This window comes from Synechococcus sp. MIT S9504, assembly GCF_047497135.1.
Lineage (GTDB): Bacteria > Cyanobacteriota > Cyanobacteriia > PCC-6307 > Cyanobiaceae > Synechococcus_C.
Window position 1 is genome coordinate 334471 of the sequence record NZ_CP138942.1, and the last position, 53633, is coordinate 388103.

General features: G+C 54.4%; 69 protein-coding genes and 2 tRNA genes (1 of these 71 running past the window's edge). 20 read left to right on the forward strand and 51 right to left on the reverse strand.

Annotation, left to right across the window (positions count from 1 at the left end):
• Positions 1-78: 78 nt before the first annotated feature.
• Positions 79-252, reverse strand: a complete 174-nt coding sequence (locus tag SIB58_RS01820; protein WP_082823465.1) for a Nif11-like leader peptide family RiPP precursor — start codon at positions 250-252, stop codon at positions 79-81.
• A gap of 945 nt (positions 253-1197) precedes the next feature.
• On the opposite strand from SIB58_RS01820, the gene SIB58_RS01825 reads away from it, so the two are divergent.
• Positions 1198-1737 carry a reprolysin-like metallopeptidase gene (locus tag SIB58_RS01825; protein WP_231884241.1) on the forward strand — a complete coding sequence of 180 codons (540 nt, stop codon included), beginning with the start codon at positions 1198-1200 and terminating at the stop codon, positions 1735-1737.
• 435 nt (positions 1738-2172) lie between these two features.
• Here SIB58_RS01825 and SIB58_RS01830 read toward each other — a convergent pair whose 3' ends face one another.
• The 3 genes from SIB58_RS01830 to SIB58_RS01840 all read right to left on the reverse strand — a co-directional run bounded on the left by SIB58_RS01830 (position 2173) and on the right by SIB58_RS01840 (position 4280).
• Positions 2173-2490 (reverse strand): hypothetical protein, encoded by a 318-nt coding sequence (locus SIB58_RS01830; RefSeq protein WP_066912382.1) that lies wholly within the window; start codon positions 2488-2490, stop codon positions 2173-2175.
• A gap of 610 nt (positions 2491-3100) precedes the next feature.
• A complete protein-coding gene (locus SIB58_RS01835; RefSeq protein ID WP_066912379.1) occupies positions 3101-3346 on the reverse strand; it encodes a Nif11-like leader peptide family natural product precursor in 246 nt (81 codons plus the stop codon).
• Between the two features lie 559 nt (positions 3347-3905).
• Positions 3906-4280 carry a hypothetical protein gene (locus SIB58_RS01840; RefSeq protein WP_156486824.1) on the reverse strand — a complete coding sequence of 125 codons (375 nt, stop codon included), beginning with the start codon at positions 4278-4280 and terminating at the stop codon, positions 3906-3908.
• Between SIB58_RS01840 and SIB58_RS01845 the strand changes: the two genes are divergently transcribed.
• On the forward strand, positions 4266-4508 hold the full coding sequence (locus SIB58_RS01845) for a DUF3104 domain-containing protein (protein WP_156486825.1): 243 nt from the start codon (positions 4266-4268) through the stop codon (positions 4506-4508). The genes SIB58_RS01840 and SIB58_RS01845 overlap by 15 nt on opposite strands.
• A 755-nt stretch (positions 4509-5263) precedes the next feature.
• Here the strand turns inward: SIB58_RS01845 and SIB58_RS01850 are convergent.
• Together SIB58_RS01850 and SIB58_RS01855 are read right to left on the reverse strand one after the other, a co-directional pair.
• Complete coding sequence (locus SIB58_RS01850; protein ID WP_369813465.1) at positions 5264-6097, reverse strand: NAD-dependent epimerase/dehydratase family protein; 834 nt, start codon at positions 6095-6097, stop codon at positions 5264-5266.
• 31 nt (positions 6098-6128) lie between these two features.
• Positions 6129-6389, reverse strand: a complete 261-nt coding sequence (locus tag SIB58_RS01855; RefSeq protein WP_197461577.1) for a hypothetical protein — start codon at positions 6387-6389, stop codon at positions 6129-6131.
• Between the two features lie 3 nt (positions 6390-6392).
• Here SIB58_RS01855 and SIB58_RS01860 point away from each other — a divergent pair, with 3 nt between their 5' ends.
• From SIB58_RS01860 to SIB58_RS01870, 3 genes are all read left to right on the forward strand, one after another.
• The gene (locus tag SIB58_RS01860; RefSeq protein WP_066912366.1) at positions 6393-6872 is read left to right on the forward strand and encodes a hypothetical protein; all 480 of its coding nucleotides are present in this window, start codon (positions 6393-6395) and stop codon (positions 6870-6872) included.
• A 530-nt stretch (positions 6873-7402) separates the two neighbouring features.
• Positions 7403-8329 carry a hypothetical protein gene (locus SIB58_RS01865; RefSeq protein WP_067327644.1) on the forward strand — a complete coding sequence of 309 codons (927 nt, stop codon included), beginning with the start codon at positions 7403-7405 and terminating at the stop codon, positions 8327-8329.
• A gap of 233 nt (positions 8330-8562) precedes the next feature.
• Entirely contained in the window at positions 8563-9381 is an 819-nt protein-coding gene (locus tag SIB58_RS01870; protein WP_156486827.1) for a hypothetical protein, read from the forward strand.
• A 260-nt stretch (positions 9382-9641) separates the two neighbouring features.
• Here SIB58_RS01870 and SIB58_RS01875 read toward each other — a convergent pair whose 3' ends face one another.
• From SIB58_RS01875 to SIB58_RS01885, 3 genes are all read right to left on the reverse strand, one after another.
• On the reverse strand, positions 9642-9980 hold the full coding sequence (locus tag SIB58_RS01875; RefSeq protein ID WP_066912357.1) for a hypothetical protein: 339 nt from the start codon (positions 9978-9980) through the stop codon (positions 9642-9644).
• A gap of 233 nt (positions 9981-10213) precedes the next feature.
• Complete coding sequence (locus SIB58_RS01880) at positions 10214-10669, reverse strand: hypothetical protein (protein WP_197461226.1); 456 nt, start codon at positions 10667-10669, stop codon at positions 10214-10216.
• A 594-nt stretch (positions 10670-11263) separates the two neighbouring features.
• The gene (locus tag SIB58_RS01885) at positions 11264-11461 is read right to left on the reverse strand and encodes a Nif11-like leader peptide family natural product precursor (RefSeq protein ID WP_066912351.1); all 198 of its coding nucleotides are present in this window, start codon (positions 11459-11461) and stop codon (positions 11264-11266) included.
• A gap of 527 nt (positions 11462-11988) precedes the next feature.
• On the opposite strand from SIB58_RS01885, the gene SIB58_RS01890 reads away from it, so the two are divergent.
• From SIB58_RS01890 to SIB58_RS01910, 5 genes are all read left to right on the forward strand, one after another.
• Positions 11989-12252, forward strand: coding sequence for a Nif11-like leader peptide family natural product precursor (locus tag SIB58_RS01890; RefSeq protein ID WP_066912397.1), 264 nt, complete (start codon positions 11989-11991; stop codon positions 12250-12252).
• A gap of 252 nt (positions 12253-12504) precedes the next feature.
• Positions 12505-12789, forward strand: a complete 285-nt coding sequence (locus SIB58_RS01895) for a Nif11-like leader peptide family natural product precursor (RefSeq protein WP_074162621.1) — start codon at positions 12505-12507, stop codon at positions 12787-12789.
• A 484-nt stretch (positions 12790-13273) separates the two neighbouring features.
• On the forward strand, positions 13274-13528 hold the full coding sequence (locus SIB58_RS01900) for a Nif11-like leader peptide family natural product precursor (RefSeq protein WP_074162620.1): 255 nt from the start codon (positions 13274-13276) through the stop codon (positions 13526-13528).
• 121 nt (positions 13529-13649) lie between these two features.
• A complete protein-coding gene (locus SIB58_RS01905) occupies positions 13650-13832 on the forward strand; it encodes a hypothetical protein (protein ID WP_067327650.1) in 183 nt (60 codons plus the stop codon).
• Between the two features lie 170 nt (positions 13833-14002).
• On the forward strand, positions 14003-14248 hold the full coding sequence (locus SIB58_RS01910) for a hypothetical protein (RefSeq protein WP_156486828.1): 246 nt from the start codon (positions 14003-14005) through the stop codon (positions 14246-14248).
• A 141-nt stretch (positions 14249-14389) separates the two neighbouring features.
• On the opposite strand, the gene SIB58_RS01915 is transcribed toward SIB58_RS01910, so the two are convergent.
• From SIB58_RS01915 to SIB58_RS01950, 8 genes are all read right to left on the reverse strand, one after another.
• The gene (locus tag SIB58_RS01915) at positions 14390-14647 is read right to left on the reverse strand and encodes a Nif11-like leader peptide family natural product precursor (protein WP_074159399.1); all 258 of its coding nucleotides are present in this window, start codon (positions 14645-14647) and stop codon (positions 14390-14392) included.
• Between the two features lie 337 nt (positions 14648-14984).
• Entirely contained in the window at positions 14985-15188 is a 204-nt protein-coding gene (locus SIB58_RS01920; protein WP_231857212.1) for a Nif11-like leader peptide family RiPP precursor, read from the reverse strand.
• Positions 15189-15707: 519 nt separating this feature from the next.
• Entirely contained in the window at positions 15708-16733 is a 1026-nt protein-coding gene (locus SIB58_RS01925) for a phosphotransferase family protein (protein WP_067327658.1), read from the reverse strand.
• A gap of 222 nt (positions 16734-16955) precedes the next feature.
• Positions 16956-17192: a hypothetical protein gene (locus tag SIB58_RS01930; RefSeq protein WP_156486830.1), complete on the reverse strand. Its 237-nt coding sequence runs from the start codon at positions 17190-17192 to the stop codon at positions 16956-16958.
• 188 nt (positions 17193-17380) lie between these two features.
• Positions 17381-17656: a hypothetical protein gene (locus SIB58_RS01935; RefSeq protein WP_067327660.1), complete on the reverse strand. Its 276-nt coding sequence runs from the start codon at positions 17654-17656 to the stop codon at positions 17381-17383.
• Complete coding sequence (locus tag SIB58_RS01940) at positions 17656-19086, reverse strand: phage terminase large subunit (protein WP_156486831.1); 1431 nt, start codon at positions 19084-19086, stop codon at positions 17656-17658. The genes SIB58_RS01935 and SIB58_RS01940 overlap by 1 nt, the downstream gene beginning before the upstream one ends.
• Before the next feature lie 258 nt (positions 19087-19344).
• Positions 19345-19409: transfer RNA gene (locus SIB58_RS01945), tRNA-Ser, on the reverse strand.
• Entirely contained in the window at positions 19380-19634 is a 255-nt protein-coding gene (locus SIB58_RS01950; RefSeq protein WP_156486836.1) for a hypothetical protein, read from the reverse strand. The genes SIB58_RS01945 and SIB58_RS01950 overlap by 30 nt, the downstream gene beginning before the upstream one ends.
• Positions 19635-19741: 107 nt before the next feature.
• Between SIB58_RS01950 and SIB58_RS01955 the strand changes: the two genes are divergently transcribed.
• Positions 19742-20464, forward strand: a complete 723-nt coding sequence (locus SIB58_RS01955) for a Coq4 family protein (RefSeq protein WP_074159403.1) — start codon at positions 19742-19744, stop codon at positions 20462-20464.
• A gap of 91 nt (positions 20465-20555) precedes the next feature.
• Here the strand turns inward: SIB58_RS01955 and SIB58_RS01960 are convergent, their stop codons facing one another.
• The 14 genes from SIB58_RS01960 to SIB58_RS02025 form a co-directional block, all read right to left on the reverse strand.
• Positions 20556-20846 (reverse strand): hypothetical protein, encoded by a 291-nt coding sequence (locus tag SIB58_RS01960; protein WP_066912544.1) that lies wholly within the window; start codon positions 20844-20846, stop codon positions 20556-20558.
• Complete coding sequence (locus SIB58_RS01965) at positions 20843-21181, reverse strand: thermonuclease family protein (RefSeq protein WP_066912509.1); 339 nt, start codon at positions 21179-21181, stop codon at positions 20843-20845. Before SIB58_RS01965 ends, SIB58_RS01960 begins: the two co-directional genes overlap by 4 nt.
• 193 nt (positions 21182-21374) lie before the next feature.
• Positions 21375-21785 (reverse strand): hypothetical protein, encoded by a 411-nt coding sequence (locus tag SIB58_RS01970; protein WP_067327698.1) that lies wholly within the window; start codon positions 21783-21785, stop codon positions 21375-21377.
• A 2-nt stretch (positions 21786-21787) separates the two neighbouring features.
• The gene (locus tag SIB58_RS01975) at positions 21788-22759 is read right to left on the reverse strand and encodes a hypothetical protein (protein WP_067327701.1); all 972 of its coding nucleotides are present in this window, start codon (positions 22757-22759) and stop codon (positions 21788-21790) included.
• On the reverse strand, positions 22759-23301 hold the full coding sequence (locus SIB58_RS01980) for a hypothetical protein (RefSeq protein ID WP_066912521.1): 543 nt from the start codon (positions 23299-23301) through the stop codon (positions 22759-22761). The genes SIB58_RS01975 and SIB58_RS01980 overlap by 1 nt, the downstream gene beginning before the upstream one ends.
• Positions 23302-23518: 217 nt before the next feature.
• A complete protein-coding gene (locus SIB58_RS01985; RefSeq protein ID WP_066912546.1) occupies positions 23519-23764 on the reverse strand; it encodes a Nif11-like leader peptide family RiPP precursor in 246 nt (81 codons plus the stop codon).
• Between the two features lie 304 nt (positions 23765-24068).
• Entirely contained in the window at positions 24069-24314 is a 246-nt protein-coding gene (locus tag SIB58_RS01990; RefSeq protein WP_066912524.1) for a Nif11-like leader peptide family natural product precursor, read from the reverse strand.
• Positions 24315-24488: 174 nt separating this feature from the next.
• Positions 24489-24752 carry a Nif11-like leader peptide family natural product precursor gene (locus SIB58_RS01995; RefSeq protein ID WP_066912528.1) on the reverse strand — a complete coding sequence of 88 codons (264 nt, stop codon included), beginning with the start codon at positions 24750-24752 and terminating at the stop codon, positions 24489-24491.
• Between the two features lie 181 nt (positions 24753-24933).
• The gene (locus SIB58_RS02000) at positions 24934-25200 is read right to left on the reverse strand and encodes a Nif11-like leader peptide family natural product precursor (RefSeq protein WP_066912531.1); all 267 of its coding nucleotides are present in this window, start codon (positions 25198-25200) and stop codon (positions 24934-24936) included.
• Between the two features lie 141 nt (positions 25201-25341).
• Positions 25342-26112, reverse strand: a complete 771-nt coding sequence (locus SIB58_RS02005) for an SDR family NAD(P)-dependent oxidoreductase (protein ID WP_066912539.1) — start codon at positions 26110-26112, stop codon at positions 25342-25344.
• A gap of 173 nt (positions 26113-26285) precedes the next feature.
• A complete protein-coding gene (locus SIB58_RS02010) occupies positions 26286-26720 on the reverse strand; it encodes a hypothetical protein (RefSeq protein WP_156486837.1) in 435 nt (144 codons plus the stop codon).
• 123 nt (positions 26721-26843) lie between these two features.
• Positions 26844-27188 carry a hypothetical protein gene (locus SIB58_RS02015; RefSeq protein ID WP_067327704.1) on the reverse strand — a complete coding sequence of 115 codons (345 nt, stop codon included), beginning with the start codon at positions 27186-27188 and terminating at the stop codon, positions 26844-26846.
• A 163-nt stretch (positions 27189-27351) separates the two neighbouring features.
• Complete coding sequence (locus tag SIB58_RS02020) at positions 27352-28782, reverse strand: phage terminase large subunit (protein ID WP_414494694.1); 1431 nt, start codon at positions 28780-28782, stop codon at positions 27352-27354.
• Between the two features lie 258 nt (positions 28783-29040).
• Positions 29041-29114, reverse strand: a tRNA-Arg gene (locus tag SIB58_RS02025).
• 67 nt (positions 29115-29181) lie between these two features.
• Here SIB58_RS02025 and SIB58_RS02030 point away from each other — a divergent pair.
• Complete coding sequence (locus SIB58_RS02030) at positions 29182-29955, forward strand: helix-turn-helix domain-containing protein (RefSeq protein WP_066906029.1); 774 nt, start codon at positions 29182-29184, stop codon at positions 29953-29955.
• A gap of 2 nt (positions 29956-29957) precedes the next feature.
• On the opposite strand, the gene SIB58_RS02035 is transcribed toward SIB58_RS02030, so the two are convergent.
• Together SIB58_RS02035 and rsmI are read right to left on the reverse strand one after the other, a co-directional pair.
• Complete coding sequence (locus SIB58_RS02035; RefSeq protein WP_066906027.1) at positions 29958-30185, reverse strand: hypothetical protein; 228 nt, start codon at positions 30183-30185, stop codon at positions 29958-29960.
• Positions 30186-30209: 24 nt separating this feature from the next.
• Positions 30210-31076 (reverse strand): 16S rRNA (cytidine(1402)-2'-O)-methyltransferase, encoded by an 867-nt coding sequence (gene rsmI / locus SIB58_RS02040; RefSeq protein WP_066906025.1) that lies wholly within the window; start codon positions 31074-31076, stop codon positions 30210-30212.
• A gap of 23 nt (positions 31077-31099) precedes the next feature.
• Here rsmI and SIB58_RS02045 point away from each other — a divergent pair, with 23 nt between their 5' ends.
• On the forward strand, positions 31100-32017 hold the full coding sequence (locus SIB58_RS02045; protein WP_066906023.1) for a 3'(2'),5'-bisphosphate nucleotidase CysQ: 918 nt from the start codon (positions 31100-31102) through the stop codon (positions 32015-32017).
• Positions 32018-32026: 9 nt separating this feature from the next.
• Here SIB58_RS02045 and SIB58_RS02050 read toward each other — a convergent pair whose 3' ends face one another.
• From SIB58_RS02050 to sppA, 14 genes are all read right to left on the reverse strand, one after another.
• Entirely contained in the window at positions 32027-34192 is a 2166-nt protein-coding gene (locus tag SIB58_RS02050) for a polyribonucleotide nucleotidyltransferase (RefSeq protein WP_066906021.1), read from the reverse strand.
• A gap of 160 nt (positions 34193-34352) precedes the next feature.
• Complete coding sequence (gene rpsN / locus SIB58_RS02055) at positions 34353-34655, reverse strand: 30S ribosomal protein S14 (RefSeq protein WP_066906178.1); 303 nt, start codon at positions 34653-34655, stop codon at positions 34353-34355.
• A 43-nt stretch (positions 34656-34698) separates the two neighbouring features.
• Positions 34699-35781 carry an RIP metalloprotease RseP gene (gene rseP, locus SIB58_RS02060; RefSeq protein ID WP_066906019.1) on the reverse strand — a complete coding sequence of 361 codons (1083 nt, stop codon included), beginning with the start codon at positions 35779-35781 and terminating at the stop codon, positions 34699-34701.
• A 19-nt stretch (positions 35782-35800) separates the two neighbouring features.
• A complete protein-coding gene (serS, locus tag SIB58_RS02065; protein WP_066906017.1) occupies positions 35801-37078 on the reverse strand; it encodes a serine--tRNA ligase in 1278 nt (425 codons plus the stop codon).
• A gap of 59 nt (positions 37079-37137) precedes the next feature.
• Positions 37138-37299, reverse strand: coding sequence for a hypothetical protein (locus SIB58_RS02070; protein WP_186538269.1), 162 nt, complete (start codon positions 37297-37299; stop codon positions 37138-37140).
• Between the two features lie 72 nt (positions 37300-37371).
• Positions 37372-38871 (reverse strand): AAA family ATPase, encoded by a 1500-nt coding sequence (locus tag SIB58_RS02075; protein ID WP_066906015.1) that lies wholly within the window; start codon positions 38869-38871, stop codon positions 37372-37374.
• Positions 38864-39418 (reverse strand): YceD family protein, encoded by a 555-nt coding sequence (locus SIB58_RS02080; RefSeq protein WP_066906013.1) that lies wholly within the window; start codon positions 39416-39418, stop codon positions 38864-38866. The genes SIB58_RS02075 and SIB58_RS02080 overlap by 8 nt, the downstream gene beginning before the upstream one ends.
• Entirely contained in the window at positions 39415-40554 is a 1140-nt protein-coding gene (yidC, locus tag SIB58_RS02085) for a membrane protein insertase YidC (protein WP_066906011.1), read from the reverse strand. The genes SIB58_RS02080 and yidC overlap by 4 nt, the downstream gene beginning before the upstream one ends.
• A 75-nt stretch (positions 40555-40629) precedes the next feature.
• The gene (locus tag SIB58_RS02090) at positions 40630-41052 is read right to left on the reverse strand and encodes a PH domain-containing protein (protein WP_066906009.1); all 423 of its coding nucleotides are present in this window, start codon (positions 41050-41052) and stop codon (positions 40630-40632) included.
• Positions 41049-41450 carry a ribonuclease P protein component gene (locus SIB58_RS02095; protein ID WP_066906007.1) on the reverse strand — a complete coding sequence of 134 codons (402 nt, stop codon included), beginning with the start codon at positions 41448-41450 and terminating at the stop codon, positions 41049-41051. The genes SIB58_RS02090 and SIB58_RS02095 overlap by 4 nt, the downstream gene beginning before the upstream one ends.
• Before the next feature lie 18 nt (positions 41451-41468).
• Entirely contained in the window at positions 41469-41606 is a 138-nt protein-coding gene (rpmH, locus tag SIB58_RS02100; RefSeq protein ID WP_074159280.1) for a 50S ribosomal protein L34, read from the reverse strand.
• A 53-nt stretch (positions 41607-41659) separates the two neighbouring features.
• On the reverse strand, positions 41660-42247 hold the full coding sequence (locus SIB58_RS02105; protein WP_067325881.1) for a DUF2808 domain-containing protein: 588 nt from the start codon (positions 42245-42247) through the stop codon (positions 41660-41662).
• Between the two features lie 99 nt (positions 42248-42346).
• Entirely contained in the window at positions 42347-42727 is a 381-nt protein-coding gene (aroH, locus tag SIB58_RS02110) for a chorismate mutase (protein WP_066906003.1), read from the reverse strand.
• Positions 42724-43536: a signal peptide peptidase SppA gene (gene sppA / locus SIB58_RS02115; RefSeq protein WP_066906001.1), complete on the reverse strand. Its 813-nt coding sequence runs from the start codon at positions 43534-43536 to the stop codon at positions 42724-42726. The genes aroH and sppA overlap by 4 nt, the downstream gene beginning before the upstream one ends.
• Positions 43537-43589: 53 nt before the next feature.
• On the opposite strand from sppA, the gene SIB58_RS02120 reads away from it, so the two are divergent.
• The 3 genes from SIB58_RS02120 to SIB58_RS02130 are packed head-to-tail and all read left to right on the forward strand — an operon-like array spanning position 43590 to position 47508.
• Positions 43590-44552 (forward strand): DMT family transporter, encoded by a 963-nt coding sequence (locus SIB58_RS02120; protein ID WP_067325878.1) that lies wholly within the window; start codon positions 43590-43592, stop codon positions 44550-44552.
• The gene (locus SIB58_RS02125) at positions 44549-45652 is read left to right on the forward strand and encodes a glycosyltransferase family 4 protein (protein WP_067325875.1); all 1104 of its coding nucleotides are present in this window, start codon (positions 44549-44551) and stop codon (positions 45650-45652) included. Before SIB58_RS02120 ends, SIB58_RS02125 begins: the two co-directional genes overlap by 4 nt.
• Positions 45652-47508, forward strand: coding sequence for an ArnT family glycosyltransferase (locus SIB58_RS02130; RefSeq protein WP_066906176.1), 1857 nt, complete (start codon positions 45652-45654; stop codon positions 47506-47508). The genes SIB58_RS02125 and SIB58_RS02130 overlap by 1 nt, the downstream gene beginning before the upstream one ends.
• On the opposite strand, the gene SIB58_RS02135 is transcribed toward SIB58_RS02130, so the two are convergent.
• Entirely contained in the window at positions 47502-48047 is a 546-nt protein-coding gene (locus SIB58_RS02135; RefSeq protein ID WP_066905995.1) for a DUF721 domain-containing protein, read from the reverse strand. The two genes, SIB58_RS02130 and SIB58_RS02135, sit on opposite strands and share 7 nt — an antisense overlap.
• Before the next feature lie 81 nt (positions 48048-48128).
• Between SIB58_RS02135 and SIB58_RS02140 the strand changes: the two genes are divergently transcribed.
• The 4 genes from SIB58_RS02140 to SIB58_RS02155 are packed head-to-tail and all read left to right on the forward strand — an operon-like array spanning position 48129 to position 51914.
• Complete coding sequence (locus SIB58_RS02140; RefSeq protein WP_066905993.1) at positions 48129-48908, forward strand: PspA/IM30 family protein; 780 nt, start codon at positions 48129-48131, stop codon at positions 48906-48908.
• A gap of 43 nt (positions 48909-48951) precedes the next feature.
• Positions 48952-50145 (forward strand): aminotransferase class I/II-fold pyridoxal phosphate-dependent enzyme, encoded by a 1194-nt coding sequence (locus tag SIB58_RS02145; RefSeq protein WP_066905990.1) that lies wholly within the window; start codon positions 48952-48954, stop codon positions 50143-50145.
• Positions 50127-50912 carry a biotin--[acetyl-CoA-carboxylase] ligase gene (locus SIB58_RS02150; protein ID WP_231884140.1) on the forward strand — a complete coding sequence of 262 codons (786 nt, stop codon included), beginning with the start codon at positions 50127-50129 and terminating at the stop codon, positions 50910-50912. The genes SIB58_RS02145 and SIB58_RS02150 overlap by 19 nt, the downstream gene beginning before the upstream one ends.
• A 30-nt stretch (positions 50913-50942) precedes the next feature.
• Complete coding sequence (locus tag SIB58_RS02155; RefSeq protein ID WP_066905988.1) at positions 50943-51914, forward strand: M23 family metallopeptidase; 972 nt, start codon at positions 50943-50945, stop codon at positions 51912-51914.
• Here SIB58_RS02155 and SIB58_RS02160 read toward each other — a convergent pair.
• The 3 genes in view from SIB58_RS02160 to SIB58_RS02170 are tightly spaced (at most 39 nt apart) and all read right to left on the reverse strand, a layout consistent with a single transcriptional unit that may run on beyond the window.
• Complete coding sequence (locus SIB58_RS02160; RefSeq protein ID WP_067325906.1) at positions 51909-52649, reverse strand: response regulator transcription factor; 741 nt, start codon at positions 52647-52649, stop codon at positions 51909-51911. The two genes, SIB58_RS02155 and SIB58_RS02160, sit on opposite strands and share 6 nt — an antisense overlap.
• 39 nt (positions 52650-52688) lie before the next feature.
• Positions 52689-53435, reverse strand: a complete 747-nt coding sequence (locus tag SIB58_RS02165; RefSeq protein ID WP_066905986.1) for an ABC transporter ATP-binding protein — start codon at positions 53433-53435, stop codon at positions 52689-52691.
• Positions 53410-53633 carry the final stretch of an NAD(P)H-quinone oxidoreductase subunit N gene (locus SIB58_RS02170; protein ID WP_066905984.1) on the reverse strand. The gene runs 1348 nt beyond the window's last position, so only the last 224 of its 1572 coding nucleotides appear in the window; its start codon lies beyond the right edge, outside the window — the gene reads right to left on this strand; its stop codon occupies positions 53410-53412. The genes SIB58_RS02165 and SIB58_RS02170 overlap by 26 nt, the downstream gene beginning before the upstream one ends.

The following is a 53633-nucleotide window of genomic DNA, read 5'->3' on the forward strand; positions in this document are numbered from 1 at the left end:
ACTATTAATGGCCGGTGACTGACCCAAAGTGCAGAAGGCTGGACCCAATCTTTTGCTTCTAACTTCTCCCTCCAATTCTTAATCTGATATCTCCGATTGAGCTTTGTTCAAGTCGTCTGCAGAGATGCTGAATCCCGCTTCTCTGGTAATGAAAGCAACAGCGTAAGCATCAGCAGCTGCTTTGAGCTGCTCTTGAAGGTTGCTATTGCCTTTGGCGTCAGCCAGGAAACCTTTAAGTTGTTTTTCGGTCATGATTCCAAGGTGTGGATGTTTGGGGTCTGACCCCTCGACTCCTTCAAGATCACAGCCCTTTTGGTGAACCCCACTTCCCAGCTCTGGTGAAGAACTCAAGGGGTGCTGGTGAGCTTCTGGTGAATGGCTCAGACTCGTTTTTCAGGCTGAAATCAGCTCAGGCAGAAGCTGGCGACGCCAAGGCTCCAGGGCACAAAACCCTCACCGTTTTCAGGACTGTTGGTCGTGGCTGAATAGCCCTGCTTTAACTGACGACCCCTGATGGATTCGAACCATTGACCGACTGCTTAGAAGGTAATTTTCAGACCAGTTGTAGAAAGGGTTTTCATTGCTATCACTTTGTTTTGAATACCTGAGGTTGATAAGAGGCGACCCTGCACAGGTGATTACTGGAGCTATTTCAGGCAGTGGCTCCAGTTTTTTGGTGGAAAGACCAACTGCCTTGAGAGCAGTTGGTCTTTCGCTGGGAGGGCAGGTTTCAGACGGGTGCTTCTGATGTGGATCTCCGCCCCTTAAAGCAGAGTCTTGGCGCGCAGGGTGTCAGATCCCTACAGGCTTCATCGATGCCCAATAAGGAAAAGGCCACTAGTCGACAGGCATGCGCCCAAGAATGGTGTCGGTTGATTGATGAACGCCCGGGAAGCAATGGTCTGCAGCTTTTATAACTCAGGTAAAACTGAGTATAATCAGTATGTTTTTGCCATATACTTCTTGAGACTGGTTTGCTTTTGAGTTGTCGCTTTATTTTTACTGGAAATCTGAGCAAGATTCACTATGAAGAGATGGACGTTATTCACTGCAGCTTGCTTTTGGTTAATGGGACCTCTGCCAGCTCTCGCTGAATATTGTGACAACCAACCCACAGCTCGGGCTCTAATAGCACCATGGAATGCTGCAGACCAGGAGTTCCTTGTAGGACGCACATCGATAAACTATTTCTTTGAAATGCGGAGACGTCGCTATCAAGTGGTGTACGGCAATGCAAAAGGAGTAATTAAACCTGGCTCCCCATGGCAAATTATCGAGTCAGATCCTTTCTATGATGAAGAAAAAGCCCTTGGCATCGAGCTGATTAGGGCCACCGATCGCTTGATCAGTCTTGATTTCAGGGAGGTTCGGAATGCCAAAGATGCTGACCTAGTAATTCTGGGATACTGCGACAAGAACGACGGAAAAGAGGGGGCTGTTGCCCAGAATAACGAAGGTACCCAATACATCATGATTTTAAATGGGTGTCGAGGAATAGCTTCAGGTCAAGAAGATCCCGTATGGTTATTTCTGCACGAATTTGGCCATGCTCTTGGCCTTGAACACCCCTTCTCCGATGTGGATGGAGATTGTCTCTATGACAACCAGCCTTTTTCAAGTGCCTCGGCGCATGCTGGGGTGACAGTAATGGCCTACAAACCACAGCCCGGAAGTCCTCCTCAGTTTTTTACTGATTATGACATTGCTGTATTGCGGAGAATCTGGGGTTCGGAATGAGGGAGGTGCTTGAGCGATCAATGCGGTAATAGGTTTATCAGATAATGATTAAGTTTCAGAAATGACATGCCAACTTCACACGCATAGTGGGTGCTCGTTAAGCCCAGGCCATACCGCGAAGCTGGTCAGCCCATGGTCAGACGAATGCCCAGGCACAACGTCATCGAGGCATGGGAAACCATGCCGAAGACAGGTGGCTGGAAACGGTGTCATACCAGCAGGTCATGACGTTTTATCGAGGAAATCTCGAGGGAAGGGGAATTCCACCCAAAGTGAATCACTGACTAACCCTGGGATTCTTTTTAACGGCAATCTTGAACTCATGGCTCACCAACCGCAATACCCAATAAGCCAGTCATATGCATCGACGCGTGATAGCCCTCGGTACTCCATCGGCCAGCTTTCAGTTGCGTTGCAGGGGCCTACGACTTCAGCTCAGTCATTCCAGTAAATACCTAAAAATACTTCTCCTCTCCCGTAAACACCTCTACAGACATTGGCAACCCTGTCGGCTCCATCGATAACCGATTCGCATTGGTCATCCCGCCAGTCATCTCCAGGTTCCCAGGCAATGGCGGGCATTGCATTGGTGAGAATGCAAATCAAGCCCAAAGCAACGTTTTTCATGGGTTCGAGTCTTTGGTTTATGTGATTCAACTCTGGTTTTAACACCTTTCGCATCAGCATTTCATCTGCCCGTACAGCTTCGTCTAATCCACCGTATTGACTCCACCGGTGAGGAGCAGTCGGCATCGTTGAAGCGCAGTAGATCACTCCTCAATTGAATAGAATTCCTCTCCTCCTCAAGGCTCGATTCTGCGACCCCGTTTCAGGATTTTCACTACTGATTGTGTACCTGTTTGATTAGTTGTACTCATTAAGTTGGTATCCTGCTGGACTTTTGTTTCCGGTTATGGCTTGGTAATTGGTCGCTTAGGTAATTATTTTTTAGGGTGATTTGCTTTGATGTTCACGCTGTGTGGTGTTGTCTGATTGGTTTTAGCTTTCGTAAAAGTTGTGGCGCATTTGTCAGGCGGATCCTGGATATTCAGAGCCGCATTTTTCATAACATGTATTTGTTGCCCTGAATGATTGCGTTTGTTGGGCTATAACTCTTGCCCTGGCGACTCCTTCTGGCTCTTCATTGCTCAACTGATTAAAGCCGTCAGTAGAAAACTCATTGTTGTGTTCTATACCAATGCTTCCCACTTCTTCGGCTGATTTATCTGCGTCCAGTTTTTCGTGCAGATCTTCGTCGTTTTTGACTCCTTCAAAGAACTCTTGAGTTGTTCTTTTGATATGGGTAGCAGGTCTGTTCAGCGGTTACAGCAAAGATGTGCTGCAGCGTCAGATCTTTTCTTTGTCAAAGATCATCAATGGGATAACCTATTAAGGGTGCATCTGCTTCGTGCCACTCGAATTTCCCGCCACCCACGCCATCTAGTTCCTCTTTGCAGAGTTGACTAAGATGCAAGGAACCAAATTCGTGACCGTGTTCTTTAGCGATAGTTTCTACATCTTCTGGTGACTTTGTTGTTTTTAGTTTCTGCTGAAGAGTTGAATCACATTTTACTTTGGCGAGGAAGACCTTCAGTTGCTCTTCGGACATGGGTGATTAACCAGTACAGAAGACTTAGCCATGGCCAGCAGCAGCGTCATCCGTACCCAGAACCCCATCCGATCTGTTCGTGCCAGGGAGTCGGAGTTGATGGCTGCAGCAGAGTGAGCATTGGCCGAAATTGCCAGTCAGAAAACATATTTTTGAAAAATAATTCGTTACCTGGGGGTGCTTATTGGAAGCCCTTGGGATTTTGGAAGAATGAGCCTTGGGCCGAATGCTTTACATTGTCTTCTGGGTCGTCTATATAATCACGTGGCTCTAAAGATTGCATATAGACTGCTATGTCTCTCTTCGAAGCATTGTAAATTCTAGGTGATATTGGCTTTGGAGCTTGTTAGCCATGGCGGGTTTCGTGATGCCCTTTTGATCAATGTAAAATTATAGATTGCAGGTCAAAAGATTTTGTAGACGCCAAATTCATGTGCTTGTGTCGTTAAGGGGTTTATTCATGGTGTCTAAAATGTTTATGTTGAACTTCACCATCACTCTCTCGCCAGCGCTCTTTCTTGTGCCTTCGAAGGCAATGGGACGATGGCAACAGAAAAGGTCAGTAATGCATTGGAAAGTCCTCGGAGTATTGGGCTGGCTTCAGTCCGCGCATGATGCCGAGCTTGGCTTGGTTGCGCCCGTTGCGGCCAAGAGAGTGTTGGCTCGGGACCAGGCAGCCTCTTCTCCATCCCAGCCGGTATTCACCGCGACCGCTTCCGCCAATGGAAATGGCTAGACCATGAACATATAAACCACACAGCAGCGTATGTCCGTCAAGCACTACGACTGTGTCTATATGGATCGCAAAGGCAACCGTCGCACCTGGGTCACAACGGCTCACGACGTTCAGCACGTCATCGAAATCTTCAACAAGATCGTTGGTGAAGGTCGCATCATGTCCATCCACAATTGCTGACAGGTGGGGGTTGCCCATGATCGGAAGATCCACAACCTCTTCCAGATCACCGATGTGAACTCATGCGTGATCCGCTGGATCAAAGCTGATCTGGTAACTCTAATTCTTCCTCAGGGAATGGGCTTAAGAACTGATGACAGCCATAGATGTGAGCAAGCTTATTTCAGGAGTTGGAAAAATGGTTCTTCTCAGATGAAAGCAAATTGCATGAGAATCTATTTTGCTCGCATTGGGCTTGGCAATTAATACAGCAATTAAGCCAATTGCAGCAGGCGAAGCGCTAGAAATAATGCCTGGTTCAGCTGCACCGTGCGTTGGTCGAAACAGCATTGCCGAGCAATTTGTAAACGACGATTTTTGTTTCAAGAGTGTATGTGTTTACGATCGTCTTGTATCATGAAAAGATGACGTCGTAATCACGGATAGAGTGCCTGAAAAGAGAGAGCCTCGTTGCACATGTTTAGCACTCGCAAACAGTCAATATCTTTGGAATTGTCGAGACGGAAGTATGGGTAGAGAAACTATTAGCGCTTAACAAGTGATTCAGGGATTCAGGGATTCAGGGATTCAGGGAATCAGGGGGCATGGCACTGGGGAGCCTGGAGAACAGCCAGTACAAAGTGGCCTGATGACCCACATTTAAAACGTATTTGGCAAGGCAGATACGACCAGTTCGTCTGCTTCGCTCGACTTGAAACCAGCCTCGCCGAAGCCATGGCGGCGTTGCCTCAGGGCAAGAAAGACCCGCCTAGTGGCGGGGGGGAGACTGGCTGAGAGGCCATGCTGTAACTGACGCCCTCTGATGACTCAAACCATCGACCGACTGCTTAGAAGGCAATTATCAGCTCATTCGTAGCAGGGGTTTTTACGACTGTGACTTGTTTTTTATTGCTTAGGTCGATTGGGTGCGACCTTGACATGGACGTTTCTGGATAGGGAAAGCGAGCTGAATCCGTTTTTTTTCTTGATCGACTTACTGCTTTGTAGGCATTTGCTCTTTCTCAGTTCAGCATCGGGTGCTTCAGCCGGTAGCCGAGGGCCTTGAGCTTGTCGTTACGGATGCGGCGTCCGTTGCCGGAGACTGGTGCTGGCCCGCCGCTCCAGTGCACTGGGTCCAGTCGTTGGCGCTTCAGACTGCGGTCCACCAGATCTCGCATGCGGATCGGTTCGTCGTTCACCACATTCACAACGCCGTTCCAGCCACCATCCATGGCAGCGATCAAGGCACCGGCGGCGTCATGTACATGGACCCAGTTGCTGAATGAGCGCCCATCTCCAGTTCGCTCACTGCCGGCCAGCCCTTTGAGCCGATCATCCAGATCGCGGCCTGGTCCATACAGGGCGCCGAGTCTGAGGATGCATACTCGCCGTTTGCTGTCTCCCATATCGGCGAGCAGTCGTTCGCTCTCCAGCAAGACTGCACCATGCTCAGTTTCGGCAGCCGGCGCTGTCGATTCATGCACCCAGTCGCCTCCGGCGTCGCCATACACCGAACAGCTGCCGGTGTAGATGATCTGATGCAGGTGAGGCAGATCAGGCAACAGGGATCTCAGGCAGCGGAAACTTTCAATGAATGTCAGGCGGTAGCCATCAGCATTCACTTGTCGATTTCCTCTGGGGGCAAGACAGAACAAAGCTGTGCGGTTGTGCTGCAAAGCCGCCAGCAGCTGTACAGGCTCCGTGGCGTCACAGAGCAGCAGCTGATCGGCGAGGTCGGTCAGCTCTGGATGCCGTTCGGTCACGGTTGTGGTCAACGTCAGGGAGAGTGCCGGTCTGCGGGGTTGCAGCTGACGTGCCACGGCCTCCCCGAGATATCCGCAACCAACGATTGTCATCCCCATGGTTTGGTTGAGGGAGGAGCTGAATTTAGGAAGTCTGGTCCCTCTGGAGCAGATGAAGTGCGCCGGCCATGGCCACTGCGCCAGCCCCCAGATCCCGTTCACGGGTCAACGACACGCAGCGGGCCAGGTTGAGGTGCTGGACCAGGGAATCGGCATGCAGAAGATCAGCCAGCCGCCAGTCTGATTCCAATGGTGGCCAGACTCCACCGATGTCGAACAAGGACAGGCCACTGGTTGATCGCCATGCACCGAGAGAGCATGCTATTGCTTTAAGAAAAGCTCTCATGCCATGGATGAAAAAAATATTTCCCGGCGCAACTTGCTCTCTGGAGGGATGGCCGTGGGTGTGTCACTACCCCTGATCGCCAATGCGACGTCTGTGGAGCAATCCTTAGAGGCTAATTCGATCTCACTTACACAAGAAACAAAACAGCTGCATTTGAGTGAAATTGAACATCTCATGATTGGTAACACGTTAGTTGGCGTTTTGCAGGATGGGGATGAGTATTCTCTTTACTTAGAGCCTAGGGGTGCAGCTTACTTAAGGATGCATGATGGCCGAGAGGAGGTTGGTCATTGGGAGCTTATGAAAAATGGATTGATGAAGTCAATATTCCCATCTGCTGCGGGAAATGATGAGCTAACCATGGCTTACTTTAAGGGAAGATCAAACAACGAGTTTTTCAATATTGTGGATCATGGAAAGCGCTGGGGACGATTTACCGTCGAGACAGGAGATTCAAAGGGACTGATGACATCCATTTCATAATTAATGCACGGGTGGCACTCTGCCTGGCAAATCATGCAGAAGAGTGGTGGCGGGAAATGGTGTCCGCCCAGGTGGAAGCTAAGTTCTGAGCCATACACCAGATGCACACCAGAACTTCGCTAGGTCTGCGCCAAAGGTTTGCAGTTGGATTCACCAGAAGAGTTGTGATCTTGAAGGAGTCGAAGAGGCCGGTACCCCTCCATCCAATTGCTTCTGGCATGTCGTGCTCAGCCATGCAGGCGCTGCATCGTGCTATCGACAGATGATCAACCCACGTTCACATCGGTTCAAACTCTGATCAATCTGCTGTAAGAGCGAATTGTTGCCTCACTTCACGGCGTTCATTCCTCTTTGCAGCAAATCTTGGCAACGAGCCCTGGTGGTAATGCTCTCAGCCCTCCGGCTAGTTGTTGATTGCTTTGGAAATGGCCTATTCAGGCTTTTCTCGCGCAATTCTAATGTTCAGCTAATTAAGCCTTGATCCAATTCTCACGAAGTAAAAATATGCTTGTATCAATTGATTCACCTCAATGTCTCTGGAAGGAAAAATACTTGGATTTGCATTCGGCTTTGGCGGACAACCGCCATTAGTTGCAGGCACTTTTGTTGTAAGAACGGCTAACCAACCAAGTGGAGAAGTGCCATTGACATTTCCACTAGGCTTGGAAGCACCTGACTACCCACGATTTAACCCTAATTTTGGTTTTGAGACTTTCGGTGATGAATTTGAAGGATATCCAGGTTCGACGGATTGGGAAATTAAAGGAAATGAGACCAAGCTTCCTTTTAATGTAGACATCGACTGGATAGAAGAAGATGGCAAAGAATTTGGGTTAGTGAATATCCGTTGGATTAATAATGATAATTCAGTTCTTACGACTGAACAACTGGATTCAATTTACGATTTAGCAGACAGCAACGGAGATCCTTTAGTCAATACCCTTGGGTTAGCTCTTTTTGATGTGCCTAATGATGCATCCGGTCTTAGGCCAATTGAAAGTGCTACGTGGCTAACGTCATTTTCTGATCCTCCACCATTCTTGTCAACCTTGGGGCCTAATGTATTGCCAGTTGTTCAATTTGAGGCTCCTTTTAAAACATCACTTGCAAGCGGCAGTGATGTTGTAGTGATCAACCTGATTGGTAGAAAGGGGGAGGTGGGGAACGCTGGTTTTGGCGTAACAAGTTTCGACCTTGGTGCTCAAATATTTAAAATCACTTTAGAACCCGGCGGCGATTTGGCTATAGAAAAGCCACCGCTTGAACCTGAGGGTATTGCAGGTGTTCCAGGATTAACAACTGAATCAAGTATTTTTGAACAAGAAACAAAAATTTTCACAAGACGATTAAGGTCTAGGGGGTTTGGAAGATTTGGCAAATCTAATGGTCTTCAATGGAAAGGAAAAAATGAGGAATCTTCTTTCGTTGCATATAAACATTATGGAAACGCTTCGTAAGGGCGCGATGCATCATATGTAGCTGCAGTTTGGGAGAAAGATGGTAGACCAAGGCGGCAATTCGGATTTCCATAAGACTCGAATACAAGAGCCGTTTTTAGCGATATTTTTAATCCCGAAAAGGATCAAAGAATTTCATTTCTTTCGATAATCTTTCTTTAAATGCGCTGACTGCAGGTGATTCAAAAAATACACAATATGCTGCTGGAATAATCGACATTAATACGGGCGAGGTGTTTGCTGAGTCCAATGTCAACTTGAGAAAAATTCTAAACAAGAAAACAGCGAGAAAATTGCAAAAGTGGGGTTACAAACCACAAGAAATCAACAATGAATTGCCGGGATTGTTGCCTTTCGAATTGGAGGAGACCAATTCTTCTGCCCCTGATCGTCCAACCACTCCAGCAGCCGATGTGGATTTAACTGCAGAAGAGTTTGGTGACGGTCCTGGTTCACTCGATCCCGTGCCCGAGATGCCGGGAACACCTGATGGGGGTGGAAGTAATCCAACTGATCCTGGAAGCAGCGTTCCTGGTGGTGGTGGTAGTCCTAATCCCAATCCTGACGGCAGTATTCCTGGTGGTGGTGGAAGCAATCCGTTTGGTCCCGGAAGCAGCGTTCCTGGTGGAAGTGGAAGTAATCCGACTGATCCTGGAAGCAGCGTCCCTGGTGGGAGTGGAAGTAATCCGACTGATCCTGGAAGCAGCGTCCCTGGGAATAGTGGTACTGATCCGATTACAGGTGTCAGTGCTTTTGTTGATGGCACTGCTTCTGATGGATCTGCACTAGTTCCAGCCTTCTTTGGCCCTTTTCAGGCAGCACTTAGCAATTCAAGAGCACTTAAGGTAAGAGCGGATCTATTGCAAACAGATTGGGAAAGTCTCAATTCTTTTGAATTTTCTCCCAATTCCTTGGGAGGGGATCTAACCAATCTTTCAAAAGGATTTGACCCCCAAATTGGTTTTGAAGGAAATCTATTTTCCGGGATAAATCAATCAAATTTTTGGAAAAATTCTTTGCAAAGTTCAACTAATAATTTCATGGATCTATAGATCTACGCAAGCGTCTCTTTGTTTCTGATCTGGCATTCTTATCGGCTGAGTTCAGCCTTCTTTTTCACATCAGTGGCTCTGGTAGTCATGCTTCAAGATTTCAGCTTTGAGTTGAGCCTGTGTTTCGGGACATGAGATGATTTCCATCGATTTAATGCCTTCACTGCAGACGACTTATTAACTGAGATATGAGCGCAAGCGCATTTTGCTTACGGCTGGAGAAAGGTTCATCCATATCTAAGCGCAGTTGCCGAAAAATTTTAAAGCCCCTCTAGACGCGCATCGAAGCTTCTCGCTCGCTTATGTTGGAACTCAGCAATAAATTCAGGATCATCGTTCCAAAGATTGACCTGCGCCGCAGCACTTAGCTCCTCACCGCCCTGCAGCTCCGCCATCGTCGCCACACTCAGCGATCCACCAGCATCAACACGCCACCTAGCAGCTTGTGCTGGATCTATTTCGCTAATAGCTGCCTGCAACATCCCCGCAGTAGATCCACTCTTCTCGAATGGATTAGTCGGGCTGATCTTGCTCGAATCAATGCCTGTCATCTTGCAAGCTTGATTCAATAATTGAATCTGCTTTGGTGTGAATTTCATGCAGGCTGAAAGTCCCAAATCAACACACCATTCTAAAAATTTGGTTTTATCTATCTCTGCTCAACTGCGCTCAATCTCGCCTGATATTGATATTTGATCTAAGGGCTTGTAGGTGTCATTGAAGCATTAAAAAAACCGCTCGCGGCGCGGCGGTTTTTTTAGCTGGAATGGATGAAGGTCAAAATGTCAACAGCAAATTTACAGGGTTGACTGATTGTGTTGTTGACAAATTATCATCGCCCTGGCAAGCAAGTGTAACGGGCTGTTGTCATGAAAGATGGGACTGTCAGCTTGTTGACAGCTTCCTTTCCAGCAGCTTCACAGACTTGTATAGAGGGCATTGGAAGTACCTCAGAACCGGTTGCTTCTGCTTCAACGAAGGAGAAATTGTTCTGCTTGATCAACTCAAGCTTTGTGGCGAGAGGCGCTTTATCCATGGTCTCCCGTGTAAGGCCAAAAGAATCCAGCACCCGTTTCTGATGTGCCAGGTCGACAGCACCCTCAGGTTCAGCTGCCGTGGGCTCAAGCGTGTGGCTGGGAGCAGTGGTGTAGGTCTGAATCAATAGCCAATAGCCTGCATAGTTGGCATGGTTTTCCTGAGTGGGCTGCATGTGAGCCATTGCGGGAATAGCGGTGGAGAGTGTCGTTGCACCAAGAACAGCGACTGTGGAAAGAAACTGGTTAATCATGAGAAGTCAGCCTTAAGTGTGTGATGTGTGGGGGAGTTTTCCCCCGGACTCCTTCAAGATCACAGCCCTTCTGGTGAACCCCACTGCACAGCTCTGGTGAAGACCCCAATAGGTTCTGGTGAGCATCTTGTGAATGGCTCAGAACCCAGTTGCAATCTATTAACAGCTCCCTCCTTCCTTTAGAGCAGGAAATAGAAACTCCGCTCGTGTTGGGGGTATCTATGGATGCAGAGCCAAGGTCATCGTCAAAAGAGAACAACAGGAAGACGATTGGCCTGGACCTAAGCAGTGCTACAGGGGAGCTACTCCTTGCTTTCCTGAGGCCATGACGGCCAGCTGCTTGTCATTGAGAGTCAAAATTTGCTGAGCCAAAAAGACAAGAAGTTCGCATTTATCAATACCACATCGACTGGCAATGTCCGCCACTGTTTCGTCTGTACTGATCGGGTGGGTTTTTAATCATCGCGTGATTTGACAATCCGTGAGCTGTTGCCACTGATCCATCATGTTCAACCAGTGCCCCGTGGCATTGAGGTAGCTCTGTCCACCTCGACCCCATTGTGCACCGAATTCAGCCTGATACCTCTGGGCTGTCTAATCTTGGTCCCTAATCGGAATGGAGAGAATCCGATACGCTTGAGCCAGCATCACTTCAGCGTCTGTGATTTGAAATCCCAGGTCTCGCGCAAGTTGTGCGGCATCTGCAAATTCTTTGGTGGATTTTAGTTGCTGCTGCAAATCTTTGCTGCCCGCGACCATAAGAAAGAAGCGCTCTAGTTCCTGACTGATCATGTTTTTGGTTCGAAGGCGAAAGGAAAAGTTGCAGTCAGGATTTCAGCATTTTTCCCGTATTTGCCTTTCGGTATAAAAAAGGTTTCCCGGACTTCCCGAGAATCCCTGCTCTGACTGACGACCCATGATGGATTCGAACCATCGTCCGACTGCTTAGAAGGCAGATGCGTTTGAGTCCAGAACAAGTGGCTGTGACAGGCTTCTGGGGATCTAGCTCTTCACTGCGTATGCATTTTGGTTTGCAATTTCGGGGTCATATTGTAACGGCCATTTGCAAACGCAAAGAGCAACTGCTTCCGAAGCAATGGGTCATTGTCTGTCCAGGAATCGATCAGCAGGTCTCGTTGGAGCAGATGAAGTGCGCCGGCGATGGCGAACTGGAAACAGGTGGTGGAAGACGGCTGGTTCGAGGGAGTAATCTGATGCCAAATTGTTCCTGTGGAAATTCAATAGCTGAAAACAGTGCCCTGAGCATGGGTGACGTTGCTGCTGGCCATCGCTATGACTTTTGTACTGCTCAATCACCCATGTCAGAAGAGCAACTCAAAGCCTTCCTCGCAAAGGTCAAAGGCGACACCACGCTTCAGGAGAAGCTGAAAGCAGCTTCCGATGCTGATGATGTTGTGGCGAATGCAAAGGAGGCAGGATTTATGATATCTGCCGACGATTTGAGGAACGCTCAATCAGAGATTTCTGAAGAAGAGCTGGAAGGCACAGCTGGTGGAACCAACATTCTTAATTCTGCTGGGTTTTGTAATGATAATCCTGAAAGTAGGAGCCTACAGCCTTAAAGCCCCTGTATTTACGGGAGGAGGTTTATTTCTTTGACTACCCCATGCCCACCGTGGATCTCCCTCCAACACCTGGCACGATTGAGCGCAGTTGAGCAGTAATCAGGTAAGTACAAGCGTTGCCCAACTAGATGTTTCCTTAGTTCTGAGTCATTCACGAGAAGCTCACCAGAACTTACCTGGGCCTGCACCGTAGCTGTGTAGTGGGGTTCACCAGTAGGGCTGTGATCTTGAAGGAATCGAGGTGCCAACATCTCCAAAAGTTCACTCCTTAGAACCACGACACAAGAACAACTCACAGCTTTCATCGCTAACGCCAAAGGCAACACCAGCCTGCAGGAAAGGCTCAAAGTAGCGGCTGATATCAATGCTGTTGCTTCCATTGCCAAAGAAGCAGGATTTGGTATTTCCACTGATGACCTAAACAATAAGGCTCAAACAGAGATTTCTGAAGGGGATCTGGAGGGCGCAGCTGGAGGGAGAATTGTATGCGTTAGTTTTGGTATTTTATTTATAAGGCGAGGTAAATTATCATAGTTGGTTTATAGTTTTCTAATACTCGGTTGGCTCTACTCATTCAAAGCCCCAGTATTGGCAGGGGCTTTTTACTTCTTTAATCATCCCTAATAGCCCATGAACAATCCCTCAATGCTTGGCACGATTGAGCGCAACAGCTGTGTAAGATTTCGTGGTATTGATGAGTGTCCAGCGCTCTTTCTCGCCCGTCAAGATCTGGAATCGTCAGGCCTGCTGCTTAGTGATGAGTACTGCCCTTTTCGCTCAATTAGGCGAAATCTCATTGACACCAAAGCAGTGTCAAGCTCTCGTCTGAGTTTTTGTAACTCCGAACGTAATCAGCCATCGGAACAGAGCCGAGAATTGCCTGTAAAAAATGAACCCGCTCAGGCAATTAAATTAACCCGATTTTGGCTCCAATTTCACCTAATTGTTTCAGAAGATATAGCTATAAAGTTAAATTAAGCTTTTATTTCTGATGTCAAAGGATTAACTCAATGCCTTCATGGAGCGGGTTTCAGCTGACGAAGGTCTGCGGTCTAGACTTAAAGCAGCAACAAGTCCCCAGGCTGTCGCTGAAATAGCCAAGGAACTTGGTTACACAGTTCCTGTGGATGATTTATACGCAGGTGATTCCCTTTCAGCACAGGAACTTGAAGCGGTTGCCGGCGGTGGAGCTGCCAGGGCAGAGAAAAGCTGTTCTTGGGGATGTGTTTGCAAGCAGTCCCTCCCTCATGAAGTCGGTTATCCTGAAAAATAAGGTCATAGATATTGGCAAATTGCCCTCTTTTGAGGGCAATTTTTGATTCGGTAAAGGGAACACCTGTCTCCTCAACGCTTCAGTCTTGTCGTTGAAGAGAAGTGATGATCACCAGACTGAAATGGCCTCGCTGCTGCCGACTGTCCAGGGTGTGAAGCCCTTCCTGATCGTGATTGCCATGTATGCCGTGGCTTCAGCCATGTGGCTGTTGTCGACATCCATCGGCTCGGCCTTGACTGGTTTGAATGTCATGTTCCGCAGTGAGCGGATCACCCGTTTGCAAGTTGGTTACACATGGAGTTAGCGAGGGCCATCGGTCGACAGTATCGATGTCTTGACCTCGTTGGCATCAATCTCTGATGTCAGAATTGACGCATGGGAGAGAAATGCACAAAGGCTTAGAAGACAGCACGCGTTGAACAGCTGGCCAATCTGATTGTGAAGTGGTTATTACAATGGCAACTGATGCACCATGTGACTAGAACTTGGGGGCTCTCCGCAGAACAGGCTCATCGATACGTTCCCGAAGCTAGAAATGTGGTGAAGTCTGATCTCAGCGATATTGATCGAGTCGACATGCTCGCCAGCAAAGTGCAGATGTTGGAGCAGATCGCTACTGATGCTGTTGCTGCAGGCAGAGAGAACAGCGCAATTCTGTTCAGCAGTCATAGCAACGGTCTGCTGAAGTGTCATTGGCTAATACTTGCTCCGCTCAATTGAGCCAGGTAATGAAGGCTGATTGATGGTGTACGTCAGGCTATACAAGCAATAAAAAGTCCCGTGGTGGCAGGGGCATTAGACGATGAGTAGTCTACAAACGCAAAATCAAGATCTTATTTTCGTTGTCAACATGTGTCCTGTTCAGCAAAACCAACATTTACATAGATCACATGACGCTGACCATTCACATGTTTCAGCTCTAGTACCAGCCGCACCTTCCAGTTCTTTTTCTGAAAGTCTTGACTGAGCCTTGTTGGGGCCATCAACATGGATGTTAAATCCTGCTTCTTTAGTAATTGCAGCAACAGCATTGACATCAGCTCCGGCTTTGAGTTGCTCCTGAAGGCTGGTGTTGCCTTTGGCATTAGCCAGGAAAGCTGCGAGTTGTTCTTGTGTCATGGTTCTAAGGAGTGAATGTTTGGAGCCGTTGCCCCCTGGACTCCTTCAAGATCACAGCCCTTCTGGTGAACCCCACTACACGGCACTGGTGCGTAATCCGTGAAGTTCTGGTGCGCATCTGGTGAATCGATCAGAACCTTGTCACTACTTAGGTCAGTAACGGATTCGTCTGCCTAATTACTACTCAATTGCGCACAATCGTGCCAGGTATTGAGGGCTGATTGATGGTCTTTTTGGGGTGATTGAAGCCATAAGAAGCCCCTGCAATAAAAGTGGCTTTCAGTGTTTAGTCTGTCGTGGGTTGGCAATTTCCAGTGTTTAGGTTGTCGATCTCACTTCAGCCGCCGCAGACTGCCCCGGTACATTTGCATCTGTTCGTCAACGTATTGTTGCCGGTCCCACCAGCGACACCTTCAAGCTCATCATCAGACATAGACAGGTTTTGGCGATGATTGTTTAAGTCTTCTGTGGTAATCGAGAACCCAGCAGCTTTGGCAATAGCAATAATCTCAGCGCCTTCTACCTTGAGCTGTTCCTGCAGTGAAGTATCGGCTTAAACCTTGGCGATGAATGCCTTAAGTTGTTCTTCGGACATGGGTATCAGGTCTGTTCAGCAGTCATAGCAGCTGTCGGAAGTAGGCAATGAAAAACCCCTTACTTAGCGGGGCGCTTTTCTCCAAGCCATATCGGTTCACTGCGGCGGTTGTCACCCGTTACTTAAGCATTTATAATGACTTTCTAGATCATTCGCTGATGTCGACATCAGCTCGACCCGCTAAGTTGATTTATTAATTTACATTCTTTCGAGGATTTACTTTCCATGCCTATAGTTTTTAAACATTAAAGCCTCCATTCAGAGTTATACTGTTTCACGGAATTTGATATTAAACACCTTGCGCATAAGGATTGTCTGATTGATTGGCACATAGTTATTTCTGCAAGCCACAAAGCACTATTTCAGCGACAGCTTTCCAAAAAGTCGATTCGGATATGAACACTTGTTCCAGCTTCAGGTTGGCGAAGAGTTTATTCAGAAAAATCAGATCAATCGCAATTGACCTTATTGACTCAAAGTTTTTATTTTGCCTGTCAAATGTTCAAACTCGAGGGGCAGGCCAGTTACCCCTTCAATAAAGTCAATAAAATCACGCTGCGCTTGTGCGCTTTGAAATTGTTCTGGCATTTTATCGGAAAAACATAGAACCTTTAATAACTCCAGAACTCGAAAAGCCTTTATCAACTCGTTATCAACGGGCATGATTTTGCAATAAGACTTCAAGACTTGTGCGCGATAGTTCTCAAGGAAATCCATGGTTAAGCCCTTTATGACGTGGTGTGCATACAACAAACAGAGATTTACAACATGTGCCAGATCAATTGCAGGGTCGGCGATTAAAAAATTCCAATCTAATACTCCCGTTACTAAACCATCTTCAAACATTAAATTTCCAGCATGATAATCGCCATGAATGATTGATAGCTTGCCGCCAGCAAGCGGTAATCTATCGCGAAGCCAGTAGATATGCTCTGACGTCCAGGGATAATTCTCTTCGAAAACATTCAATTGGTTTTTCAAAACCGCTGGAGATAAAAAATGTTCCTCAGGAATTCCTGACTCCTTGAGTTCGTCAATAATTGGATTTACTTCTAAATTATGCATGTTTGCCATTGTTTTGCCAATGACATTCGCTTGAATTTCTGGCTCTTGCGCAGACAGCGTACTTCCTGGCAACAAATCCATTACAGCAAAACAGCCGCCCAGAATAGATTTATCATCGCAGACACTATGAATTAGAGGGACATTTATTCCATGAATGCTTAGGGTCTTATAAACTGTTTGGAGGTGAAATAGCTCCTTTGCGTCACGAGTCGATGGCAAAATACGCAGCACTTTTGGCTGCTTTCCTTCAAGTTTATATTGATAAATTCGAGAATCAATGCCTCCCGTCAGGGGTGTAGGTGCTATCTCATAGGTTGTAATGTCTGTGCGCTCAGAGTGGAGATACGATAAAAAACGGGCACTTACATCAAAGTTTTCGTTTCCCCTCTCGCTGATAGTTTGATTAGAAATTTCGGTGTGATCCATGCGTTTATGATAATTAGTTTTTAGGTTTTGTTTTGTCGGGAGAGGGATCAGCACTGCCAAACTGTCCTGCTTTTCCCTTAAAGGGTTTTGTATTGCTTTCAGTCACCTCGCGATGGCATCAGGCTTCCCGACAAAGGATTAGCGGCAAACTTTTAGAAGAACGCCCTCTGTAACCGTTCTTGGCAGAGCTTCATGCCACTCACTTACTGCTTGGCCCTTGATCTATCTTACTTTCCAGCTATTGCAGTCAGCCAAGTGAACTTTGTCCCATCCGCCAGGACCAGTTGCTTTCCAATGGAATTTCACTTGTGGTCCTTGGTGACCCATTTTGTTAACGTAATGGGTATTTAAATCGCCTTTGGCTGCATATATCCAACCATTCCTAGCTTCAGCAGGAAATGGGATTAAAAATGAACCACCGATAACAGCAGCGATAGCAGCAAAAGCAGAAAGTTTCATTTATTAGATGTGGATAGTGGAGGTCATCCCTCCGATGTATTCAGCATCGCCGAACTAAACAGAATCCACATCACCCATTCAGGTGGTCTTCCACCCGCCTGACTCCCCCGTTTGGGTAGCCCTAAAAACTGCTCTCCCCTAACGGTGCCCAGAACTCGCACTCATCATTTCCATATCGCCTGACTCGATCAATCTGCTTTGCATTCACCTTGCTCCATACATGCACCCTCTCTGTTAACTCCACATTCCTCAACCTTGTGTGCATCACCGAATAAGTAATCAGAGCTTTCCTCAGCCTGAACTAAAACCTTGCACCAATCACGCTCAATACTCTTCACCTCTCCATCAAGCCTGATCTGACATCCATCCACATCATGCACGCTCATACTTCGCTCGCTATCGCCACAACTCAGCAGCACACAATCGCCAACAACTGCACGCTCTCCCTTTACGACAATATCCATCACCACACCCTCGGGCCACGACCCACCGCATAAGGCCTCTGGCAGTAGTTCACCGCATAGCGCCATGTATCAATGCTGTGAGTGATCGCAGTGGGATCCAGCAGCTCCCGCTTCTTGGTGTCCCTCGCCAGCAGCGGAGTCAGCTCCCAAAACGCACGACACCTTCGGCTTGCCTTCACCCACGGCTGGCTCTCATCACGATCAGTCGCCCACAACATCGTGTGCAACCTGGACAGTCCCGCTTCCTGAGTCACTGACGACTTCCCAGCTCTGATAAACGGAATCCCGCCCTTCCGAAACTCATCGCCAATCGTCAGCGCATGGCCGGTCCTGTTCCAGCACGCGTCATCTGCAATCCACTTCAGATCCTGTGGCTCCAATCCCCAGCGATTGATCCATTCCTGCAAAATCTGCGCCTGTTGCAGATTGCTCGCGCCCAGACCTGCATTCCAATCGGGCTCGCCAGCCCTGGTTGCCTTGGCCAAATAGCACTCATCAATCGCGAACAGGCTGCCCTTCGGCAACAGCGCGTGATTGACGATGAACAGCGTTGCGCAGCTTGGTGCAGCAATCCCCCAGTCGAACGAGCACAGCAGCCGTGATCCCCTTGGGATCTCAGGCCGATCACCACCATTCAGTTCCAGCAGATTGCGCCGGCGACTCATCGCATCACCAAAGAAGCTCCCGGTGACATCACCCTTGAAGCTGCCCTCAAGCCAGGCCCGCAGCAACTCAGGGTCACCACCAGCTGCAATCTCGATCTGCCGTCTGGTCTGCTCGAAATCCAGAAATGGATTGGCGCTGATGTTGCTGCCGATATGTACCGTGCTGCTTGCTGTGTCCTCGCAGAAGAACCGCACTGGCTGCCCTGGTGCTGGGAACCCTGCCGGTTGCACCCATCGCTGACGAATCCACGCATGGCCCTGCTGTCCGGGGTTGGCCGTGAAGATCATTCGGGTTGGTGTTCCCTGTGGTGCCCTCAGCGTTGCCCGCAGCTGATCGAGCATGTCCGGGTCGCTGTACTGGCCGCCCTCATCGACCCAGATCGTTGTGCGTGAGCGGCCCTGCTGCCGAAGCATTGCCTGTGGCCTGCTCGGGTCTAGGTACGCCAACTCGATGACACCACCAGTCGGCAGGCGCAACGTCCAATCCGATTTGTTGAAGCTCAGCACCACCTGGCCATAGGTCGCGCTCAACGTGCGACTGAGGCTGTTGCTCAGTTCCTGCAGGCCGGCATAACTCCGACGAACGATCAGGCAGTTGAATCGCTCTTTCAGCACGGTGCTGTCCCTGGTCACCACCAGCTCACCGCCAAAACTCTTGCCGGAGCCACGGCCCCCACAAGCGATCAGATCGTGATCGAGCGGCACGCGCTGCATGTCTGCCTGCATTGGTATGGGCGTGATCGCCTGAGGTGCAGATGCAGTCATCAGATCAACCTCCGCTGAATGAAGCCTTGTGCCATGCCGGCGGGACTGTCACAAGGGGTCGAATCGAGCGTTAATTGCTTATTAGGCAAGAAATTCTCCAGTCGTGCCAAGGGATTTCAAGGCTATGACTGGGTTTTAGGGGGCAGAGGTCGACCTGGGATGTCCTCGAAAGGGACGAGAGTGGTTCCGTAGTGGTCCTGCCAATAAAAAAACGCCGAGTGGCGGGCAAGGATGGCTGAGAAGCCTTGATGTGACTGACGCCCCCTGATGGATTCGAACCATCGACCGACTGCTTAGAAGGCAATTTCCAGCCCAGTCGTGGCAAGGGTTTTCAGGGCTATGACTGGGTTTTCAATGCCTGGGGTCGATTGGGGGCGACTCTGTGATGGACGTTTCTGGATACAGAAAGCGAGTTGTATCCAGTTTTCTCGTGGATCGACCGACTGCCTATTGAGCAGTCGGTCTTTCGCTTGATAGGCAGGCTTCAGGCGGGTGGAAGCGATGCCCGCCGAAGTGGTGACGCTCAGATCTGCTTGATGGAAATCCATTTCACATCTGCTGCTTTGGCTGATAAACCGACCTCCTTTGTTCGGTTATGAGTAGTGACTCGGATGCTCGGCAGGTCTAGACCAAGAAAGTCTCGCAAATTCACGACATGGTGTCTCGTACTGAATTAAAAGAGGATGCTTTCGATTTGGCATTAGGGATTCTTCAAGTGGCCAGAGATCCTGAGCATGGGTTTAAACATAGTAGGCATTTTTCACCAATTTTTAAATGGGACTTGCAAAAGGAATGGCTCAATAGATTTTCAACTCATCCTCAAATTCAGAGCCTTGTTGATGAGCGATTCGGTGTTCCATGGCCATCATTTGATGATATGCGAGCAATGCCAATCGGAAGCTTGGGATTTTGCGCTCAGCAAATGTTTAGGCAGCTCGGCATGAATCCATTGCCACCGGTCAATAAAAACCTAAGGAAAGTTGCTGATACCAATAAAAAGGAAGAGTATGTATCCCGCAGACTAAGAAGCTTTCATGATATTCACCATTTAATTCTTGGTGTTGATACTTCGGTGGCTGGGGAAGCGGCTGTGCAAGCCTATTACGCTGTTTCACAACAGCAACCGGGAGTCGTTGCGGGTCTCTCCGCTTTAATGACTCACAGCTTCATCTGCCCCGACGAACATCGCATGATCTGGGAAGCTATCAGCTTTGGAACTCAAGTTGGTCTCGCTGGAGTCTTCTTGGAAGGGTGTCGTTGGGAAGAGGGATGGGAGCGACCTTTGGCTGAATGGCGATCTGAGCTTGGTCTAACTTCGCTACTGGAGATTTCTCCTTTTCAGGATGAAATACATCGATGGGAAACTCTTCCTTCTTGAGAATGAATACTAATGCTTTATGCCCGCCAACCAGTCTGCTTCTGATCGATGTAGAGCTGCCGCGCTTCTGCATAAGCAAGCTCTGGGGTCATCAGCCCTGCACCACTTTCAGGACGTAGTCACCACGCTTGAAGAGGATGTGTCCTTGATTGTTCTGCCGTTGATAGCCGACGCCTTGGTCATTAGCACGGAAATAAAACTCGTAATCGCCCATCCAGACTTGGACGTCGCCGCTCGTCTGCGTGAAATCGCAGACGCCTTTCTTGGCTGGCTTGCTGCCATCAGTCCAGGAGAGGACACACCAAGCCGCGACAATCTCAGCGTGGGCTGGTCCTGCCAGTGCGGCGATGGCCAGAGCTGCAGCGGTGATTGATTTGATCATCGTGTCCAGGGGCATTGGTGGGCGTATTTCCAATAAATGGCGGCATGACCTGAAGCCACCATCTGTTGCTGCACGTTGGAGCCATTCAAGAACAGTTCACCAACGGTCCTGCTGTAGCGATCACGAGTGATCCGGCGTAATGACACCTGACGACCCACTACCAGTGACCACAGATAGTCCCGTGCTGCTTTGGCAGGCACAGGGTCAGCACGTTTGCCGCGCATTTCTGGGGTATTGATACAAGCCAGCCTGATCTTTTCACCTGCGCTGGTGGTGCAGGTGTCGCCGTCGTAGCAGGAGGCGATCAGGACAGAGGCGAGGGCTGCAATCAGCATCAGAAAATTGACCCCGATATAACTTCACCAGGCAAGGCACCGGAGCGCATCCCCCAAATGAGTGAATCACGGTCCAGTTAGGCCCTCAGAGCACATTCAGCAAAAGCCGTTACGGATATCCGCTTCACATCCGCAATGATCTGCTTAGCGTTGAGACAATGGCGGAGATTCCATGTTCGGTACCACAGACCTCCTAGTTCTGATCCTCAGTTTCGGAGCTGCTTGCTTCACCCTCAGCCTCTTCAAAGCAGCTCGTCCCGCCCAGTGATTGGCTGACTTTCCCAACTGGAATGGACACTTGTTCGTGGCCTGTCGATTGGTGTGAGATCTCTTCCAGCACCCGCTGATGATCAGACAGTGCGGCAGCCACCTGGCCACGTCTGAACCGTGGGCCGTCTTCCAGATGCTCAATCAGCTCAGTCATTGAGCTCTGGATTGGCACCTCTTCTGCAGTGTCGGTCAGAACTTCCCACAACGTCGGAAGAATGAAGCCGCTAATGCCACCATCGGCAGCAGGTTCGACGGGCGCCCTGTCTTCGTTGCCGCCCCCGACAACTTCGATCGCGGTTGGATCCACACCGTCGTTCAGAAGCCTGGATCTCATGCTCATGAGCGGCCTCCTTCTTTCAGTCCTGCTTTCACCGCTCGATCGATCGCGTCGTCGGGCTCATTGATCGCCAAGAACTGGCCCTTCTCTTCGATCTTCGGGTTGTACCCGTCAGTGCCATTGGTGGGTGCTGTGAGCACGTACTTCCGCTCGACTAGCTCATCCATCGCAGGCTCCAGCCGATTGTCGAAGCTCTGGTTCACCTTGCTGTCGATCGCCGCTTCCAGGTCGTACCCGGTGAACGCACGCAGGGTGTCGCGATTGGAGTTGATGCCGTCAGTGTTCTCCTGCTGCTGAACTTTCAGCTGCTCGACGCCCTGCTGGAGGTCAGCAACGTCATCCTTCACGCTGTTGGTGATCTCCTGGCTCATCGTGAGCGTCGACTTCACGAATGAACGGTTCTCCTCCCCGAGAGTCTTCTGCTCTGCCAGCTGACCATCAGTGATGGCTGCCTGGTCCTGGGCCTCTCTCATCCGGCGATCGTGAGCGGCCTGCTCTGCTGCACCAACAGCCTGGAGCTTGATCGACAACTGAGCAAGGTTCGATTCTTGCTCGATCAGCTCGTTCGATTTCCCGATCTGAATGGTGGTGTTGGTCCCGGCCAACTGCTGCCGAAACTCGCCGTTTTCGCGAACCAGGCCTTCTGTCAGCTTCTCCAGCCTGGTGATCCGCTGCGCATCGCTGACCTGCTGCTGGCTGAACTGATTCACTGCCTGCAGCGCGAGCGATTCATTCGCTGCTTCTTTCCGGATCGCTTCCTTCGCTTCCAGGAAGATCCGCTGGTCTCCTCTCAGCCAGTCGTAAAACTCGATCGGCACCGAGTCACCAGATGGCAGTTGCACCATCTCGCCAGAGAGTTGGTTTAGAGAAGTCGGTTTACGTAAACCAGATGGAGCTCCGACTGTCCCGCTGGGAGCGGACAGTTCGGACTGGGTTTCAGCCAATGCGGCCAGCTGTTCCTTGGTCGCCATCAGAAGACCCTCCCGGATGAAATTGCTTCGGCCTTGGCTTGCTGCCGGGTCTGTTCCCTGGACTGCATCGCCAGTGCCGCTTCAGCTGTGGCCTGATTTGCTTTCTGCTGTGCTCGCTGAGCTTCAGCCTTCGACTGCAGTTCTGCAGCGCGTGGATCACCTGCTTCTTCGAGCTGGATCAGCTCACCCATCGAGATGTCGCCAGAAGCGACACGCGCATCGAATGCCGCCTTCTGTTGATTGATCAGGTGCTTGGTGTATTTCGGCTCGAACTCATACAAGTTTTGCAGAACTTCTGGTAAAACTTCTTCTGGATTCAGTGTTTTGTCCAGCACACACTGAGCATCGAGAGACAATCCATCAGGATTGTGCTCACGCCGCATGTGTGCAGCTCTTACCGGGTGATTCTTCCCGATGAAATCCTGCACAAACATCGCCACTGCGCCTGTCTTGCTCCAGGGATTCGCATTGGATGCTGTTGATGGATCCTTGCCAGCCGCGAGCAATGCTTCGCGGACAATCTTTCTGTCTTCTGGCGTCATCTATTTGCGGGGATTCAGTGCCCCTAACGACACTCTTATTTTAGCGACTGCGTTTTGTCTATCTCTGCTCAACTGTGCTCAATCGTGCCAGGTATTGAAGGCTGATTGATGGTTTTTTTGGGGTGATTGAAGTAATGAAAAGCCCCTGTCAATGCAAGGGCTTTGATGAGTAGACCAACGCTAATTAACATCCAACGGACGGCAAGTCGCACGCTGTTTAACAGCCACACTTCCCCTGAGTGAGCGTTCTTCCAACATAATCCTTGCCACCAGCCACGCTTTCCAGCTCCTCTGCTGAAATCCTTGTTTGAGCCTTGGTGGGGTTATCGGCAGAAATACAAAATCCTGCCTCTTTAGCAATTGCAGCAACAGCATTGGCATCAGCTGCTGCTCTTAGCTTCTCCTGAAGGCTGGTGTTGCCTTTGGCGTTAGCGATGAAAGCGGTGAGTTGTTCTTGTGTCATGGTTCTAAGGAATGAATGTTTGGGGGGGTGCCCCCTGGACTCCTTCAAGTTCACAGCTCTACTGGTGAACTCCACTACAAAGCTCTGGTGCAGCACCCAAGAAGTTCTGGTGAGCTTCTGGTGAATAGCTCAGAACTAAGTCAACACCTAGTTGGGCAACGCTTTGACCAGCCTGTTTACTGCTCAACGGCGCTCAATCGTGCCAGGTATTGAAGGCTGAGTTATGGGATTAGTCAGACTATTGAAGCAATAAAAAAACCCCTGTCAATGCAGGGGCTTTCGCGGGTGTGTAGGCTTGGTTACCTCAACAATTATATCCAACTCCATCCCAGACGTCCCAAGACTGGTACCCTCCAGCTACGCCCTCCAATTCCTCATCTGAAAGCTCTGTGACTTGAGCGTTCTTCAAGTCTTCAGCAGAAATCTTAAACCCAGCCTCTTTCGCAATCGCAAGAACTGCATCAGCATCAGCAGCCGCTTTGAGCTTCTCCTGCAGGCTGGTGTCAGCTTTGACCTTCTCTAGAAATGCTTTGAGTTGCTCTAGTGACATGGATAACGTGAGTCTTTAACGGTTATAGCAATGGCCTACTCCAGAGACTTTGAATAATATTTACTGCACTCAATCGTGCCAGGCATTGAAGGCTAATTTGTGGCATTATTGGCGAGATTGAAGAAATAAAAACCCCTGCGGCGGCAGGGGCTTTTGCCCCTGTAGCCGGGATAGTTATGCAATACAGCTAAAGGTTTGCCCGCACCGCACCGGACAACACAAGGTGTCGGCCCCACCAGCCGCGCCTTCCAGCTCCCCGTCAGAAATCTCTGATTGCTTAAACCCAGCCTCTTTCAAGTCGTCAACAGAAACACTAAACCCAGCCTCTTTCGCAATCGCAAGAACTGCATCAGCATCAGCAGCTGCTTTGAGCTTCTCCTGCAGGCTGGTGTCGCTTTTGACCTTTTCCAGGAACGCTTTCAGTTGCTCTTCTGACATTGGCTACAGTTCTGTGCAGAAGTTATAGCAACAGTCTCGTGTAGTGTCTTTGTCTTATGCTTAACGCGCTCAATTGTGCCGGTTATTGAATGCTTATTTATGGTCTTTTTGGTGTGATTGAAGAATTAAAATACCCTTGCGGCGGCAGGGGCTCTTATGAATAAACTTCTATAACCACTCTCTACAAGGTGAAGTAACAGCACGCTTGCGCTTCAAAACAGGTGTTGTTTGTCAAGCACGCAGTTTCGGCACCTCCACCCGCGACTTCCAGTTCTTCTTCAGAAATCTCTGATTGAGCCTTTTTCAAGTCGTCAGTAGAGATGCTCAAGCCAGCGTCTTTCGCAATCGCAAGAACTGCGTCAACATCAGCGGCTGCTTTGAGCCTCTCTTGAAGACTGGTGTCGCCTTTGATCTTGGCGAGGAATGCCTTGAGTTGTTCTTCTGACATGGTTAGCAGGTCTGTTCAGCAGTCATAGCACCAGTCGGCAGTAGGCAATAAAAACCCCGCACTTGGCGGGGAAGAATTGGCTAATAATCAAGATGAGCATCGGCTCGTATGAAAAATTAGTGCTTAAGGCATATAAGTGCTTTAATTTTTTTTCATAGGCAGCAAACCCTGATGCATATATCCACCATCAACAACTAGATCAACTCCTGTAATATAAGATGCCTCATTGCTGCAAAGGAATGTGGCTGCATTTGCTATATCTTCTGGCAACCCCATTCGCTTGAGAGGTACTGCACTTCCTAATTTCTTGAAAAAATCAGGGTCTTGCTTTAACCTGTGATCGAAGATTGGTGTTTTGATAAATCCAGGTGAAATTGCATTGACTCTAATAGAGCTTTCGGCAAGGTCGATAGAAAAATTAGCCGTCATCTTTGTAATAGCCGCTTTTGCCGCAGAATATATTACATGATCCGTAAATGTCACATGTCCTGCAATTGATGAAATTAGCAAAATTGATGAATTGCCTCTACTTAGCTCCTTTTCCATGATTCTGATCATATCAAAAATTGCCCTCACATTCACGCTAAATGTACGATCAAACTCTTGGAGATTTGCATCTCGCAATGGCAACCTGTAACCGATTCCTGCGCTACAAACCAGCGTGTCTATAGAGCCAAGTTTATCCTTCGTTAGTCGAATCATATCCTTTAGTCTTTCGTGATTTGTTACATCACCTTGAATAGTTTGTAGCTTGTTGTTTGTCTCTTTCTTCAGCTCTTCAAGTTTTCTTTCGTCCCTGCCAATAACAGCAACTTGGGCTCCTTCTGCAAGAAACCGCTTGGCAATGCCTCGACCAATTCCACTGCTTCCCCCAGTGATTAAAGCGTTTTTTCCAGACAATCGAGTCGACATAATAAATATATGGCTTTTCGTTGTATAGCAAGGGAAGCTTTTTCAGCAAGCTCAGTCTGTCTGTTTTTGTCGGGAGATCGATAGCGACTACTCAACGCCCCCTGCTTTTTCCTTTCGGGTCTTGTATAGCTCTCAGCCACGCTTTGACGGCTTCAGGCTTCCCGACAAAAACCCTAATGAGCCTTGATATGCAATAGACAATTCATTCCTTGTTTGGTGATTGATCTACTAATTGCAAGATCCGCAGTCTCGTGTGGACTTAGATTGCATGTGGTTGGTTTCCTGATTTCGGCAAGTTTTTTCTCTGGCACTTCAGGGCAAAAACCCTTTTCATTTACAGCTTTTTCAAGTGTTGCTCGATATATCGACTCATTAAATGGCTGAGGTTTTTGGGCTGAATTACTTACCTCTGACTCTGCTTGAGAAAGTGCTGTTTCAGGCGAAATTCCTGATGTAAGAAAATCACAAAAAGTCTGAGCAACTTTCTTGGCATATTCCGGTGTCGTTCTAGCTGCTGCCGTGCCGCTTTCTAGTTTTTGAGCTAAAGATGGCTCGGGAAACGTTGTTATTATAAAGGTAGAGCAAGCAATTAAATGGATAAATTTCATTTATTTCGTATGAGTAGAAAGGTCATCCCTCCTGGACCTCTTCACCATCTTCCGAATCAATCGGATTCACATCACCCATTCAGGTGGTCTTCCACCCGCCTGACTCCCCCCGTTGGGGTAGCCCTAAAAACTGCTCTCTCCTAACGGGTCCCAGAACTCGCACTCATCATTTCCATATCGCCTGACTCGATCAATCTGCTTTGCATTCACCTTGCTCCATACATGCACCCTCTCTGTTAACTCCACATTCCTCAACCTTGTGTGCATCAACGAATAAGTAATCTGCCCTCTTTCCTCAACCTGAACTAAAACCTTGCACCAATCACGCTCAATACTCTTCACCTCTCCATCAAGCCTGATCTGACATCCATCCACATCACGCATCCTCATAATTCGCTCGCTATCGCCACAACTCAGCAGCACACAATCGCCAACAACTGCACGCTCATCCTTAACGACAACATCCATCAGCTCCACCCCATCAGCTTGCAAATTGAACTGACACGCTCCGTGCAGATTTCAACCCGGCAGCCAATCGCTCGGTAACTCCAACCTTCTAAACGCAGAACTCTCATCAGTTCCAGCTGCTCTGGAGTCGGGCCGAATGACAGCAATGAACGACGTGCTGTCATCACCACACCTCCGGTCCACGACCCACCGCATAAGGCCTCTGGCAGTAGTTCACCGCATAGCGCCATGTATCAATGCTGTGAGTGATCGCAGTGGGATCCAGCAGCTCCCGCTTCTTGGTGTCCCTCGCCAGCAGCGGAGTCAGCTCCCAAAACGCACGACACCTTCGGCTTGCCTTCACCCACGGCTGGCTCTCATCACGATCAGTCGCCCACAACATCGTGTGCAACCTGGACAGTCCCGCTTCCTGAGTCACTGACGACTTCCCAGCTCTGATAAACGGAATCCCGCCCTTCCGAAACTCATCGCCAATCGTCAGCGCATGGCCGGTCCTGTTCCAGCACGCGTCATCTGCAATCCACTTCAGATCCTGTGGCTCCAATCCCCAGCGATTGATCCATTCCTGCAAAATCTGCGCCTGTTGCAGATTGCTCGCGCCCAGACCTGCATTCCAATCGGGCTCGCCAGCCCTGGTTGCCTTGGCCAAATAGCACTCATCAATCGCGAACAGGCTGCCCTTCGGCAACAGCGCGTGATTGACGATGAACAGCGTTGCGCAGCTTGGTGCAGCAATCCCCCAGTCGAACGAGCACAGCAGCCGTGATCCCCTTGGGATCTCAGGCCGATCACCACCATTCAGTTCCAGCAGATTGCGCCGGCGACTCATCGCATCACCAAAGAAGCTCCCGGTGACATCACCCTTGAAGCTGCCCTCAAGCCAGGCCCGCAGCAACTCAGGGTCACCACCAGCTGCAATCTCGATCTGCCGTCTGGTCTGCTCGAAATCCAGAAATGGATTGGCGCTGATGTTGCTGCCGATATGTACCGTGCTGCTTGCTGTGTCCTCGCAGAAGAACCGCACTGGCTGCCCTGGTGCTGGGAACCCTGCCGGTTGCACCCATCGCTGACGAATCCACGCATGGCCCTGCTGTCCGGGGTTGGCCGTGAAGATCATTCGGGTTGGTGTTCCCTGTGGTGCCCTCAGCGTTGCCCGCAGCTGATCGAGCATGTCCGGGTCGCTGTACTGGCCGCCCTCATCGACCCAGATCGTTGTGCGTGAGCGGCCCTGCTGCCGAAGCATTGCCTGTGGCCTGCTCGGGTCTAGGTACGCCAACTCGATGACACCACCAGTCGGCAGGCGCAACGTCCAATCCGATTTGTTGAAGCTCAGCACCACCTGGCCATAGGTCGCGCTCAACGTGCGACTGAGGCTGTTGCTCAGTTCCTGCAGGCCGGCATAACTCCGACGAACGATCAGGCAGTTGAATCGCTCTTTCAGCACGGTGCTGTCCCTGGTCACCACCAGCTCACCGCCAAAACTCTTGCCGGAGCCACGGCCCCCACAAGCGATCAGATCGTGATCGAGCGGCACGCGCTGCATGTCTGCCTGCATTGGTATGGGCGTGATCGCCTGAGGTGCAGATGCAGTCATCAGATCAACCTCCGCTGAATGAAGCCTTGTGCCATGCCGGCGGGACTGTCACAAGGGGTCGAATCGAGCGTTAATTGCTTATTAGGCAAGAAATTCTCCAGTCGTGCCAAGGGATTTCAAGGCTATGACTGGGTTTTAGGGGGCAGAGGTCGACCTGGGATGTCCTCGAAAGGGACGAGAGTGGTTCCGTAGTGGTCCTGCCAATAAAAAAACGCCGAGTGGCGGGCAAGGATGGCTGAGAAGCCTTGATGTGACTGACGCCCCCTGATGGATTCGAACCATCGACCGACTGCTTAGAAGGCAGTTGCTCTATCCAGCTGAGCTAAGGGAGCATGAAGCTCATTCTTGCAGTCAAACCAGGGAGCAGCATCTAAGGTTGAAGGCTGATCAAATTGCTCGATGGCACCAAGCCGGCTTACCAACAGTCAAAAGCAGGAGCTTTTGGTCCGTTATCGCGCCGGGGAGTCAACCGCCGCTCTCGCTGCGGCTTATGGGTGCAGCGCGAATACGGTCAGTCGCACTGTTCGCACCCTGTTGAGTCCAGAGGATTACGACGCGCTCAAGTCGGCGCGTGCTCGCGCTTCTTTGACCACGGCTCAGGTTGATTCCCTCGAAGCGAATGAGGTGCCTGAAGCTGCAGCGGATCACGGGCAAGCCCCTGAAATTCCCGTTGAACCTGAGCTGACGCAGGCCGATGAAGTTGATGGCAGCGTCACCCTTGCCCTCGATGATGCGGACGATTTCGGTGATGACGATGCTGATGAGGTCTCCGATGACGAGCCCTTCGATGCGGCATCGGATGGGGTTTTTCAGGAGATTGCTGTTCTGCCGGTTGATCTGCCGCAAGTCAGCAGGGAGCAGGTCAGCTGTCGTCCTTTCGTTACCGGCAGCCTTCCCGACAGCGTTTACATGCTGGTCGATAAGACGGTTGAGCTGGATCCACGACCTCTCAGCGAGTTCCCCGAACTGGGTGTGGTCAATCCCGAAGAGCTGGCACGCCAGGCCTTATGCCTCTACTCAAGCCCTCGCTCTGCCAAGCGTCAGTGTGGACGAAGCCAGCGTGTGATCAAGGTTCCCGATACCCAGGTGTTTGAGCGCACTTCTCGCCATCTGCTTGCCAGGGGAATCACTCGCCTCGTGCTGGAAGGGGCCCTGTATTCACTGGATGTCTGAACTCAGCGTTGTGAGTGAGGCATCAACACCACCGCGAGGCTGCCACCGCTGATCACTCCCAGAACAGTGCTGACTCCAACAATGAAGCCTGCAGGCAGTGGTGCCGTCGTCCCCACGCCCAGTTTCAACCTGTAGCGGTCGCTGAGATTTTGCGCTCCAAGGCATAGCACCACAAGCAAAGCGGCACTACCACCCAGCGTGATCAGCAGCAGTCTCAGGCGCAGCAACATGCCGCGGGTTTCGCGAAGCTCCGATCAGTCTGCCTGTTTCTGGTTCTCATGCAGCAGTGCGTACAGCTCCCGCCGTGATCGTCCGGCGCTTCTGGATAGATCCTTGGCTGCGTCACTGGGCTTCATGCCCTGCTTGATCAGTGCTGCGAGTTGCTGGCGACACTGATCGTCGTTCATGGTGGCTTGCTCCTGTTGCGGAGCACCACCCAGCACCAGTGTGAATTCACCCTGGGGAGGATGCTCCTTGAAATGTTCAAGGGCCGCGATCACGGTCGGTCCCACCTGTTGTTCATGACGTTTGGTCAGTTCGCGGGTCACCTGCAGAGCGCGTTGATCACCGCAAAGTTCCTGAAGCTCTTCCAGCAACTTCACCAGACGATGCGGAGCCTCGTAAAGCACCGTGGTGCGTTCTTCTGCAACCACTGCTGCCAAGCTTTCGCGCCGCTCACGCCCTTTGGCCGGCAGAAATCCTTCGAAGCAGAAGCGGCCGCTGGGGAGGCCACTGCTGACCAGTGCTGTGGTGGCGGCGCAGGGGCCGGGGATGCAGATCACGGCATGGCCGGCCTGTCGTGCTGCAGCCACGAGCTCTTCGCCTGGGTCACTGATCCCGGGCAGTCCGGCATCGCTTATCACGGCAACGCTGTGGCCACTGCTGAGTTCGTTGAGCAACTGGGGAATGCGGCCATACGTGTTGTGCTGATGGAAGCTGCAGCGGCGGGCCTTCGATCCCAGGGCTGTGAGCAGTTGGCCGCTATGGCGTGTGTCTTCGCAGGCAATGGTGTCCACGGCGACCAGCAGGGCCCGTGCTCTTGGTGAAAGGTCGCCCAGATGACCGATCGGTGTGCCCACCAGATAAAGAACACCAGCTTCCGGTTCGGCGCGCTGCTTCACAATGGCTCCGCCCAGATCACTCCATGATGCCGACTGCGATGAACCTGCCTGCCGGCATCAGTCAGGACAGCCTGCTCGAGGCACTGCGCCCTCTCTGCTGGGGGGCCGCCGACATTCTGCGGGCCTATGCCCGCGCTGAGCAGCCTCCCCATGGTTTTCCCAGGGCCCTGAGTGTTGACAACGGTGGAGAGGGGCCCGTCTCTGCAGCTGACCTGGCGGTGAATCAATGGTTGCTGGATGGTCTGCGTTCAGCGTTCCCCGATGCTGGCTGGACCTTGCTCAGCGAGGAGACCGCCAAAGAGCAGCTCACCGATGGAGAGCCCTTGCCTGCCGAATGGCTCTGGATTCTGGATCCTCTGGATGGCACCAAGGATTTTTTGCAAGGCACAGGCGAATACGCCGTTCATCTGGCGCTGGTGCAGGGTCAGCGTCCGGTGCTGGGTGTGGTGTTGCTTCCGGAGGCGGATGAGCTGTGGTTCGGTGTGGTGGGTGATGGCAGCTGGTGCGAAAACCGCAGCGGCATGTGCAGTCCCGTTCGCTTCAGCGACCGCTCTGCTGAGGGCGAACTGATCATGGTGGCGAGCCGTAGTCATCGGGACGATCGGCTGGAACGACTGATTGCAGCTCTTCCTCTCGCCGGCTCCAAGGCTGTCGGCAGTGTGGGTTGCAAGGTGGCCACCATCCTGCGAGGTGAGACCGATCTCTACATCTCGCTCTCTGGCAAGAGTGCTCCTAAAGACTGGGATATGGCAGCCCCTGAGGCCGTGTTGCTGGCAGCTGGTGGTGCCTTCACCCATGCGGATGGTCGTCCGCTGGCCTACAACACCGGTGATGTGCGTCAGGCAGGTTGTCTGATCGCCAGCCATGGAAAAGCCCATGCCGCGCTTGAGCAGCGAGCGGCACGGGCTATGGAGACAATTGATCCTGGTTTTCAGGTCTGAGGCGACCGCTCAGGAGAGAGGAGCAACCGGCGTGGGGGCAGGTTCGGGCTCAGTGTCTTCGCCGTTCTGAGGCACACCGCGAAGCGTCAGGTTGATGCGACCGCGGTTATCGATTTCGCGGACGCGAACGGTGACCTCGTCGCCGACCTTGACCACGTCTTCCACCTTCTCAACTCGAGCTTCAGACAGCTGCGAGATGTGGATCATGCCTTCCTTGCCAGGAAGGATCTCCACAAAGGCGCCGATCGGAATGATCCGTGTGATGGAACCGCTGAACACCTCACCTTCATTCACCTTGCGGGTGAGCCCTTCGATGATCTTCTGCGCCTCGTCAGCCGCCGCTCCGTCGTGGGACGCAATGGTGACAATGCCGCTGTCCTCGATGTCGATCTTGGTGTTCGTGCGTTCGGTGATCCCTTTGATGGTGCGTCCACCGGGGCCGATCACGGTACCGATCAGTTCCGGGTCAATGCGGAAGCTGAGCAGGCGAGGGGCATGCGGTGACATGCCGTCGCGGGGGGTGTCGATCGCCTCGAGCATTTTCTCGAGGATGTGGAGACGGGCCGGACGGGCCTGATTGATCGCCTCGGCAACGGTTTTGATTTCCAGGCCGGTGATCTTCATGTCCATCTGCAGAGCGGTGATGCCCTTGTCGGTGCCCGCCACCTTGAAGTCCATGTCACCAAGAAAGTCCTCGATGCCCTGAATGTCGGTGAGGATGCGCACCTCCTTGCCTTCTTTGATCAGACCCATGGCGGCACCGCTGACGGGCGCTTTCAGGGGTACACCGGCGTCCATCAGGGCAAGGGTGCTGCCGCAGACAGAACCCATTGAGGTGGAGCCATTGGAGCTGAGTACCTCACTCACCACCCTCACCACATAAGGGAAGGTGTCCTTCGCTGGCAGCACGGGCAAGATGGCTCGTTCTGCAAGGGCTCCATGGCCGATTTCGCGCCGTCCAGGGGAGCGCATCGGCTTGGTTTCACCCACTGAGTAAGGGGGGAAATTGTAATGGTGGAGGTAGGTCTTCTCGGTGTTGGGGTTGAGATCGTCCATCTCCTGGGCATCGCTGGGTGTGCCCAGGGTTGCGGTCGACAGCACCTGCGTGAGGCCGCGCTGGAACAGACCAGAGCCATGCACGCGCTTGGGCAACACGCCGGCCGCCGCGCTGATCGGACGCACCTGATCGAGACTTCTGCCGTCGACACGTTTGCCGTCTTTCACGATCTGCTGACGCATCAGCTTCTTGATCAGGGCTTTGAAGCTGGTCGGCAGTGCTTTGCCGTTGCCTGAAACCAGCTGACGGACGGGGTCGGAGTCCTTCAGACCCTCAATGGTTTCAGCGGTTTGATCACGGATGGCATCAAGCTTTTCGTCGCGCTCGGCCTTGCTTTGATCGAACTGGCTGAGCACATCGCCGATTGATTTGCTGCAAGCCTTCTCCAGATAAACCGGCAGAGTTGTGTCTTCGCTGGGAGCCTCTGGCTTCACCTGCTCGATACCAGCTTCTTTGAGTATGGATTCCTGAGCCTTGATCAGCTCACAGACCGCCTCGTATCCGAAGTCGATCGCTTCAATCACATCTCCTTCCGGCAGCTGATTCGCACCTGCCTCAACCATCACCACACCATCGGGTGTTCCGGCAACGACCAGATCGAGATCTCCTCGTTCGATCTCTCGGAAGCTGGGGTTGAGCACGAAGTCGTCGCCGAGAAGACCAACTCGCACCGCGGCCATCGGACCCTGGAAGGGTATGCCTGCCAACAGTGTGGCCATTGAGGCGCCTGTCACAGAAAGCACATCCGCCGGAACACGCTCATCAAGCGACATGCAGGTGGCCACGATCTGGATGTCGTCTCTCATCCAGCTCGGGAAGAGAGGCCTCATCGGCCTGTCGATCAAACGGCAGATCAGTGTGGCTCGCTCGGGAGGTCTCCCCTCACGACGCATAAAACTCCCTGGAATGCGGCCTGCTGCGTAAAGGCGCTCTTCGTAGTCGCAGATTAGGGGAAGGAAATCGATTCCTTCTCGACCTTTGGAACGGGTGGCTGTGACAAGCACCGAAGTGTCGCCGCATTCGATCATCACCGAGCCACCGGCCTGGGGGGCATATCGCCCCGTGGTCAACCGAATCTCCCGACCGTCAAAGGAGATCGACTGTGTCTGACCTTGCACTGTTGTTTATGTCTTTCTATCAAGGTTGATTCTGGCACTTCACAGGATTGAAACGTCAATCCCACCGAATCCAATTCGATTCGCTTTGTCACATCCATCAAAAAAGGAGGTGTTCAAACACCTCCTCAACTGCATCACTTTTAAGCAGAGACTCGACCAATCACCAGCTGGACTTGACCACGCCGGGAAGTTCACCTTTGTGGGCGCGTTCACGAAGCTGGTTGCGGCAGAGGCCGAAGTCGCGATAAACGCCTCTTGGTTTGCCCGTAGCCCAGCAGCGGTTGCGCATGCGAGTGGGTGCGCTGTTGCGGGGCAGTGCCTGGATCTTGCGGTGGATCTCAAGCCGCTCCATGGGGTCCTTCGCTGCATGGAAGGCGGCCATCAGGGCAGTCCGTTTGGCTGAGAAGCGCTCAACCATTTTCTTGCGCTTCGCATCGCGGGCGATCATCGACTTCTTGGCCATGCAGCGATTGAAAAGGAGCAGTTCAATCAGCAACCATACAGTTTCATTGGCCGATTAATTGACGCACCACAGGAAGCTGGCTGGTGTCACGCACGATCAGCAGCACACTGAGCCCGAGTACAAGCAGCAGGCTGGACTGCATCACAGCCAGCTGAAACCGCTCCGGCAGTGGGCGTCCGCGCAGACCCTCCAGCAGCAGAAACACCAGTTGTCCACCATCGAGCAGCGGCAGCGGCAAAGCGTTGAGGACCGCCAGGTTGATGGAGATCAGAGCCAGAAAGAGGGCGAGACCCGACCCTCCCTGGCTCGAGAGTTGCGCACCCATTTCCACAATCTTCACCGGGCCTGAAACCTGCTGAGCGGTGGCGCCGAAATTGGTGAACAAGCCTGCATAGCCAGACACCGTTCTGCTGAAGAGCCCGCCAAACTGCTGGCTGGACACGCTGAGCGCTTCTAGAGGTGAGCTCACGGGTCGCGTGGAGCCGCTGACGACTTCTTGAAGCTGGGCGCCGATACGACCGATTCCCTGCTGGTCGGCAGGCGTGAGCTGAAGTGGCGTGACCACATCGTTTCTAAGCACCTGAAGCGTGAGCGGCTGCCCCGGGCTGTTGCGGATCGGATCGACTGCCGCCTGGACAGCCGGCTCTCCACGGCCGAGGTCAACGGCATCGATCGACAGGATGCGGTCGCCGGGTTTCAGCCCGGACAGAGCAGCCGGTTCGCCGCCCTGCACGCTCATCACCATGACGCCGGGCCCAGGTTCCCCAGGAACTCCTGTGGTGGCCGTGTGTCCCACAAGAACCAACCAGGCCAGCAGCAGATTGGCCAGAACGCCAGCACTGATCACAAGCATCTGCTGTGGGATCGGCCGGTTGCGCAATAAATCGGGATCGTCTTTGGGAATGTCGCTCTCTTCATCGTCTTCGGGGAATGAAACGAATCCACCCAGGGGGAGTAATCGCAAGGCGTAGGTGACGCCTCCCTGCTCGGTTTTGAGCACAGCGGGCCCGAATCCCACCGAAAAGCCATTGACTCGAATGCCTTGCAGACGGGCGGCCAGGAAATGGCCCGCTTCATGAATGACGATCAACAGCCCCAGAGCCAGCAGTGAGGCCAGAACGTTCATGGATACCGTTTCAATCCACTCATTCTGGCTGGATTCTGTCCCCACCGAAGTAAGGGACCAGTGCCTGAGGCAGCAGCACACTGCCGTCGGACTGCTGACCGTTTTCCAGCAGAGCGGCCATGGTGCGGCCGATCGCCACACCACTGCCATTCAGGGTGTGAACCAGCCGGGTCACTTTTCCTTCCTTGGTGCGAATCGAGGAACGCCGTGCCTGGAAATCACCGCAGACGCTGCAACTGGAGATTTCCCGGTACGCACCGGCGCCTGCGAGCCAGACCTCGAGGTCATAAGTGCGCGATGCGGAAAATCCCAGATCACCTGTGCAGAGTTCCAGCACCCGGTAAGGGAGTTCCAGGGCCTGAAGCACAGCCTCGGCATCCGCGGTGATCTGCGTATGAGCTTCGGCTGACTGGTCAGGGTGAACAAACCAGTACAGCTCAACCTTGTTGAACTGGTGCAGACGGATCAGTCCTCTGGTGTCACGGCCGTAGCTGCCGGCTTCTCTTCGAAAGCACGGGCTGTAGGCCACGTACTTCAGAGGCAGTTGATCCCCCGGAATGATTTCGTCGCGATGCAGGGATGTCACCGGCACCTCCGCTGTGGGCGTCAGCCAGAGATCGTCGTCTGCGCAACGGAAGCTTTCCTCGGCAAACTTCGGCAGCTGCCCCGATCCGGTGAGACTGGCGCTGTTAACCAGCACCGGTGGCAGCACTTCGCGGTAGCCCTTGCCGCCATGCAGATCGAGCATGAAGTTGATCAGAGCGCGCTCCAGTCGCGCTCCCTGGCCAAACAGGGTCACGAATCGGCTCTGGGCAATGCGCACGGAACGCTCGCTGTCCAGAAGGCCGAGACGGTCGGCAATCGCCCAGTGTTCCTCCAGGCCTTGCTGCTGGCGGGGGGTGCCCCAGCTGCGCACCTCAACGTTGTCATTTTCATCCTTGCCGTCTGGGCAGTCAGCCGAGGGAAGGTTGGGAAATGTGAGCAGCTGAGTCTTCAGCGTTGAGGCAATCTGTTTTTCCTCGTCCTCGAGAACCGACACCTTCTGCTTGATGGCGTTGCCCTGCTGACGCAGTTCAGCAACTTCGGCACCCTTCGGATCAGCTCCACCTTTGATCTTGAGGCCTACATCCTTGCCAATGCGGTTGCCTTCCGCCTGAAGCGTGCTGCGCTCTTGTTCGAGATCGCGTTGATGCTGAGCGATCTGCTGAAGGGAGCTGAGATCCACATTCAGGCCTCGGCGTCCCAGCTGAGTGGCAATCAGCTCGGGGTTCTCTCGCACCAGACGCTGATCGAGCACAGGGGTTCGGATGATCGCGCCGGCAGCCTAGGCGTCCGCTGTCAGCGCTCTGTCAGCACTCAGAAAACCTGCCCAACCATCACAGCCGCCACGGCTGAGAACAATGTGATTCCCAAGGCGGTGAGAGGGTTCTGGCCCTGAGAGACGGCCACCGTGGTGATCACCCCGGCTCCAAGGCAGGCAGCTGCCAGTTGAGTGGTGATTTCGGAGGAACGGTTCAATTCCAGACTTTCGGCGGTCCTTGGAACTTACGGAGCCTGGCTGTGTTCGTCCCAGGTTGAAGGGGCGGATCGTTACGCCGTGTCAGGGTTCGTTACGGCTCGCAATGATGCAGGCCTCGCTCGCCCGGCACTGGCCCATTGCTTGAGGCTTTCCATCTGCTCCCTTGCCGTGCGTGACAGGGGTACAAGCTGCGATGCCGCCAGGATCATGTCGCTTTCCGTGAGTTCACGGATTTCGGCGAAGGCCAGGTGCATCGCTTCAATCACCACTTGCTCCAATTCAGCGCCGGAATAACCGTCCGTGCGATCGACCACGGTTGACAGCGGCAGATTGAGACCAGGGCGCCGCCGCTGCAGGTGAAGGCTGAGGATGCTCAGACGCTCATCTCTCGAAGGCAGATCCAGCAGAAAGATTTCATCAAAACGTCCCTTGCGCAGCAGTTCTGCCGGTAGACGCTCCACGCCGTTCGCGGTGGCCACCACAAACACCGCAGATCGTTTCTCGGCCATCCAGGTGAGCACGGTGGCCAGAACACGCTGACTGGTGCCGCCATCACTGCGGCTGTCATTGCCGAATCCCTTGTCGATCTCATCGATCCAGAGAACGCAGGGCGCCATCGCTTCAGCCCGTTGAATCATGTCGCGGGTCCTGGCTTCGCTGGCTCCGACCAGGCCGGAAAAGAGGCGGCCAACGTCAAGTCGTAGAAGTGGCATTGACCAGCTGTGGGCGATTGCTCTGGCTGTGAGTGACTTGCCGGTGCCCTGAGGACCCACCAGGAGCACTCCTCTGGGCAGAGGAAGTCCGAAGCGGCGTGCATCGTCGTTGAAGGCCCTGTGACGTTGATCAAGCCAGTGCTTGAGCGTTTCCAGCCCACCGATGTCGCCAGGCGTTGCATCCGTTCGGCAGAACTCCAGCACTTCGCTGCGGGCTAGTGAAAGCCGTTTCTCCTCCAGCACATCGACCAAGTCCTCGCGGCTGAGAGATCCACGTTGTGCGAGAGCTTTGGCGGCCACATGCCGCACCCTCGTCTCGCTCAGGCCGCAGCAGGCATGGGTGAGTTCCTCGAGTACATCAGCCTCCAGGGCTCGACCGCTAGCTCTGGCGATGTTGGCGAGCAGTGTTCGCAACTCCTGCTCCTGGGGCAAAGGGAGATCCATCAGCGTGAGCGCCTCGTCCAGGTCGGCGGGTGGCGTCCACTGCCCGCAGGTCACGATCAAGGTGTGTGGTGTGGTTCGTAACTGGCTGGCGAGGTTCCGCAGCATGCGGGCGATTCCAGGGTCCTCGCAGAACCGGTGCACATCTTTGAGAAGCAGCAGGGTTGGACTGGAGGGGGAGCGCTCCTGCAGCCACTGCAGCACCGCCATCGGCTGTCGAGCTCCCAGTTGTTCTTGGCCCAGGGCGCCGCTGAGGCCTCCGACGAAATCCCAGCAGGTGAGAGTGCGGTCGGGCAAGCGCTCCGATGTCTGGCGCAGCAGCGTTTCCACGCGCTCCTCTTCATGGCTGCGGATCCAGATCAACGGTGTGCCTGATCGGATCAACAGGTCCAGTTGTGCGATCCAGTTATCAGTCATGGTTCGTCCCTTTGCGTTGCATCGACGACTGCAGATCCTTCAGGGCCTGCCAGCGAGGATCTGGTGTGGAACTTTGCTCCCCGCTAATTGCGGGGAGATCCGACGGTTGTTGCGGCATCCCGGGGCAGTGCTCCCCGCAGCGATTGACAACCGACATCTGCAGGCTCAGCTGTTCAAAAACCCAGCGTTCTGGTTCGAAATCCCCGCGTGGGTTAAGGCACTCCATCAGTCCATCGGCTGAAGTTTGGTCCACACCCGCTTCAGCGAGATGACTATCGCTGGGCTCCTGGCCCAGCCAGATCAGTTCCTTGGAGATAGCACTGAGCTGTTGGTTGAAGTGTCCGAGGCAACGGTCGCAACGAAGGCAGACGATGGTCTGAACCGATCCTTCAACCTCCAGAAGATTGCCGAGATGTTCAGCCCTGAGAGTTCCTCGCACTGGAGTGAGGCTGGGCATTTCATCAAGCTGACCATCCACTGACCAGACCCTGGAGGTTCCCAGAGCTTGTAGCTCCCTGAGCGGTACCGGCTCAAGGCCGGGAATCATTTGTTGCCGCCCTTTGGCTCGAAAGGCAATCGGCTTCCTGAAACTCCACCGGCTGCGGCTGCCGCGGGTTGCTGCTTGAGCTGTTCGTCCACGATGGCCTGCAGATTGTCAGGCAACGCTTCACGGGTCAGCAAGAAGGTCTGTAACGCCTGGAAGATGTTGGCGATCACCATGTACAGCAGGACGCCGGCCGGCAGAGGGAAGAACAGGAACATTCCTGTGATCAACACAGGTGTGATCTTGTTGGCTGTTGACTGCTGAGGATTCGCTGGCATACCCATCCCCGACAGCAGCTGGGAGATGAACAGGCTCAGGCCAAAGGAGCCCACAAGGATGGCGATGTCCCAGTTGACGGCACCGTCGGTGTAGAAACCGACCTGACCAAGAGCTTTGATGAACAGGAAACCACTGCGGGCTGCCAGACCGGGGATCTTGCCCTCAACGGTCGCATCACCAGGAGACAGCGCTGTGATCTCTCCGGCTTCGGAGACGGAGACAATCGACTCCCCTTTGGTTACCGTCCAGGCAGGCAGGAAGGACTTGCCGTTCTCAACACCGTCAAGGATCTCCCCGAAAGCCTCGCCACTTTTGGTCTGAAGCTGGATCTGAACGCTGTCGCCGGTGCCGATCTTGGTTCCGCCGGGCAGGCTGGCGATCACGGGGAAGTGATCGGTTTCAGTGACAAAGATCGAGTGGCTCGCACTGGTAAATGGCTTGGGCTCAACCGCAGCGATCTGCTCTGCGGGCAGCACTTTCAGGTTGAGGGTGTAAGGAACGTCTGCGAACGGTGATCCACGCAGCGTGGCGAACAACGCGAACAGAATCGGCATCTGCACGAGCAGGGGCAGGCATCCGGCCAGCGGGCTGCCGAACTCCTTCATCAATTTGCCCATCTCCTCCTGCTGTTTCTGAGGGTTGCTGGCGAAGCGGGACTTGATCTCAGCCTGCCGCTTCTGCATCACAGGCTGGGCGATCCGCATGCGCCGTGCGCTGCGGATCGATCCCGCGCTCAGCGGGAACAGAGCAAGGCGGATCACCACCGTGAGAGCCACGATCGCGAGCCCGTAGCTGGGCACCAATCCATAGAAGAAATCCAGGATCGGCAGCAGCAGATTGTCGGAGATGTAACCGATCACGATGGCGTTCCGATGGGCGGTGAAGGGTGATGCCAGTGTGCAACAGCGTCGAGGCCGTCGCGTTGGTGCGCAGGCTCAGGCAGCGAATCCTTTGCTGGGAATGCTGTCACTGCTCGATCCGTTGGATTCTGGTCTGCTGGTGATCCGTTCCTGGATGTAGGTCTCAACCTCACGGAAGCGTGGCATCGAACGGAGCTCGAGCCGTGATCCATCCGTCAGCACGAGAACCATGTCACCCCACGCGCCGAAGCCACGGGGAACACAGCGCACCTCACGGATCTGGCTGTAGACCACCTGGCTGCGGTCCTTACCCATCCAGCCGCCGCTCACGGACACTCGCCGACTGGTGACGCGAAAGCGCAGCCAAAGAGCCCGCACGATGGCCCCTACGGTGAATGGCAGGGCAATCAGGGTGAAGCCCAGAAGGATGTTGAAGATGAGGTCCCCTTTCGCAGGACCTCCCTCGTAAAAGGTGTCTTCCTTGATGGAGCTGGTCATGGCTTCAGGCCCGCCTGTTCAAGCAATCTGTCGCATTCTTCCAGCAAGTCGTGATCCTCGGTGGCTGCTCCGGGTTTCAAACTGACCAAAATCCAGACGCTGGCGTGTTCCGGAGCATGTTCGAACCTTATGCGCAGATGGTCGTGCAGGCGCCTTCGCAATCGATTCCTGATCACGGCGAGCTTGCTGACTTTGCTGCTGATCACCACTGCCACTCGACAGGTTGGAGTCCCGCGAGGAATATGTAATGCAGCCGTTGTTGCTCGGCGTTTAAGCAGGTAGTGGTGGGCTGAGGCCTTTCTCAGCACCATGAGGTTGCCGTGGAAGCGCTTGCCTTTCCGATGCAGATGATCAAAACAGCGATGGCCGCGCAGACGCATGGATGCCGGCAGGACCATCGCGGCAATCCGAATGAATCAGACAGAAAGGCGTGAACGTCCGCGCTTGCGGCGGCTGCGGATCACACGACGTCCGGTGTGAGTGCGCATGCGCACTCTGAAACCGGATACGCGCCTGCGCTTGCGACTTGTGCCTCCGAGAGTTCGCTTCGTCATGGAATTTTTCCGGCACCCGGCCTGTTGTCAAGGAGCGAGTTTATCAGCCTGGGTCAGTCGATATCCACAAGCCAGCTGCCGAGGTAGCCGGATACGGGAACGTCTCCCGGTGCCTGCGCCAGGGCATTGAACTGGAACATTCCCCCCTGGCTCGGATTGAAGACGTTCATGACCACGGCATAGGTACCACCAGTTGGAATCGGAGTGTCGGGGAAAACCTCGATGGCTGTCTGTTTTTCATTCACTTCAAATACCGCCGGCAGCACTTCCCCGCACTTGCTTCTTGAGAGCATCCCGCCCATCGACATCTTGCAGAGTGAGAGATTCTTTGGGCGGATGCGCGCGTTGAAATAGCTGGGCACCGTGATGCTCAGTTTGAGGATCGCGGTCTTGCGATCCTTTTTGCGCAGCATAAAGAAATATTCTGAGCGCTCACGCCGGCGTTGGCTGGTCTGAACGAAGTACAGCTTCCGATATCCAGTTCCTGAATCCCAGCGGAATTCCAGCAGAGAAGGTGTGTTCTGTGCAAAAGCGGGGGGTGTTGATAGGGGTGGCACCGCCGCTCCACCGATGACTCCGCAACCAATCAGAGCTGCAAGTCCTGCTCTGCGACGGGGAGTGAGAGAACAACGTCTTTTCATCGTGATTCGGGAGCAGTCGGCGCGGACGCCGTAAGTCGTGAGTGAATTGTCGTGAGAATCTCACGACCGCAGGTGCTTCGGGGGTCGGCCCCTGATCTGTCAGTTGTGACCAGATCGGTCCGGGCGCAGCCGTGATGCTCCCCTCAGGTAGGGATGGTGAAGTGGCCGATCGCATGGAAGCCAGGCGTGGGCCAGCAGACGGATGCAACGGGCAAGATCTCCCTGGACGGCCATCTGCTGGACATCCAGAAGGGCCACTTCTTCCCAGCCTGTGCGGTGGCGCGCCGTCGCTGCGGGAAAGCTGGCGTCCAGATCGGCGGTCACGGAGAACGTCACCGAGACCAGCTGATCTGGATCCAGGGCGTTCTGGTCCATCAGTGTGTCCACCAGTTCAGCGACAGCCTCATGGATGGCATGGGCGTTGTTGTCAGCGCAGGTGGTGGCACCGCGCAGGCCTCGCAGCAGCCGAGGGGCTGTCATGGTCTCTGCATCCAGAGGGGCTGGCCGCTCAGCTCAAGTTCAGTGGTTAGCAACTGATCGAGTCGCAGCAGAAGGCTGGATCCAGGCAGGCTCTGCAGGAGGCGCTTGCGAGGTTTGCCGAGGGTCACAGGCCGGCAGCGCTCCTCATCAAGCTCAGCTAGACGGGCTGCAACCAATCGAGCCTGCTCCTCGTCCCCCAGCTCATCCACAAGGCCCAGATCCTTGGCCTGCGCACCACTGAACACGCGTCCATCAGCGAAGGTCCGAACCTTGTCCTTGTCCATGCCACGACCCTCGGCAACGGCGGCGACGAATTGGTCGTAACTGCTGTCGATCAGGCTCTGCAGCAGCTCACGTTCCTCAGGACTCAGGGCCCGGTCGGGGGAAAGAATGTCCTTGTAAGCACCGCTCTTCACGGTTTCGAAGCGGACACCCACTTTCGCCAGCAGTTCCGAGAGATTGTTGCCCCGCAGAATCACACCGATCGAGCCAGTGATCGTGCCGGGATTGGCCACGATCGAATCAGCTGCCACGCCGACATAGACACCTCCGGAGGCGGAAATGTTGCCGAAGCTGGCCACCACCTTGCAGCCTTTGTCGCGCAGGCGCAGCAGAGCGGCATGGATTTCCTGGCTGTCGCCGACCGTTCCTCCTGGACTGTCGATGCGCAGCAGAAGTGCCGGGAATTCCCGCTCTTCCACCTCGCGCAGAGCCTTCAGCACCCTGCGGCGTGTCGAGCCACTGATCGCGCCTTCAATCACGATGCGCGCCATGCGGCGTTTGGACTTGCGGCGCCAAAGCCACCCCATGATCCTCCGTTCAACTCGCCGGATCTTAAAAAGGACCCTATCGGCCTACTTCCATGACGACGCTGCAGCGCGGGCTGCTGATGGTGTTGCCCTTCGCTCTGTGGGGTACTGCAATGGCGGCCATGGCCCCTCTTGTGGAGTCTGGTGGGGCTCCGCTTGTGGCCTGTCTGCGCCTGCTGCCGGCAGGCATCGTGCTGCTCATTGCCGTTCCCTACCTGGGCAGGCCGTTGACCATTAATTCCGCTGATCGTGGCTGGTTTCTGGTTTTCACCCTCGTCGATGCGATTCTTTTTCAGTTCTTTCTGGCCAAGGGGCTGCAGGGCACTGGTGCAGGCCTTGGATCGGTCCTGATTGATTCGCAGCCCCTGATCGTGGCTCTGCTCGCACGCTGGCTGTTCGCGGAATCGATCAATCCGATCGGCTGGATCGGTCTTGTGCTCGGACTTTCCGGAATCGTCTGTCTGGGGGTTCCGGCACCTCTCCTGCAGCACTGGTGGTTGCAGGCTGATCTCTCCGATCTGCAGGCTGGATGGCAGGACGGCACGGGCTGGATGCTGCTGGCGGCCTTGGCGATGGCCCTGGGCACCGTTCTCTGTCGCTTCGCTTGCAAAAACAGTGATCCCGTGGCGGTGACCGGCTGGCACATGGTTCTGGGTGGATTCCCTCTGCTCGCCTGGCATGGTCTTGATGCCAGCACTGAGCTGATCCCACCTTGGTCGGCCTACGACTGGGCTCAGATGGCTTACGCCTCGCTTTTGGGCAGTGCGCTTGCCTATTCCCTCTTTTTCTGGTTTGCCAACCGGGAGGATCTCACCGGTTTCAGCACGCTTGGATTTCTCACACCGGTGTTTGCGCTTGCCTCCGGGGGAGTGTTGCTGGGGGAACGGCTTGACACCCTGCAATGGTTGGCGGTGCTGTTGGTGCTGATCTCAGTGCTGTTGGTGAGTCAGCGACAGCGTCTCTGGGAGCCCTGGCTTTCTGCCTCGATCACCCGTCCAGGGGATATGAAGGCATGAACGATCGTCCTCTGACTCTGGTGCTGGTCAGCACACCTGTCGGACAGCTCGGCAGCGGCAGGGGGGGTGGGGTTGAGCTCACGCTTGCATCGTTGGTGAAGGGTTTGGTCCAGCGTGGCCATCGCCTGCATCTCGTTGCCCCGGAGGGGTCCTGTTCACCGGTGACGGATGGCACGGTGACACTGCATACCGTTCCGGGGGTTGATCAGCCGAGTTGGCAGCATGCAGATCGGAACGCACCGATGCGGATCCCCAGGGATGCTGTGCTGCCTCGACTCTGGGATCGCGCCTTGGGGCTGAGCAGCGATGTCGATGCGCTGCTCAATTTCGGATACGACTGGCTGCCGTTATGGCTCACTCCTCACGTGGCTCCAAAAATTTTTCATCTCGTGAGTATGGGTTCCGTGTCTTCGGTGATGGACGCTGCCGTGGCTGATCTGGCCCGATGGGATCAGCGCCGCCTTGCGTTTCACACCCATCGTCAGGCCGACGACTTCGCCCTGGTTGAGCCTCCTGAAGTGGTCGGTAACGGTTTTGATCTTTCCCGTTACGAGCTGCAGCTCACAACGGGTGGTCCGCTGGGCTGGGCCGGACGTGTGGCACCCGAAAAGGGGCTTGAGGATGCGGCGTCGGTAGCGGCCCAGCTTGGCGAGACACTGCGTGTTTGGGGGCTGGTGGAGGACGATGCCTATGCGAAGCGTGTCGAGAGTGCCGTTCCAGCAGGCACTGTTGAATGGTGCGGCTTCAAGCCCACAGCTCAGCTGCAGCGTGAGCTTGGCGGTTGCAGAGCGTTGCTCAACACGCCCAAGTGGAATGAGGCTTACGGCAATGTTGTCGTTGAGGCCTTGGCTTGCGGTGTACCAGTGATCGCCTACAACCGCGGCGGCCCCGGAGAGATCATTCAGGATGGCGAAACCGGTTGGCTTGTAGCCCCCGATGATCGGGAAGCCCTTGCCGAAGCAACACTTAAGGCGTCGGCCATCGACCGTCTTGCCTGCCGGCGCTGGGTCGAGCGTTGCGCGAGTAAGGAAGGACTGGCAGCTCGGGTCGAAGCCTGGATGTGCAGGGGGCTGACACCAGTGGATGGCACCATCTCCTGATGACAGCGGATTCATCAGCCCCGACTCCCTCAGTCGTTGTTCCAACCGCTCGCCAGCGCCGGCGTGGAATGCTGCTCATCCTTGCGCTGGCACTGGCGATCTTCTGCTGGCAGCTCGGCAATACCGGTCTCGTTGATGAAACGCCTCCATTATTTGCGGCGTCGGGCCGTGCGATGGCGGAGACCGGTGATTGGCTCACACCAAGGGTCAACGGATTGCCCCGGTTCGATAAACCACCATTGGTGTATTGGCTGATGGGCCTGGGATATGCCCTGCCTGCCGGAAACATCTGGGATCCGCTAGGCACCTGGGCGGCTCGACTGCCTTCGGCCCTGGCCTCGGTGTTGACCATGCTTGCACTGGGGGACACCCTGCTGCGGTACCCACTGCAGGGCGATTCATATCCCCGCCGGACGGCCATCGCCGCAGCACTTGCGTTCGCCCTGTCTCCACTGGTACTGATCTGGAGCAGGACGGCTGTCAGTGATTCGCTACTGACTGGGACTCTCGCTCTCAGCCTGCTCTGCCAATGGCGCTGCTACGCGAGTGGATCGGGTCGACGTTGGTGGCTGGCCTGGATCGTTCTGGCCTTCGCCGTGTTGACCAAAGGCCCCGTGGCGGTGGTTCTCACAGGTATCACCCTGGTGCTGTTCGCTTCGATTCGCCGGGATCTGTCAGGTCTGTGGACTTCTCTGAGGCCTTTGCAAGGACTCCTGATCACAGCTTTGATCAGTCTTCCCTGGTATGCAGCAGAGCTGCTGGTGGAGGGGCAGCCTTTCTGGGACAGCTTTTTCGGATATCACAATCTTCAACGCCTTACCAGCGTTGTGAACGATCATCTGCAGCCCTGGTGGTTTTTCGGGCCCGTGCTGGTGGTGGCGTCATTCCCCTTCACGCCGCTGCTGTTATTCGGATTGGGCAGGGTGATTGCCGATTTCGCGGGAGGCGCTTCCTTTCAGCGCCGACCCGCTCGTCAAAGCCTGGGCTATTTCGCCGGCTGCTGGTTGCTGGCGGTGTTTCTGCTGTTCACCGCAGCGGCGACCAAGTTGCCCAGTTATTGGCTGCCAGCCACACCGGCCGCAGCCTTGCTGATTGCCTCTACGGCCCTTCCCCCGTCTCTTCAGCAACGCCGGGGGTTGCTGATCGCCTGGTGTTCAACTGCGCTTTGCACCGCAGTCCTTGCGGCTGGTCTGCTGGCATCGCCCCTTTGGATTCCTCTGATTCAGGATCCGGAGATGCCCACCTTGCCGGCTGAGCTGATGGCCAGTGGGTTGGTGATCAGAGCTGCTGTGTGTTTCATCGTTGCTGTCCTGCTTGGAACAAGGAGTTTGTGGGGCTCTGTGCCCGGACGACTGCTGGCCTGGCAGGGACCGATGGTGCTGTTTCAGCTGATTGCCCTCGTGCCGATGATCCAGCTAGGTGATCGGGTTCGTCAGCTGCCGGTGCGGCAGGTGGCAAAGCAGGTTGTGGAGCAACGTCGTCCAGGAGAACCCCTGGCGATGATCGGCGTGCTCAAGCCTTCGCTTCACTTCTATACAGACCAGGTGGTGGTCTATGAAGGCCAGTCAAAAGCAGCTCTCGCCAACCTCGCTGATCGTCTCAGTCATGAGCAGCGACAAGGTTTCCAGGGCTTGCCCATTACCGAGGTCGATGCTTCGCCCTCTGTGCTGGTCGTCATCAATCGTGGAACGGCAGCCAAGCAGCACTGGCAGGGTCTCCAACCTCAAAAGCTGGCGAGCGCGGGCATCTACGAATTGTGGCGGCTGGACAGATCACTGCTTGAGCAGCGTGCTGCTGATCTGCGCGATGCAGGTGTGGCTCTCACCTGGAAGAAACCGCGACCTGAGCGTTACTGATCGCGATCATCCGGCGTCGACAACTCGCTCAGTTGGATGCGGCGGCAGAAGCTGCAATGCCCCCACTGCGCCATTTCGCCCATGGGAGAGGGGGTTCCACAACGGGGACATGCCGCGATGCCATGCACGTCAATGCGACTTGGGTGTCGTTTCCATTCCTCGAGGGGGTCTCCGATCACCTCACGCGGTGTTGGGTGGTGTTGTTGAATCCGCAGATCACGCACTGGATGGCCTGCTGCACGAATGGCTGCGAGCAGCTGAGGCTTGCTGTAAAGCAAGGCCTGGCGCCACTGGGGATGCCTGGCCCCCACGATCAGCGTTCCACTCCACAGCGCCAGTGGTTGGCAATGGCTGGAGAGGGGATCGCCGGCCAGTTTCGGCCAGTCCTGCCAGAGCGCAGCCAGTGAACCCTCCTGTCTCCAAGTTCGTTTAAGCGTCTCAAGACATCCGCTAATCGGCTGAACGGGTTCTGGTTCAGGGGGCATCAGCACTTCTCCCTTCCCGAAGCGGCGCCGCTGCGATTTCGGGGCCCGACCCATGCCAATTGCCGATTTTGAGTCGACCTTAGGCAGGTGCTCTTGATTTGCTCGCTACCCTCAAATTGCTGCTCGCCCCGATCCATGGGTTTCTTCGACCGGCTCAGCCGACTGCTGCGCGCCAATGTCAACGATCTCGTGAGCAAGGCTGAGGATCCCGTCAAGATTCTCGACCAGTCCGTGGCTGACATGCAGGAGGATCTGGTGAAGCTGCGCCAGGCTGTTGCCATGGCGATCGCCAGCCAGAAGCGCCTTCGCAATCAGGCTGATCAAGCGGAATCCCAGGCACGTACCTGGTACGAACGGGCAGAGCTCGCTCTCAAGAAAAACGAAGAGGATCTGGCCCGAGAGGCACTCACCCGGCGTAAGACATTCCAGGAGACCTCGGCCTCTCTGGCCAAGCAGGTGCAGGGGCAGGACGCCCAGGTGGAAACTCTCAAGAAAAGTCTTGTGGCCCTCGAAGGCAAGATCGCCGAGGCGCGCACCAAGAAGGACATGCTTAAGGCCAGGGCCCAGGCGGCCAAGGCTCAGCAGCAGCTCCAGAGCGCAGTGGGAAATATGGGAAGCAATTCCGCCATGGCCGCCTTTGAGCGGATGGAGGACAAGGTCCAGGCGATGGAAGCCAGCAGTCAGGCAGCAGCTGAACTGGCAGGGGCCGATCTGGAGAGCCAGTTCGCAGCCCTTGAGGGTGGTGATGATGTGGATGATGAACTCGCCGCCCTTCGCCAGCAACTGGCCGGTGGCCCCGAAGCCGTTGCACTGCCAGCGGCTGATCAGGGCAAGGCTGATGCTGTCCAGCCTGTCAACGTTGCGGAAGTCGACAACGACCTCGAAGAGCTCCGCCGCTCCATCGACAAGATCTGATCAGGGACCGTGATCACCCGCTTCCAACCGCAGACTTCTCTGGATGATCACCTCTGATCGCCTTGCAAGACTCGGCAGCGGTGTTTTCGATCGCAATGACCGGCGCAAATCGGCATACGTCGACAGCGAACGGCAGAAGCATCAGGCTCTGATCGACCTGTCTCTTGGTTCCACTGATCTGGCGCCACCAGACGCTGCCGTGGAAGCCATGGCCGAGGTGCTTCAGAATCCTTCCAGCGCCTCGTACTGCCTTCATGCAGGGACGCAATCGTTCAGGAGTGCTGCTGCCGCATGGTGTCAGCAGCGCTTCGATGTTCAAGTGGACGCCCAGACCGAAGTGCTCCTGCTGGTTGGATCGCAGGAAGGTACGGCGCATCTGCCTCTTGCGGTTCTTGATCCAGGCGATTCGGCGCTGATTCTTGACCCTTCCTACCCCTCTCACCGGGGTGGACTGGAACTGGCGGATGCCGACATTCACACCCTTCCACTCACCGCTGATCGGGACTGGGCTCCGGATTTCGACGCGCTCTCCACAGACCAATGGCAGCAGTTGGCTCTGATGGTTCTCGGTTTTCCTCATAACCCCACCGCCCGCACCGGAGACCAGGCCTGGCTTGACGAGGCCATGAACCGTTCCGTTCAACACGATCTGGTGCTGGCCCACGACAACCCTTATGTGGATCTGGCGCTGGAGGGCGATGCCCCGTCACTGCTGCGCTGCCCCCACTGGCGTGAGCGGGGAATCGAATTCTTCTCTTTGTCCAAGGGATGGTGTCTCGGAGGATTCCGGCTGGCGTTTGCGGTGGGGGCTGCTCCGTTGATCAAAGCCCTGCGCCAGCTGAAAGGCGTCGTTGATTTCAATCAGTGTCAGGCGCTGCAGCGGGGCGCGGAGGTGGCGCTGGATCAACATGCCGACTGGCCATCGCGTCTCCTGCCCGTTTATCGCCAGCGCCGCGACCGCATGCGACAGGCCTTGGCTGATCTTGGCTGGACTGTGCCGGTTCCATCCATGGCCCTCTACCTCTGGATGCCTATTCCGGAATGGGCATGTGCCAGGGGGTGGAGCGACGAACAGCTTGCGGCTGAGTTGTTGGCCCACTGCGGCGTGGCGCTGACTCCTGGCTCCGGTTTTGGTGATGCGGGTCGTGGCTGGTTGCGGCTGGCTCTTGTCCGTCCGGTCGAGGATCTGGAGAAGGCTGTGACTCGCCTGCATCCCTGGTGGGAGAAGCACCATTGACCTTTGTGAGGACTGGCCGGGGGCGATTGCTGCATGATCTGCGTCGCCATGGTCATGACACCTGGTGCCTGAGGCGGTTGGGCGTGTGTGCCAGCACTGAGACCGAGCTGTCTCAATGGCTCGTGCAGCACCCCCGGTGTGGCCTCCATTCACGCGCAGTGTTGGCTGACCATCAGATCCGTGCTCATGGACAGTACGGACGCCGCTGGATGGCATCGAGGGGCGGTGTCTGGTTGAGTGCGGCTCTTCCCTGGCCTCAGCAGCAATGTTCAACGGGCTTGTTCGGTCTCACAGTGGCTCTTGCCCTGGCGGAGCAGGTTGAGTCCACTGGCCTTCAGGTGTCCATCAAGTGGCCCAATGATCTGCTGATTGATTCCCGCAAGCTGGCCGGTGTGCTGCCCACACTGGTTTTCCGCGGCAGTCGGGTCCGTCTAGCCAGGATCGGGGTGGGCCTCAATGTGAGTAATCCCGTGCCGCCTGGAGCAGTCTCCCTGAGGGAACGTCTTTCTTCAGGGCGATGTCGGCTGAGGGTCTGGCAAGGAGCCGTGCTGCGCGCACTCGACCGCGCCCGCGAGCTGGCACTTGATCCCTGCATGGTGGTCTGTGGGGCCGAGCAGCGTCTCTGGGCTGAATCGGTTGCTGATCCAGGCACGGGAGAGGCCTGGCAAGTGCGAGGCATCGGCATGGACGGACGTCTGCTTCTGGAGCAGGGGACCCGGAGGACCAGCTGGACCCGTTGGACAGACAGCCCTGACCAGGATCTCTAGAGTCTCGCTCGATGAGACCGTCTTGATCCGTTGGTTCTGCATTGGCTTGCCGCATCGGTTCTGCTGTCCATCCCTGCTCTGCAGGGTCCAGTGACCCCTCCTGAGCTCAAGCCGGCTCCACCTCCACTCACCTTCGATCGTTCGCTGGAGTCCCTGGAACGAAATCGCGTTATCACGCCGCTCGAGCGACGGCAGCTTGAAACGGGGGAACAGGCCCGGCCCATTGATGTTCCTGCGTTCCAGAAGGCCTGCCGCAGCGGTGCTCTCTCGCAGCAGGAATGCAGCAGCGGTGTGGCGGTGCGCCGCCGTAGTTCCCGTCTGCAACCACGCGTGGTCTGGAAAGGTCGTGACGAAACGCTCACAGGGTTGTCCAGACGAGGGTTTGATGGCACACCGCTTCCTCCGATCTCAGTCCCGGTGAAGGCTTTGCTGGCAGGCTCCTCTGCCACGTTCCGTCTGGAGACGGTGTTTGCTGTTTCACCCAGGCCCGCGTCGATCTCTGGCAACGGTGATCGCAAGCTGCTGTTCCCGATCATCGGTTCAGCCATCACCACCAGTGAATTCGGCTGGCGGATCCATCCGATCATCGGCAGATGGCTGATGCACGCCGGCAAGGACCTCGCAGCCCCTGAAGGGACCCCAGTTGTCGCTGCTTTGTCAGGAACGGTCCTGAGCAGCGGTCTGGCCGGTGGTTACGGCATTGCTGTGGAGCTGGATCATGCCCAGCCCAAACGCCGGACCCTCTACGGACATCTTTCAGAGATTTACGTGAAGTCCGGCCAGAAGGTTCGTCAGGGTGAGGTGATCGGTCGTGTCGGCAGCACGGGGCTCAGCACTGGACCCCATTTGCATTTTGAACTGCGCAAGCCTGAGGCCGGCGGCTGGGTGGCTGTCGATCCTGGCGATCTGGACCTCAATCCGCTCACTGCTTCCGGTGCAGACGCCGTGTCGCTGCTTGTGGGTCAGCTGATGACCAGTCTCGAGCGCTCGCAGGACTCATGACGTCTCAAGCTGACGCTCTTCCCGCAGGATGAAACCCACACCTCTCACGGTGTGAATTAAGGCAGGACGCTCACTTGATTCGATCTTCTGACGCAAATAGCGAATGTACTCATCGAGAAGATTGTCGTCGCCGTAGAAGTTCTCACCCCAGACTCCGTGCATGATTTCAGTGCGTTCAAGCACTTTCCCCTGACCACGCATCAGGAAATTCAGCAGTTCGTACTCTTTCACGGATAACTGAATCAACTGGCCGGAACGGCTCACATCCCTGGTGCTCGTGTTCATCACCAGATCTCCGACCTGGAGCGTTTCAGGATGCTGTCCATCGCCAGCTGCAGCAGAGAATGTGCTGGCACGTCTCTGCATGGCCCGCAGTCGAGCCATCAATTCCTCGATGGAAAAAGGCTTGACGAGATAGTCGTCAACTCCAGCATCCAGGGCCGTCACACGATCAGCGACGTCGTCGTGGCCGGTGAGCATCAGGATCGGTGTGGTGATGGAGCTACTGCGAATTCTCTGACAGATGTCCACACCGCTGAAATCGGGAAGATTCCAGTCCAGAACAATCAGGTCCGGGGATGGCTCCGTGCGGGCTCGGATCAGGCCAGTGGCACCATCCGCGGCCACATCAACCTCATACCCCTCAACCTCCAGTTCGATTTTCAGGAGTTCCGTGAGGCGAGCCTCGTCGTCCACCAGTAGGAGCCTCGTCTTCGGAGTGGCGGTGGAGACCATGTAATCCAGTTCACCCACATACCAGCCTAATCAGCAAGCTCAGGTCGGCTTGGAGTCGTGGGCGCGACCATCCCAGCGTTCGACACGACCGTCCCGAAAATGAGCCACCCGCTCAGCACGAGCCGCTACATCATCTTCATGGGTGACCAGCACCAGCGTGATCCCCTGGTCGTGCAAGGCGTCGAACAGATTCAACACGTCATCCGTGGTGCGTGAGTCGAGGGCACCGGTGGGTTCATCAGCAAGGAGCAGGGCAGGCTGGTTGATGATGGCTCTGGCAATGGCCACTCTCTGCTGTTGACCGCCGGAAAGCTGATTCGGCTTGTTCTCCATTCTTTCCCCAAGGCCAACGCGGTCCAGCGCTTCTATGGCTTTGTCCCGTCTCTGCTTGGGTGAGAGCCCTGCATAGATCATCGGCAGCATCACGTTCTCCAGAGCCGTCGCGTGGGGCAGCAGATGGAACTGCTGAAACACGAAACCCAGCTGCTGGTTGCGCAGATCCGCCAGGGCATCGTCATCAAGCTCCTCCACGGCACTCCCATTGAGGTGATAAGAGCCGCTGCTGGGGCGGTCGAGGCAGCCCAGAATGTTCATTGCAGTGCTTTTGCCAGAGCCACTGGCACCCATCACGGCGAGATAATCGCCTTTACGCACGGTCAGATCCAGTTGATCGAGCGCCCTGACCAGGCCAGCGCCAGTTCCATAGATCTTGTCGACCCCGCGCAATTCAGCGACGGGTAAGCGTTGACCCGCCGCTCGGTCAGCCAAGGGTGGCTCCGGAGGCATTGGCGATCGCCTGCTGCAGGATCGGGGTTCCAGCGACCGCATCACTGGCCCACTGGAAGAGGGGATTGGAGAGGATCCCACCAACAGCTGTGACCACTACGCAGGTCACCAGGGCAACGCGGAGAGGAGGCAGTCCCAGGGTGTTCCACTGGACTGGCGGATAGGACTTCACTGCATCGGAGGCTTCCTGGGGTTCCT

Excerpts from the sequence above, each read along its gene's own strand:
- SIB58_RS01820 (WP_082823465.1), bottom strand. The coding sequence starts at position 252 with ATGACCGAAAAACAACTTAAAGGTTTCCTGGCTGACGCCAAAGGCAAT.
- SIB58_RS01825 (WP_231884241.1), top strand. The coding sequence starts at position 1,198 with ATGCGGAGACGTCGCTATCAAGTGGTGTACGGCAATGCAAAAGGAGTA.
- SIB58_RS01830 (WP_066912382.1), bottom strand. The coding sequence starts at position 2,490 with ATGCCGACTGCTCCTCACCGGTGGAGTCAATACGGTGGATTAGACGAA.
- SIB58_RS01835 (WP_066912379.1), bottom strand. The coding sequence starts at position 3,346 with ATGTCCGAAGAGCAACTGAAGGTCTTCCTCGCCAAAGTAAAATGTGAT.
- SIB58_RS01840 (WP_156486824.1), bottom strand. The coding sequence starts at position 4,280 with ATGGGCAACCCCCACCTGTCAGCAATTGTGGATGGACATGATGCGACC.
- SIB58_RS01850 (WP_369813465.1), bottom strand. The coding sequence starts at position 6,097 with ATGACAATCGTTGGTTGCGGATATCTCGGGGAGGCCGTGGCACGTCAG.
- SIB58_RS01855 (WP_197461577.1), bottom strand. The coding sequence starts at position 6,389 with ATGAGAGCTTTTCTTAAAGCAATAGCATGCTCTCTCGGTGCATGGCGA.
- SIB58_RS01860 (WP_066912366.1), top strand. The coding sequence starts at position 6,393 with ATGGATGAAAAAAATATTTCCCGGCGCAACTTGCTCTCTGGAGGGATG.
- SIB58_RS01865 (WP_067327644.1), top strand. The coding sequence starts at position 7,403 with ATGTCTCTGGAAGGAAAAATACTTGGATTTGCATTCGGCTTTGGCGGA.
- SIB58_RS01875 (WP_066912357.1), bottom strand. The coding sequence starts at position 9,980 with ATGAAATTCACACCAAAGCAGATTCAATTATTGAATCAAGCTTGCAAG.
- SIB58_RS01880 (WP_197461226.1), bottom strand. The coding sequence starts at position 10,669 with ATGATTAACCAGTTTCTTTCCACAGTCGCTGTTCTTGGTGCAACGACA.
- SIB58_RS01885 (WP_066912351.1), bottom strand. The coding sequence starts at position 11,461 with ATGATCAGTCAGGAACTAGAGCGCTTCTTTCTTATGGTCGCGGGCAGC.
- SIB58_RS01890 (WP_066912397.1), top strand. The coding sequence starts at position 11,989 with ATGTCAGAAGAGCAACTCAAAGCCTTCCTCGCAAAGGTCAAAGGCGAC.
- SIB58_RS01900 (WP_074162620.1), top strand. The coding sequence starts at position 13,274 with ATGGAGCGGGTTTCAGCTGACGAAGGTCTGCGGTCTAGACTTAAAGCA.
- SIB58_RS01905 (WP_067327650.1), top strand. The coding sequence starts at position 13,650 with ATGGCCTCGCTGCTGCCGACTGTCCAGGGTGTGAAGCCCTTCCTGATC.
- SIB58_RS01915 (WP_074159399.1), bottom strand. The coding sequence starts at position 14,647 with ATGACACAAGAACAACTCGCAGCTTTCCTGGCTAATGCCAAAGGCAAC.
- SIB58_RS01925 (WP_067327658.1), bottom strand. The coding sequence starts at position 16,733 with ATGGATCACACCGAAATTTCTAATCAAACTATCAGCGAGAGGGGAAAC.
- SIB58_RS01930 (WP_156486830.1), bottom strand. The coding sequence starts at position 17,192 with ATGAAACTTTCTGCTTTTGCTGCTATCGCTGCTGTTATCGGTGGTTCA.
- SIB58_RS01935 (WP_067327660.1), bottom strand. The coding sequence starts at position 17,656 with ATGGATATTGTCGTAAAGGGAGAGCGTGCAGTTGTTGGCGATTGTGTG.
- SIB58_RS01940 (WP_156486831.1), bottom strand. The coding sequence starts at position 19,086 with ATGACTGCATCTGCACCTCAGGCGATCACGCCCATACCAATGCAGGCA.
- SIB58_RS01950 (WP_156486836.1), bottom strand. The coding sequence starts at position 19,634 with ATGGATTTCCATCAAGCAGATCTGAGCGTCACCACTTCGGCGGGCATC.
- SIB58_RS01955 (WP_074159403.1), top strand. The coding sequence starts at position 19,742 with ATGGTGTCTCGTACTGAATTAAAAGAGGATGCTTTCGATTTGGCATTA.
- SIB58_RS01960 (WP_066912544.1), bottom strand. The coding sequence starts at position 20,846 with ATGATCAAATCAATCACCGCTGCAGCTCTGGCCATCGCCGCACTGGCA.
- SIB58_RS01965 (WP_066912509.1), bottom strand. The coding sequence starts at position 21,181 with ATGCTGATTGCAGCCCTCGCCTCTGTCCTGATCGCCTCCTGCTACGAC.
- SIB58_RS01970 (WP_067327698.1), bottom strand. The coding sequence starts at position 21,785 with ATGAGATCCAGGCTTCTGAACGACGGTGTGGATCCAACCGCGATCGAA.
- SIB58_RS01975 (WP_067327701.1), bottom strand. The coding sequence starts at position 22,759 with ATGGCGACCAAGGAACAGCTGGCCGCATTGGCTGAAACCCAGTCCGAA.
- SIB58_RS01980 (WP_066912521.1), bottom strand. The coding sequence starts at position 23,301 with ATGACGCCAGAAGACAGAAAGATTGTCCGCGAAGCATTGCTCGCGGCT.
- SIB58_RS01985 (WP_066912546.1), bottom strand. The coding sequence starts at position 23,764 with ATGACACAAGAACAACTCACCGCTTTCATCGCTAACGCCAAAGGCAAC.
- SIB58_RS01990 (WP_066912524.1), bottom strand. The coding sequence starts at position 24,314 with ATGTCACTAGAGCAACTCAAAGCATTTCTAGAGAAGGTCAAAGCTGAC.
- SIB58_RS01995 (WP_066912528.1), bottom strand. The coding sequence starts at position 24,752 with ATGTCAGAAGAGCAACTGAAAGCGTTCCTGGAAAAGGTCAAAAGCGAC.
- SIB58_RS02000 (WP_066912531.1), bottom strand. The coding sequence starts at position 25,200 with ATGTCAGAAGAACAACTCAAGGCATTCCTCGCCAAGATCAAAGGCGAC.
- SIB58_RS02005 (WP_066912539.1), bottom strand. The coding sequence starts at position 26,112 with ATGTCGACTCGATTGTCTGGAAAAAACGCTTTAATCACTGGGGGAAGC.
- SIB58_RS02010 (WP_156486837.1), bottom strand. The coding sequence starts at position 26,720 with ATGAAATTTATCCATTTAATTGCTTGCTCTACCTTTATAATAACAACG.
- SIB58_RS02015 (WP_067327704.1), bottom strand. The coding sequence starts at position 27,188 with ATGGATGTTGTCGTTAAGGATGAGCGTGCAGTTGTTGGCGATTGTGTG.
- SIB58_RS02020 (WP_414494694.1), bottom strand. The coding sequence starts at position 28,782 with ATGACTGCATCTGCACCTCAGGCGATCACGCCCATACCAATGCAGGCA.
- SIB58_RS02030 (WP_066906029.1), top strand. The coding sequence starts at position 29,182 with ATGGCACCAAGCCGGCTTACCAACAGTCAAAAGCAGGAGCTTTTGGTC.
- SIB58_RS02035 (WP_066906027.1), bottom strand. The coding sequence starts at position 30,185 with ATGTTGCTGCGCCTGAGACTGCTGCTGATCACGCTGGGTGGTAGTGCC.
- SIB58_RS02045 (WP_066906023.1), top strand. The coding sequence starts at position 31,100 with ATGATGCCGACTGCGATGAACCTGCCTGCCGGCATCAGTCAGGACAGC.
- rpsN (WP_066906178.1), bottom strand. The coding sequence starts at position 34,655 with ATGGCCAAGAAGTCGATGATCGCCCGCGATGCGAAGCGCAAGAAAATG.
- rseP (WP_066906019.1), bottom strand. The coding sequence starts at position 35,781 with ATGAACGTTCTGGCCTCACTGCTGGCTCTGGGGCTGTTGATCGTCATT.
- SIB58_RS02075 (WP_066906015.1), bottom strand. The coding sequence starts at position 38,871 with ATGACTGATAACTGGATCGCACAACTGGACCTGTTGATCCGATCAGGC.
- SIB58_RS02080 (WP_066906013.1), bottom strand. The coding sequence starts at position 39,418 with ATGATTCCCGGCCTTGAGCCGGTACCGCTCAGGGAGCTACAAGCTCTG.
- SIB58_RS02090 (WP_066906009.1), bottom strand. The coding sequence starts at position 41,052 with ATGACCAGCTCCATCAAGGAAGACACCTTTTACGAGGGAGGTCCTGCG.
- SIB58_RS02095 (WP_066906007.1), bottom strand. The coding sequence starts at position 41,450 with ATGGTCCTGCCGGCATCCATGCGTCTGCGCGGCCATCGCTGTTTTGAT.
- rpmH (WP_074159280.1), bottom strand. The coding sequence starts at position 41,606 with ATGACGAAGCGAACTCTCGGAGGCACAAGTCGCAAGCGCAGGCGCGTA.
- SIB58_RS02105 (WP_067325881.1), bottom strand. The coding sequence starts at position 42,247 with ATGAAAAGACGTTGTTCTCTCACTCCCCGTCGCAGAGCAGGACTTGCA.
- aroH (WP_066906003.1), bottom strand. The coding sequence starts at position 42,727 with ATGACAGCCCCTCGGCTGCTGCGAGGCCTGCGCGGTGCCACCACCTGC.
- sppA (WP_066906001.1), bottom strand. The coding sequence starts at position 43,536 with ATGGGGTGGCTTTGGCGCCGCAAGTCCAAACGCCGCATGGCGCGCATC.
- SIB58_RS02120 (WP_067325878.1), top strand. The coding sequence starts at position 43,590 with ATGACGACGCTGCAGCGCGGGCTGCTGATGGTGTTGCCCTTCGCTCTG.
- SIB58_RS02125 (WP_067325875.1), top strand. The coding sequence starts at position 44,549 with ATGAACGATCGTCCTCTGACTCTGGTGCTGGTCAGCACACCTGTCGGA.
- SIB58_RS02130 (WP_066906176.1), top strand. The coding sequence starts at position 45,652 with ATGACAGCGGATTCATCAGCCCCGACTCCCTCAGTCGTTGTTCCAACC.
- SIB58_RS02135 (WP_066905995.1), bottom strand. The coding sequence starts at position 48,047 with ATGGGTCGGGCCCCGAAATCGCAGCGGCGCCGCTTCGGGAAGGGAGAA.
- SIB58_RS02140 (WP_066905993.1), top strand. The coding sequence starts at position 48,129 with ATGGGTTTCTTCGACCGGCTCAGCCGACTGCTGCGCGCCAATGTCAAC.
- SIB58_RS02145 (WP_066905990.1), top strand. The coding sequence starts at position 48,952 with ATGATCACCTCTGATCGCCTTGCAAGACTCGGCAGCGGTGTTTTCGAT.
- SIB58_RS02160 (WP_067325906.1), bottom strand. The coding sequence starts at position 52,649 with ATGGTCTCCACCGCCACTCCGAAGACGAGGCTCCTACTGGTGGACGAC.
- SIB58_RS02165 (WP_066905986.1), bottom strand. The coding sequence starts at position 53,435 with ATGCCTCCGGAGCCACCCTTGGCTGACCGAGCGGCGGGTCAACGCTTA.